Origin of the sequence: Promicromonospora iranensis (assembly GCF_028994805.1) — a bacterium.
In the GTDB taxonomy this organism is placed as follows: domain Bacteria; phylum Actinomycetota; class Actinomycetes; order Actinomycetales; family Cellulomonadaceae; genus Promicromonospora; species Promicromonospora iranensis.
The window spans coordinates 54,046-111,716 of the sequence record NZ_JAJQQP010000005.1 but is presented as its reverse complement, the minus strand read 5'-3'; the positions used below and the strand labels follow the sequence as shown (position 1 = coordinate 111,716).

The window sequence follows — 57,671 nt, the reverse complement described above, 5'->3', positions numbered from 1 at the left end:
CGACCAGCCGAAGCGCCGCGCGATGGTCGTCGAGCCGCGCGGCATAGCGCGGAGCGAAGCCGGCGGCGCTGCACGCGCTCAGCACGATGCGCCCGATCGGGCTGTCGTAGATGTCGTGGTCGACCCAGGGCTCGTCCGCGAGGTCCCCGAGACCGACCTCGTCGCCGCCCGCCAGCGGGTGCGCGGCCGGGAGCACTGCCACGAGCTCCTCGACCAGGAGCTCATGACGACGGTAGCCGTCGAGCTCCAGCTCGACCCCGCCCGCCGGCTCGGTACGGATGTCGAGGTCCGGCCGACGCCGTCCGCGACCGTCGACCGGTTCGTTGAGGCTGATCTCGACGGTCAGGTTCGGCTGGAGCCGGCGCACGGCGAGCGCGACCGCCGGCATCCACTGCTCGGCCGCCGAGGCGAAGCAGGCGATGGCGAGGTGCTGCCCCTGACCGCCTCGGAGATCCGCCACCACGCGTTCGAGACGGCCGAAGTCGGCCAGGAGCGACTGCGCCTGGTCCGCCAGGTCTCGCGCGGCGTCCGTCGCGACGATGCCCCGACCCTGCTTCTCGAACAGGACCAGCCCGGTCTCCCGCGCCAGTGCGGCCATGTGCTGGCTGATCGTCGCGGACGAGTAGCCAAGATTGCGGGCCGCCCGGTTGATCGATCCGGCGGCCAGCACCGCGCGCAGGATCTCGAGTCGCCGTGGGTTGAGCACGGCACCGACCGTATGGCGTCGACTCGACCGGCGTCGACGGTTCGGCGGTAGCGAACGGTCGACCGCATTTGTCTGCTTGTCCTGGCACTTCTGTGCGGTCGAGGATGGCGGTGCACATCCCGCTCGCGAGAGGACGACCATGGACACGACGTTCTGGAACGATGCCGACCGCCTGCTGATCCGGTACGGGCCGACGTTCACACCGCGGGTCATCGAGCGCGCCTCCGGCGCCTATGTCTTCGATCGCCAGGGCACGCCGATCCTCGACTTCACCTCGGGGCAGATGAGCTCGATCCTCGGCCACTCGCACCCGGATGTCGTCTCGACGGTCTCGTCGTCGATCGCGTCGCTGGACCACCTCTTCAGCGGCATGCTCAGCACGCCGGTGCTGGAGCTGGCCGACCGGCTCACCGCCACCCTGCCGGAGCCGCTGAGCAAGGTCATGCTGCTGAGCACCGGAGCGGAGTCGAACGAGGCCGCGATCAAGATGGCCAAGCTCTTCACGGGCCGCTACGAGATCGTCTCGTTCGACCGTTCCTGGCACGGCATGACCCAGGGGGCGGCGTCTGCCACGTTCTCCGCCGGACGACGCGGTTACGGGCCGCCGACACCGGGAAACCTCGCTCTGCCCTCACCCAACGCCTACCGGTCCCCTTTCCGGACCGCCGACGGGTCGTACGACTGGGAGGCCGAGCTGGCGTACGGCTTCGCGCTGGTCGACCAACAGTCCGCCGGCAGTCTTGCCGCCTGTGTCGTCGAGCCGATCCTGTCCTCGGGCGGGATCATCGAGCTCCCGCCGGGCTACCTGCGCCGCCTCAAGGAGATGTGCGAGGAGCGCGAGATGCTGCTCGTCCTCGACGAGGCGCAGACCGGCCTCGGCCGCACCGGCGACATGTACGCGTTCGAGCGGGACGGCGTCGTCCCGGACGTCCTGACCCTGTCGAAGACCCTGGGGGCCGGGCTGCCGGTGGCCGCCGTGGTCACGTCGCCCGGGGTCGAGCAGGTCTGCCACGACCGCGGGTTCCTCTTCTACACGACACACGTGTCCGACCCGCTGGCGGCGGCGGTCGGACTGACCGTTCTCGACGTGATCGAGCGGGATCATCTCGTCGAGCGGGCGGCGCGGCTGGGCAAGCAGCTCACCGAGCGGTTGCTGGCGCTCCGTGAGCGGTACGACATGGTCGGCGACGTGCGCGGCCGCGGCCTGCTCCAGGGTCTCGAGCTGGTACAGGACAAGCAGAGCAAGGCACCGGCTGACGCGCTGGGCAATGCCGTCACCTCGGCCTGCCTGGACCGCGGGCTGCACATGAACATCGTCCAGCTGCCGGGCATGGGCGGTATCTTCCGCATCGCACCACCCCTCACCATCAGCGAGGACGACCTCCACAGCGGGGTGGACATCCTGGAGGCGTCTCTCAGGGCGGTGCTCGACCGGTCGGCGGCCGCCTGAGGTCACGGCCCTGCCGGCTCAGCCCTTCGCGTCCGCGTAGCTCTCCGTCACGGCGACGCTGAGCGGGAAGTCCACCGGGAAGTCGCCGAACAACAACCGTCCGGCCTCGTCGGCGGCGGCCCGCACCTCTTGCTCCACGACGTCGGCGAGCGCCGCCGGTGCGTGCACCACCACCTCGTCGTGAAGAAAGAACACCAGGTGCGGGCGACTGTCGAAGGGCGAGGGCGCCAGCCCTGACGGGGCGTCGGCGGCGATCTCGCCCAGTGCCCAGAGCCGACGGCGGATGGACGCGATCCAGCACAGCGCCCACTCCGCGGCGGTGCCCTGGACGACGAAGTTCCGGGTGAACCGGCCCCAGGAGCGGGTCTGGCTGCGGGCACGTGACTGGACGTCGGCCCCGGCGTCCTCGTCGAACGCAGAGCCCTGGACCGCGGACCAGGAGTCGCCCGGCAGCGGGGAGCTGCGGCCCAGGCGCGTGGTGACCTTCTCGCCGCGCTCACCGGCCCGCGCTGCGCGCTCGACCAGGTCGATGGCCTGCGGGAACGCGCGGGCGAGTCGCGGCAGCACCTGCGCACTGACCCCCGTGGTGCCCCCGTACATCGCCCCGAGCATGCCGACCTTCGCGTGCTCTCGGGAGTCGACGGCGCCGGTCGCGACGATCCCGGCGTACATGTCCGTGTTCGCACCGTCCTTGCTGCGGCCTGCCGCCGCCATGCGCTCGTCGCGGGCCAGGGCGGCCAGCACGCGCGGCTCGAGCTGAGCGGCATCGGCGACGACGAAGGTCCAGCCCGGATCCGCGGTCACGGCCCGCCGGACGTTGTGGGGCAGCTGCAAAGCCCCGCCCCCCGTGCTGGCCCAGCGGCCGGTCACCACCCCGCCGACGACGTACTCCATGCGGAACCGGCCGTCCGGTGCCCAGGTGTCGAGCCAGTTCCAGCCGTTCGCGGTGTACAGGCGGTACAGGCCCTTGTACTCCAGGAGCGGGGCGATCACCGGGTGATCGAGTTTCTCCAGCTCCCACTTGCGCAGGCTCCGGGCGCCCACGCCCGCGTACTCCATGGCGCGCAGCAGGTCGGGGTGGGAGTCCGGGTTGAGCGTCGGCGGGGCGTCGATGGCTTCCCGGATCCGGTTCGCGAGCGCTTCGAGCTTCGCCGGCCGGGCGCCTGGCCGCGGTCGTGGGCCGAGCGCCTCGGTGAGGATCTCGTCATGGATGTCCCCGCGCCACGGCAGCCCTGCGTGATGCATCTCGGCAGCCGCGAGCGCCCCGGCGGACTCTGCGGCGAGCAGGAGCCGGAGGCGGCCGGGATCGGTGCTGTCCTTGATCGCGAGCAGCTGCGCGGCGAGCTCTGCGGCGGGGTCGAGCCCGTCGCCGAGCTTGCCGCCTGAGCGACTGCCTGGGTCGAGGCGTGCGTCGTGACTGCGGGGTCCGTCGGAGTCGTGCCGCTCGTCCGGCTCCCCTGTGCTGCTCGGTCCCGGGTGCCGGCGGCTTCCTGCCGCCCGGCCCGAGCGTGCCGGCGCGGCGATCTCCCCGAGCTCGAAGAGCGGCTCGGAGCCGGGGTGGCGGTCGGGGCGGGTCATCGCGGCCGCCGTCGGGCCGCCCGGGGGTGGGACGGGTGCGAGGCGGTCCCATGCGGTGGGGCCTGCCTCAGCGAGCGCGGTGCGTGCCGACAGCACCGAGGCGCGCAGGACCGCGTGCGCCAGGCGCAGGTCGTGCGCACGGTCCGTACGGACGCCGTCGGCAAGGAGGGCGGGGTACCAGTTGTTGGTGTCGTCCCAGGTCCAGCGGACCTGGGACGCCTCAGCGGCGGCGACCTCGCGGGCCAGGTCGGCCGCGTCGACGACGCGCGTCTCGCGGGCGGGCGCGCCCGAGTCGGAGACCGGCCGTAGGCCGATACCCGAACGTTCCCGCGAGATCACCGTGTGCATGGGCTCAGTCTGCCGTGACCCTCTGACACTCGGCGGCCGGCAGGACGGCCGGCGGGGGTCCTGTGCAGCCGGGCTGCTCGGTGATGGATCTCCGTGCGTGCCGCGGCTGGTGAAGAGTTATCCACAGATTTCAAAGTCACCTCGCAATAGGTACGTCTGTTCGATACGTTCGTCGGGTCGGTGGCACGAGGCGAGGCACGAGGGGGATGAGCGGGATGGTGCTGGCACAGCCGAGCGGAAGTGAGTCGTCGAGCACGCGCTCGTTCGAGGAGATCGTGGCGGACATCCAGACGCTGACCCGCGAGCTGATCGACACCGCCGGACCGGCAGCGCTGGACGGTACGGGTCTGGGTGGCGCGTCGGGCCTCGGTTCGCGCCTCACCGCGGTGTCGCCCATGCTGCGCACGGTGTGCTCACAGCTGGACGTGGTCCGGATGACCTGGTTGTACCGCATCGAGGCCGACGGGATGTGGGCCCTCGACGGTTCGCGCACGTTTCGGGCCTGGCTTGCTCGTCGTGAGAAGGTCACGCTGCGCACCGCGGGTAGGGAGGTCCTCACTGCCGAGCGGCTGCTCGAGCACCTGCCGGCCACGCTCGCGGCGGCCCTCGGCGGACGGCTCGGCATGGACCAGGTGCGCAGCATGGTCGACGTCGGCCCGACCTCGGACGAGCGACGCAGGGCACTCGTCACGCCCGTGGACGCGACGCCGGACGGGCCAGTCGCATCGACCGCTGACACGACGGACGGCGACGGCAGCACACCGGGCGACGGCCCTGCACCAGGCGATGGCCCCGTACCAAGCGATGGTGGCGGCTCCTGCGAGGACGCGGTCGACCGACCCACCGACGGAACGGCGCCCGGCCCCACGGGTGAGGAGCTCCTGCTGGACCTGGCCGACCAGCACGGACCCCTGGTCTTCCGCCGGTTCGTGGACCGGTTCGCACGCGTCGCCGACCCCGCGTCGGACGAACGCGGCTACAAGCGGGCCGCCGAGCGTGAGCACCTCGACGTCGCCAAGACCTTCGGTGGATATCACGTCGACGGTTTCCTGACCGACGAGCACGGAGAGGCACTGCGTGCTGCCATGGACTCGGTCATGGGGGCACCGACACCCGGTGACGACCGCTCCCCTACCCAGCGCCGCGCCCAAGCGCTTGCCGACCTCGCCCGGGCGGTGCTCGACAGCGGGAGCACCGGGTCAGGCGCCGCTGTGCGACCGCACGTGACCGTGACCGTCTCCTGGACCGAGCTCACTCGTCTGACCGACCGTTCCGGCGCTCCCCCGAACCACAGGCGTGGCGGCCGCGGGTCGAACGGCCAGGACGTCCGCGACGGCACCTGCGGCACCGGAATCCGGTGCGACAGCGGCGGCGACCGGGACGGCGACTACGAGCACGAGCACGAGCACCGGGACGGTCTGTTCGACCCGCCGACCACGCTGACCGACGTCACAGCGGCGCCTGCTCGGTTCGGCATCTCCGCATCGCTGGTGCCGACCGCGGCGCTCCGGCGTCTGCTCTGCGACTCAGCGGTGACGCGTGTGGTCTTCGGGCCGGACGGGCAGGTGCTGGATGTCGGCCGTTCGCAGCGCACGGTCACCGGGCAGATGCGCCGCGCCGTGATCGCGCGTGACAAGCATTGCGTCTACCCCGACTGCACCCAGCCGCCGACACGCTGTGAGGTGCACCATGCGGAACGTCATTGGGCCGACGGCGGGGAGACGAGCGTCCGAAACTCAGCCCTGCTCTGCTACCACCACCACGACCTGGTCGACACCACCGGCATCACCATGCGCTGGACCGGGAATCCGGAGGGCAGCCGGCACTCGGGCTGGACGATGATCGACCGGCACGGTCACGAGATCGGTCCGGTGGGCGCGCTGCCGGATCATGCCACGAGGCGCGCGGCATGATCCGGGTCAGCCCGCGACGTCCACCACCGCGCGGGCCCTCCCCACGACGAAGGCCGCCTGCAGCACGGTCGACGGGTTCAACTGACCGTCCAGCAGCCCGTCGGCCGTCCGCTCCAGCGTCACGAGCCCGAGGTCCCGGGCGAGGCCGCGTGCCTGCTCGACGTCGGACCGCTGCCGCGCCGTGAGCGCCGGTCGGCCCGTCGCGCCGACGGCCACGAGGACGTCGCCGAGCAGCAGCGTCACGCGACGCACCGGCGACGGCGGGGCGACCGGCGATCCGACAGCCTTCGCCGACGCCGCCTGCGCCTTCAGCCTGCGGATCCGTCGGCGCCAGAAGTCCCAATAGCTGCCCTCGAGAGTCCAGGCAGGCGTGACCGTGGGACTGATCAGCCGGATCGTGTGCTTGTCGCGCACGAATAGGCCCACCGGCTCGTCCCGGTCCTCGCGGCGCTCGATCGTGACCGCCACCAGCTTCGCCCTGACGGACAACAGCGTCTCGATCGCCTGCTCGCTCGTCGCGGGCAACCGCAACGCGCGCGACTCCCCGTCCGAGGTGACGACGGCCAGCGTCAGCTCCTGGCGGACCTCGTCGATCCCCACCTCGCCGACGTCGCGAACCAGCACGAGCCGCACGTTCACCGGACGGCGCCCGAACCCGACGACGTCGCGCGGCGCCACACCATCCCCCGTACGCTCGGCGATCAGCCGGAGCTCGTCGAGGTCGAACCCGCCCCCGTCAGCCCCGCCCCCGTCGAGCTCACCCGCGTCGGCCCCGCCCTCGTGCAGCCGACGGACCACCGGTGTCCCACCCGCGCCGAGGCTGCCGTCGGGCTTGATACGCACAGCGGTGAGCCGGAGGGGGCCCTCGCACAGGTTGCTCAGGGACCTGCCCCACAGCAGCGGGCTGGTCCAGCTGCGCAGGAACCTCGGGTCAGTGCCGGACGAACGACCGGTCACCACCTGCCGCACCTGCCCGGCCTTCGTTCCGGCGGCTGCGTCTGCCGCGTCTGCCGCGTCTGCCGCGTCGGTCTCGGCGTCCCAGCCCAGGTAGGCCAGTCCGCGCGATCCGCTCGGGGAGGTCCACCACCGAGCGCCGAGCGGCACCCACCGCGCGACCTCCCGCTCCTCGTCGGCGTTCCCGGCGCGGCTCACACTGCCCGCGCCGCCCGCGCGTCCGGTGCTACCCGCGCCGCCCGTGATACCGGCCTTTCCCGAGACCGGGTCTGGTAGTCGCCCAGCCCCGGGGTCGGCTGCCTCGCCCGGGTCCAGGGCGCGCCGCAGCACCTCGCACATGGCCCAGACCTCGGCGAACGCGTCGAGCAGCTCGGACTCGGTGACGGCGTCGTCCCGCCCGGCGAGGCCGGCAACCAATCCCGCCGCCACCCGCAGCAGCCCGTCGAGCCGGACGACGCCGACCTGGTCTCCGGCGACGTGCTCGAGACCCGCCAGCCGTACCCGGCCGGCCAGCGCACGCAGCGGCTCGGCGTCGGCGGGGCCGAGGTGCGACAAGCCGCCCGACATGAGGCGCCCGACGAGGTCACGCACCTCCGCGAGTGCCACTCGGCGACGCCGCAGCACCGCCGCCGACGGGCGTGCCGTCGTCGCGCGGGCGACGGTCGCAGTGGCATCCCCGGCCGCACTGGGCGGCCCGGCTACGCCCGGCGACACAGCCTCACCAGGAGACACAACCGCACCGGGAGTCACGGCCGCGCTGGGCGACCTGGGCACCGACTGCGCGACGACGGTCGCGGCGTCCTCCTGCGGCGCATCGGGCGCCACCTCCGCCGCCCACAGGCAGGCGGTCAGGACATGCTGGCACACGCCCGCCGTCGGGCAGTCGCAGGTGATGGCCGCCGGACCGCGGCCGTCCACCCGGACCGATGCCCCAGCGATCTCGAGCACCGCGCTCTTCGGATCGTGGGACACCTCCGTCACGCCGCCCTCGCGGGCATGATCCTTGCGGGCGCGCCGCAGCAGCCCGCCGTTGCCGAGCGCCTTGAGCGCGTCGTCGTCCAGGCCTGCGTACGGGATGGCCCAGGCGAAGGCTCTCCGGTCGCTCATGAGAGCACCTCTCCCAGCCACTCGGCGAACCGTTCGGGCGTGAGCGCCGCGACCTCCATGCCGCACTCGGCGAGGTGCCTGGCGGTGCCCTGGTCGTAGACCGGCTCCGCTGCCTCGTCCAGGGCTGCGAGCCCGAGCATGGTCACGCCGGAGGACGCCATCCGCCGCACCGTGGCCAGCAGGTGGGAGACCGAGCCGCCCTCGTAGAAGTCGCTGACGAGCGCCACCACGGTCCGTGACGGGTTGCGCACCTGCTGCTCCGCATGGCGCATCGCTCGCGCGATGTCCGTGCCGCCGCCGAGCTGGGCGGTCATGAGCACCGTCACCGGGTCGTCGGCGAGGTGCGACATGTCCACCACCGAGGTGTCGAACAGGTAGAGCTGCACGTTGATACCGGGCAGGCCCGACAGGATTCCCGCACACACCGCGGAGTACAGCAGCGAGGCGGCCATCGACCCCGACTGGTCGACGACCAGGATGACGTCCCAGGTCAGCGCGCGCCTCGTCCGAGCGGAGAAGCGCACGTCCTGCACGGTCATGCGTCCGTCGGCGTCGACCCGGCCCAGGTTGGCGCGCAGCGTCCGCTTCCAGTCGAAGTTCCGCGCGACCCGGTGCATCGACCGGCGCGAGCGGTCGATCCGGCCGTTGACCGCTGTCGTGAACCGGGTGCGCAGGCGTTTCACGATGTCCTCGACGACCCGCTGGATCACGCGTCGCAGGCCGGCCGCGGCACGGTCGTTCAGGGCGCCTCGCACCTGCATCATCGCGACGGCCAGCTCGCGTGAAGGTTCGAGGGCCTCGACCGCGGCGTCGTCCTGCAGCAGGTCGGTGAGGCCGTACCGGCTGACGGCGTCGACCTGCATGCGCTCGAACGTCTCGCGCGGGAACAGGCCGCCCGCCTCGTCGAGCCAGCGGAGCGCCGTCACGTCCACGCCGTGCGGCTGGGACCCGCCGAGGCCGGCCCCCTGCTCGACCCGGTGTCCGCGCGCCGTGTACTCGCGGTCGTACAGGTAGCGCAGGGACCGCTCCAGCCCGTCGTCCTGCGGCCCCACCGACAGCTGGTCGGCCGCATAGCGGCCCAGCACCAGCCGCCAGCGGCGCGCGGCCTCGTCGTCGGAGACGGAGCCGGATGCGGATGCGGATGCGGATGCGGACACAGTGCTCATGCTTCTCCTCGTGTCGTAACGGCCCCGGCACCGGCAGCCCAGTGGGCCAGCCCGTCGCGCCGGAGCACCGCCGCTAGCTCGTGGTCCAGAGCCAGGCCTTTCGCCAGGTCGTCCTCGGACAGCGCGACCCGCACGTCCACCTGCTCCACGCGAGCACCGGTCCGCTCGGCCACCCGCTTCGCCAGCCGGTGCGTCTCGGTGGGGCGCAGCCACGTGAACGCCCGGCGCAGGTCCGGCAGCACGGCCAGGAACGCGTCGCCGTCGAGCACGCGCAGGGCGTCGTCGACGGCGTCGAACATCTCCGGCGTGTGCAGGATCAGGTCCGGGGCGGCGCGCATCACACCGCCCAGGAACCGCACCGCCGTGGCCGGGTCCGCACCCGCGGCCAGCGCGCCGCGCACCCGGGTGATCAGCACGTCGTCGGACACCTCGCCGTCCGTGAAGCCGAGCGCGAGCAGAGCGCCCGCCACGGCGGGCGCGGTGCCGTCCTCGTCGCGCAGGCGCGCGAGCTCACGCACGACGGCGGCGCGGGCGGCCGTGCCGACACCGTCCTCGTCCCGTTCGGGCCCGGGAACGCCGCGAGCCTCGCCGTCTGCCCACGCTCCGCTCACCGCCGACGCGTTGCCCGCAGCCGTCGCATCGCCCGCAGCTGACGTGCCACCCGCAGCCGCCGCGTCCCGCAGCAGGGCACGCAGGCCGACGAGCGTACCGACGGCCGCGTCCTCGTCCTCGGCTCGCACCTTGCCCAGGTCGCTGACCAGGTAGGCAGCGGTGGCGAGCGCCTGGCTCACCAGGTCGAGCAGCTCGCCCGCCTGCTCCTCGGCGCCGAGCTCCACCCGGGCCTGCCACAGCCCGAGCAGCTGCCGCGCGCCCGAGACCACGGAGTCCAGGTCGCGGTCGGTGTCCAGGGTGCTGCGCAGCAGGGCGACGATCCGGGGCAGGTGAGCGCCCATACCGATCACCAGCGTCTGGGCCACGAGCCGAGCGGCGACGGCGACCGACGCGGTACTCGCAGCTGTGCCCGCCAGCCGTGCCTCCGCGGCGTGGAGCCGCGCGACGGCGACCGCGTCGAGCGTCGCGCCGAGATGCACCATCTCCACCAGGCGCGCCTCGACGAGCGGCGTCCAGCAGTACTGCCACTCCTCGGTGATCAGCCCGAGACCACGGCCCGCGACGTGGTCCGGTCCCGAGACCAGCTGCCCGAAGCCCGCACCGACGAAGTCGAGCAGCGCCAGCACCTGCCGCTTCGCCCGATGGGACGCCGTGCGCCGGGCGTCCAGGCGGGCGGTGCGCGGCACCGAGTCGTCGATGGCGAGCCGCACCGCCCGGACCCGCTCCCGGACGTCGCGCACGAGCGGTGGTGACGCGCTGCCGGGCGGCACGTCGCCGAGCGACCGCCCGCCGAACACCTCGGCGACGGCCAGTCCCAGCGGCCGCTCGGGCTCGCCCGGCCCGCCGACCCCGCCGTCGTCCTGCACGTAGCAGGACCGCACGGCGTCCAGCAGGTCGGTACGACACGGAAAGGCACGCTCGCGCAGCTCGGCGAGCCGCACCGCGGACTCCGCCGCGGAGCTGACCTGCGGCAGGCTCACCGCGTGGCCCCGCTCGGCGGCGCCGCGCGCGATGTCGACGAGCACCTCCGTCACCAGGGCGCGAGCGCCCACGGGACCGTCCTCGTCCGACGACGGCGTGGACCCCAGCTCCCGGAGATGCGCCGCGTGCAGCCGCTCGTAGTAGCCGGGCGAGGGCATGCCCGCGCCGTAGCCACGCAGCCCGTCGAGCCGCTCGTGGTCGTTGCGGACCAGCCAGGCCTCGCCCTGCGCCACCGGGCCGTAACCACCCTCGGGCTGCCGATCACGGATCGGCGCGCCCTCCGGCGCACCGATCAGCGCCTCGACCAGCGCGAGCGTGTGGAACGCGCCGGTCACCACGAGCACCGGCCGGATGTCGTCCGCGCTGCCACCCACGCCTCCGTCGACGTCCCCCTCAGCCAGGCGAGCGACCGTCTCGGTGATCCGGGCCGCCATCCGCGCCTCACGGTCCAACGACCCCTCGCCGGCGAGCACACCCTCCTCGTAGTCGAGACGCGCGAGCGCCGACCAGGCGAAGACGTCGTCGAACACCGTGCGCCAATCGGTCAGCTCGGCGCTCGCCCGTGCCTCGAACAGCTGGTCCCAGACCTCGTCGTGGTCGCGGCAGCCGAGCCGCCGCGCGAGCGCGGCAACGGCTTCCGAGTGCGCCAGGTACCGCTCGGACATGAGGGTCCGCGCGAACGGGTCGGGCGGCGCGGTGCCACTCCTGCCGACGCCGTCCGGTGCGCCGACGCCGCCAGGTGCGTCGACGCCATCCGGTGCACGGGTGCTGTCCGGAACGCCGCTCCCGCCGTCACCCGCGGACGCCGCGCGCTCCTCGACCGACCGCTCTCCGAAGGACCGGTCGATGAACACGAGCTCCGCGCCGACGTCGTGCCCCGCGCGGAGCGCTACCCACTCCGGGGAGAAGGACGCGAGCGGATAGAAGCCGGCACCCTCTCCGCCGTCGCGGTCGCCGGTGTCGTCGTGCCGGGTACGTGCCCGGGCGCCGTCCCGAGTGCTGGAGGCGGCGCCGGGGCCACCGAGGCTGAGGACCGCGACGGGTGGTCGCGTCGCCTCGTGCAGCAGGTCGGGGATGAGCCGGGTGAACTCCTCCGGTCCTTCGATGAGCACCACCGCCGGGCGCAGCTCCTCGATCGCCGTACGCACCGCGACCGCGCACGCGGGGCTGTGGTGGCGCACGGGCGCGAAGTGGATGCCGCGCTCGGCCCGCAGCCGGCGAACCGCGTCGGCGGAAGCACGCAGGCGTTCGGGTGCGCGCTCCCACACCGCGTCCACGCCCCGGGCCGCCCCGCCCCTCACCGCCACAGCGGCTCTGCTGCCGTGAAGAACGCCTTCCAGCGCGCGTCGGCGCGGGCTCGCTCGCGCACGACGTTGTCGACGTAGTGCCGCAGCCGGCGCGCGTCCTCCTCCTCGCCCTTGAGCGCCACACCCGCGATCTGTCGCGCGACCTCCGCGGCGGTCACCGTGCCGTCGCCGAGGTAGCGGGCCTCCAGGGACGCGGCGACCGCGACGTTGACCGCCTCGGCCGTGGACATGACCGTCTCGGGCCGCTTCACGGGCGCCCCCTCGCGCGTGCTGCCCGTCCGGAGGTCCTGGAACACGGTGACGAGCACCTCGAGCACGTCGAGCGGGACCTCGGGCCGGTCGCCACCCCAACCGAACGCGGGCCCCAGCTCTGCCTCCAGCTGACGCTGCACCAGCTCGATCTCGAACGCGCGGTCGCGCACCGGGGCCACGGTCTCGAAGCTGAACCGGCGCTTGAGCGCGGCTGACATCTCGTGCACGCCGCGGTCCTTCAGGTTCGCGGTCGCGATCACGGTGAAGCCGGGCCGGGCCGCCACCCGGGCGTCCGGCCCGAGCTCCGGGACCATGAGCTGCTTCTCCGACAGGATCGACACGAGCGTGTCCTGGATCTCCGGTGCGCAGCGCGTGATCTCCTCGAAGCGCACGACCTGGCCCTCGCGCATCCCCGTGCAGACCGGGGAGGGGACGAGCGACCGCTCGCTCGGGCCCTCGGACACCAGGAGCGCGTAGTTCCACGAGTACCGCACGTGGTCCTCCGTGGTCCCGGCCGTGCCCTGGACCGTCAGGGTCGACGAGCCGGAGACCGCCGCGGACAACAGCTCGGACAACATCGACTTGGCCGTTCCGGGCTCGCCCACGAGCATCAGGCCCTGCCTGCCCATCAGGGAGACGACGGCGCGGTCGACCAGCGGGTCGTCTCCGTAGAACTTGCGCGTCACGCCGAGCTCCGGGGAGCCGATGATGAACGCCCGCACGGCCCGTGGGCTCAGTCGCCAGCCCGGCGGGCGCTCGTGCCCGCGCTCCGTGTCCCAGGCGTCGAGCGTCGCCAGCTCGGCGGCGTAGCGGATCTCGGCCGGCGGGCGGATCTCGACGCCGGGTTCGGTGGTGCCAGTGGTGGTGCCTGTGATGGTCATGACGTCCTTCGGTACTCACGTTCGGGCGGTGCCGTCGCGCGGACGACGGCACTACGGATGACGGTGCTGCAGACGGCGGTGCTGCGGTGACAGCTCAGTACTGGCTCTTCTTCTCCCAGTCCGGGTCGAAGACACCGCCCTCGGCGACGGTCACGTAGTCGCGGTAGGACACCGCCAGGAGGGCCTTCGGTACGTCCTTGACCGGAAGGCAGCCCTGGTCACCCCACGTGCCGGTGCGGCGGAAGACGAGCTGCCGGACGGCGGCGGTGATGTTCTCCTCGGGCAGGAACGCGCCGGTGAACTCGATCTCGACGGTCACGCCGAGCGTCGAGTACTCCTTGCGGTAGGCGTCGAACCAGCCTGCGTCCTCCGCCTGTGACCGGGCGTAGCCGAGCTTCGTGGCGCGACCGCGGATCGTGAACGAGTCGCTGAGCCAGCCCTTGCGGGTCTCGATCGCCCGGGCGCCCTCCGGCACGTCGGGCAGCAGGTCGGCGGCCGGCGGGGCGTCGGCGCCCAGCCCTTGGTCGAACAGCGGCGTGATCTCGTAGTCGGCGAGATGCGCCCGCCAGGCCGGCGCGCCCGACTCGGTGTCCTCCCCGAGCGTCGTGGCGTGCACCAGCGAGACCCGGGCGTCGTCCGGCAGGGTGACGTCCTCGTCGTCGACGCCGATCAGCGCGCCGCCGTCCCCCGGACGGAACGTCACCGCGCTCGAGCCCCTGTCGGCCGCCCACACCAGGCGTGCGGCGAGGCGCGACATCAGTGGGTGACCCAGCACGAACTCGCGCCAGTCGGCGAAGGGCCAGGTGCGGTCCGTGACCATCGCTTCGGCGAAACGCTGGGTCTGCAGCGTCACGACGGCCTTCAGCTCGGCGCGCGACTCCTTGAGCTGGCGCTTCGCCTCGGCATAGGTCTCGGCGTCGTCCGACGCGCGCTGTGCGGGGAGCGCCTTGACGACCTTGCCCGTCGGGTTGCGCAGCTCCAGCGTGAAGGCCTCGGTGATCCGCCCGGTGACCACGCGGTCGCCGTCGGGCGCTCCGAGGTCCAGGCGCAGGATGCCGTCGTCGTCGAACCCGGCGGTCTGCACCGTACGGTCGGCCAGCTGCTCCGCGTCCCAGCCGTTGCGGTCCGCGATGTCCTGGGCGAGGGCGGTCGCGACCTCCTGGACGCTGCGCTGCTTGAAGCGGCGCGAGACCGCGAGCAGCTGCTGCACCGCGGCCCGGTCCCCGTTGGCGGCCAGTGCCCGTACCAGGTACTCGGCCTGCGCGCGCCGGCCCTTGTGCGCGGAGAAGTAGTGCTGCGCCGTCGTGGCCAGCTCCGCCCCCGGCATGCCGACCGTCAGCGCGAGCAGCCCCTTCTCCTGCGTGGCCGAGCCGAGGTAGGTGGCCTGGTGCTGCTTGTAGAGGATCTTCCAGAAGTCCTCGACGGACTGCTCCGCCTGGTCGCCGTAGTACTCGGGGTACCTCTTGATCAGCGCCTGCATGCTGTCCCACCGCGTCTGCGCGTTCTGGTCGGCGTACGTGCGGGACTCGTCGACCGAGGGGTTACGGGTGTCCTGGGCCAGCCACGCACGCAGGACGAACGAGCCGAGCACGGCCTGGGACTGCGGGTCCAGCAACCCGACGTACCGGGCGATCAGGCCCTCGCCGCTGGGCGACTTGAGCTTGGTCGCCAGGACGACCCACCACCGCACGACGTCGCTAGGCACCTCGTCGCCGGGCGTACCGTCGATGCCCGCCCAGCGCACCTGGGGCAGCTGGTCGAACGGGAACCAACCGAGACTCGCCGGCATCTTGCCCGTCAGACCCTTGACGGCCTCGGCGCGCAGGATCTCGGGGGCGAGGTCGGTGGCGATGTCGTCGCCCAGCGCCTCCAACGCAGAGAGCAGCGTGGCGCGTGCTGCCTCTCGGCGCTCCTTCTTCAGGACGGCACGCAGCGCCGGCACCGCGGCCGGGTCGCCGATGCGCGCGAGCCAGGCGGCGGCCGACGTGCGGATCTCGGCCTTGGGGTCGGTAAGCGCCTGCTCGGCCAGGAGACGCGCGCCGGAGTGCGCCTCCAGCACCTCCTGCGCCGCGCGACGGTGGGTCTTGCCGGTACCGAGGGCGAGCGCCGTGACGCTCGGCAGCAGGTGCGGCGGGATCGCGGGGAACTGCCGGAGGATCTCCAGCGCCCTCGCGGTCCGGCCGTCTCCGCCCTCGCCGCGCCGCAGCGCACGTTCCAGCAGCTGCGGCCGTTCGGCGAACCAGGGCCACGCCACCGCGGCGGTGATCTCCTGGGTCCCCCACCAGCGATCGAGCACGAGCTCGGTGAGGAGCCCGTCGACGTCCTCGGCCCCTACCCGCTCCAGGCCTTCGTGCAGCTGACGCAGGTCGGTGACATCGCCCAGGTGTCCGTGGAGGCTCCACAGCACGTTGTGCCTGTTGCCACGGCCGAGGGCCGGCACGTGCAGCCGGATACGGAGCATGAGGCCCTGCCCTGCGGAGGGACCCTGCCCGGCGAACGGGTCGCGGCGCTGGTCGGCCAGCCACAGGATCAGGGGCGAAGGCCGGTCCTTGCCCGAGTTCCTGATCGGCTTCCCCCCGGCCAGCGCGGTCGGGAGCGCCTCGAAGTCCTTGTCCGTGATCTTCTGCAGCTGGCCGAGGTCTCTCCGGGCGGCCTGCAGCGACCAGTCCTTCGAGTCGTGCGAGAAGCGCTTCTTGAGCTCCTCGAGCCGCGCACGCGCCTCGACGGTCGCCGTCTCGACGACGGCCCGCACCTCCTTGAGCAGTGCGTCGTCCAGCACCGGGTCGGGCAGCGGCTCCCATGCGGGGAGCTCGATCGTGACGTCCTTGGCGGGCGACTCCAGCGCCCGGGACCGCTCGATCGTCTGGGCGAGCAGCCGGACGCGCGCGTTCTGCCCGCTCGCGGCCTTCCCGTTCTCGTCGACCAGTGGCGCGAGCGCTGCCCCGCACGCGTCGAGGCCGCCGTCGAGCGAGGCCAGGCGTGACACTGCCTCGCCGAGGCTGCCCGACGGCGCCGTGGTCAGGGAGGGCGCGAGAAGTGCCACCTGGCGCGCGTCCGGCAGGGCCGCGAGGTGCGTCAGTGCCGCGTTCCGCACGCCCTTGGCCCCGTCGACCGCGAGCGCGGCGACGATCCGTGCGAGTCCGTCGTCCGCCACACGCTTTCCGATGCGGTCGAGCACCTCCGTCTTGCCCGCGGCGTTCAGGCGTGGCGTGAGCGTGGCGAGCACGGAGACGTGCTGGGTGACGTACTCGTCGAAGGCGGGGGTCGTGGCGATCGCCGTGCGCGGGTCCGTGTGCCAGGAGTGGCCCTTCGTGGACCGGTGCAGGATGCCCAGCAGCACGGTGTGCACGGCGTCGTCGGCCGGCACGCCACCCTCGACCGCGGCCGCTTCGAACGCCGCCGGTGTCCAGCGCGCCCCGGCGCCCTTCCCGGCCGACGAGCCGTCCGCGCCCGACCGCGCCGACCGCTTGCGGCCCGCTGCACTCAGGTGGGACGTGTCGTGCAGCAGCAGGGACAACCAGCCGGGCACACCGGGCATCTCCACGGTCTCGCAGATCTGGGCCAGCAGTCGCGCGAACCGCACCACGGTCTCCACCCCGGCATCGGCGTAGATGCGGCGGCGCGAGCGGTTGCCGACTTCCTGCGTCCAGTTCTTGTGCAGGGCGGCGACCTGCTTGACGAGATCGGGCGCGACCCAGCGGGAGTAGTAGCTCGTGCGTCCGGGCTGATCGAGGAGGCTGTCGACATGGTCCGTGCGGACGGGGGCCACGCGAGCGAGCACCTCCGGCGTCGTGCCCTCGAGCACGTAGCCGACGGCGTCGTCGTACAGGCCGTCGTACAGGGCGGCGTTCAACAGCTTCAGCGGTGCCAGCGCGTCCTGCACCGTGCGTGCGACCCCGTCGCCGCCCTTGACCCGGTCCACCAGTTCCTGAAGCATCTCGTTCCTCACCCAGCCGTCGGGCACAGGGCACAGCTCACCCCTGTGTCGCGCCGCATCAGCAGCGCGCGCCACAAGGTAGCGGCGACCACTGACACACCGGCCCCCGGACCAGCACATTCACCCGACGCGGCCCCGTCGGCAGCCCGTCAGGAAGTCGGCAGTTCGTCAGAAGATCGGCAGCTCCGACTACCGATCTCCTGACGAACTGCCGACCATCCGATCCGCGTCCCGGATCCGCCGCCCCGCGCTACGGGACGAGGCGGTGCAGGTCTCTCGGGAACGGCGTCACCTCACGGACGTTGGCCGCCCCGACGAGGCGCGCCACCCAGCGCTCCAGGCCGATCGCGAAACCGCCGTGCGGCGGCATCCCGTGCCGGAACGCCGCCAGGTATGTCGCGTACGACGCCGGGTCCTCGCCACGCGCCTCGAGCGCCGCGACGTAGTCGGCGTACCGGTGCAGCCGCTGTCCGCCCGTGACGAGCTCGAGACCGCGGAACAGCAGGTCGAAGCTGTTGCTCCACCGCGCGCCTCCGGGCCCGCCCGCCGGTCTGCCCACGGGCTCGCCCCCGGCTACGCCCCCGAGCGCGCCGTCCGGCGCCGGACCCGAGCCAGCCTCGGGGTGCGTGTAGAACGGCCGCTTCGCCAGGGGGTAGCCCTCGACGGCGACGAAGTCCGACCCGTGCTCGGCCAGGGCCCACTCCCCCAGCGCCCGCTCGTGCCCGGGGGCGAGGTCGGGCTCGTCCGACGGCGCGCCGACGAGCACCAGGGCGTCGGCGAAGTGGAGCACCGGGATCTGGGCCGGGACCTCGGGCACCTCGACGCCCAGCCGCTCGGCGGCCCCCGCGGTGCGCACGGCGTCGGCCATCCCGGCGAGCACGTCACGGAGCACCGCCAGCACGTCACGGTGGTCCCGCACGAAGCCGAGCTCGACGTCGAGCGAGCGGTACTCCGCGAGGTGCCGCACGGTGTCGTGCGGTTCGGCGCGGAAGACCGGACCCACCTCGTAGACCCGCTCGAAGACGCCGACCATCTGTTGCTTGTAGAACTGCGGCGACTGCGCCAGGTACGCGGGCCGGCCGAAGTAGTCGACGGGGAACACGTTCGCCCCGGACTCGGTGGCGGTACCCACGAGCTTGGGCGTGCAGATCTCCGTGAAGCCCGCCGCGTCCAGCGTGGCGCGGAAGCCGCGCAGGCTCGCCGCCGCGACCTCCCACCGCGCTTTCTGGGCGGGATGCCGCCAGGCGACCGCCGCATGGTCGAGCAGCGTGGGCAGCGCGGCCGTCAGGGCCGGCCGCCACAGCTCCACCGGCGGGGTCTCGGCGGCGTCGGTGAGCGCTGTGATCGCGGGGTCCGTGACCTCTACGCCGCCCGGTGCCTGGGGGTTCGCGGTCACCGTCCCGGTCACCTCGACGGTCGTCTCCTCCGGCGGCACCTGCGGCGCCGCGGAACCAGGACCGGACCAGGAACCAGGACCGGACCGCACGACCACCTGGGCGAGGCCCGTGCGGTCCCGCAGCACGAGGAACGTCACCGTCGCCAGCTCACGACGGCGGTGGACCCAGCCCTGTAGTCGGACCGTCGAGCCCGGCAGCGCGGCGGCGAGGTCGCGCGCCAGCGTGCGAGCCGGCTGGTGAGCGGACGCGGCGGGGCCCGAGGCGGCACGAACAGACGTGGCAGGGGTTTGCGAAGGTGGTCTCATCAGTCCTCCAGAGAGCGAAGGCCCTGGAGGAGCGGGCGGGGGCTAGGTCGCGGTGCCACCACTCCTTCGCCGGGAGACCCCGGCCTCTCGTCGGTACGCCGCACGCGCGGGCAGGGCGCTCGCCCGGTCACCCGGGCCGAGGGTCGTCACGCCTCACGCTCGCCACGACACACGCTATGCCCGACGGCGACGGCCTCGCCACACGTTTTCGCCGCACCAGCACGGGGGCGTTGCGGAGGACGCCGACGCCGTCATGCGCCCGCGTCGAGCCACTCCCGCACGGCCTGGCCGACGGCGTCGGCGTCCTCCAGCGGCACCAGGTGCCCGCGACCCGCGAACTCCACCACCTCGGGCTCACCCGGAAGTGCCGCGCGGAGCCGCGCGGCCTGCTCGAAGGGGATCCACGGGTCGTCCACGGCCCAGCCGATACGGACCGGGCAGCGCACCTGGCCGAGGCCGGCCACGATCGGCGCGGTGTCGGCGGGCGAGAGCTGGGCGATCTGCCGGTAGAACGCGGCCTGCCCGGCCTCGTCGAGCCAGGGCTCCGCGAGCGTCTCGACCGCGGCGGTGGGCAGGTGGTTGTTCGCCGCACCGGCGATGTACTCCTTGACCAGGGCGGCGTGCAGCGGGCCGGGCACCGCCGCGAAGACCGACTCGTTCTCGGCCACGAGCCGGAAGAACGGCGAGCCCCACGGGTCCAGCGCCACGATGTCGAGCAGGAACAGGCCCGCGACGTCGGCGTCCTCCAGGAGGTGCGCGCCGAGCGCCACCGCTCCCCCGATGTCGTGCGCCACCACCTGAGGCCGGTCCAGCGACCAGTGCCGCAGCAGGGCCGCGAACCGCCGCCGCTGGGCGACGAGATCGACCGGGTCCGCGGCGTCCTTGGACGATGCGCCGTACCCGGGCATGTCCCACAGGAACACGCGGTGGTCCTCGCTCAGCGCCAGCGCGACCGGTTCCCACACCCGCGCCGACCACGGCGTGCCGTGGCACAGCACGACGTCGCCCACCGGCGGCCGGCCAGCCGGCTCCAGCACGTAGGTCGCGACGCGGGCACCGCCGACGTCGACGAAGACGGGCGCGGGCAGGGCGGACGGCGAAGCAGACGAAGACGAAGCAGACCGTGCAACAGACATACGGCTGACCGTAGCTCGACGGTCAGCCGACCGGGTCCGCTGCCCGCTCCGCCCGGGTGGGCAGGCGTGAGGTAGACCTAAGTCCGGTTGCTATGCTCGCGACGTGATGACAGCTTGTCAGCACGTTGCTACCGCGTCGGAGGAGAATCCATGAGCCTGCCCGTCGAGGAAGAGATCCCGCTGTCCGCCCTCCTGCGCGAGGGCACGCGCGCCGACCACGGCGCCGCCAACTCCGAGGACTTCATCGAACGGCTCATGTCCGGGGCGCTGAACCGCGCGGCCTACGCGGATCTCTCGGCCCAGCTGCTCGTGGTCTACGAGGCGCTCGAAGAGGCGAGCACCGCGGTGCGCGACGACGAGCGGGGCGCCGGCCTCGTCTTCCACGAGCTCACGCGCGTCCCGGCGATCGAGCGGGACCTCGCGTTCCTGTACGGGCCGTCGTGGCGCCAGGAGATCCGGATCCTGCCGTCCACCCGGGACTACGCGGACCGGGTGCGCGAGGTCAGCGGCAGCCTGCCGCATTACGCCGCGCACTCCTATACCCGCTACCTCGGCGACCTGTCGGGCGGTCAGATCGTCAAGCGCATGATGAAGCAGCACTACGGCCTCGACGAGGGCGGCGTGGACTTCTACACGTTCCCCGACATCCCGAAGATCAAGGTGTTCAAGGACGCGTACCGCAACCAGCTCGACAGCCTCGACCTGGACGAGGACGAGGTGGCCACCACGCTCGCGGAGGCGCATCACGCCTTCCACCTGAACCGCGTCGTGTTCACCGAGCTGGCCGCGATCCACTGCTGACCCGCGCCGGTCTCGCCCGACGGTGAGCCGGCCACGGTCAGACGACCACGAGAGACGACCACGGCGGATCGGCGGCCCGAGTTCAGCGCGGTCGAGCCCGGCGAACGAGGAGCAGCGTTGACGGCCCACCCGACGACCCGCCCCAGCGAGGCCCTGACCAGCGAGGCCCTGACCGGCAAGGTCGTGATCGTCACCGGTGCCGGCTCCGGCATCGGCCGCGCCACCGCCCGCGCCTTCTCCCGCGCCGGAGCGCACGTGCTCGGCGTCGGACGGCGCGCCGCTGCCCTGGACGAGACCGCCGCCGGGCACACCGGGATGGTGACGCTGTCGGCGGACCTGCGCTCCCCCGGTGCGCCGCAGCAGGTGGTCGACGCGGCGACCGACCGGTGGGGCGCCCTCGACGTACTGGTCAACAACGCGGGCGCCACGGCGATGATGGCGCTGGCCGACACCACCGCGGACGGTATCGACGAGCTGCTCAGCCTCAACGTCGTCGCGCCCAGCCTGCTCGCGAGCGCCGCCCTGCCCCACCTGCTCCGGTCCAAGGGGTCGATCGTCAACGTCTCCAGCACCTACGGGCACCGGCCGCTGCCCGGCGCGGCCCACTACGCGGCGTCCAAGGCGGCCGTCGAACAGCTCACCCGCAGCTGGGCGCTGGAGCTCGCCGCCGACGGCGTCCGCGTCAACGCCGTGGCGCCCGGGCCCACGGAGAGCGAGGCCCTCACCGCCGCCGGCCTGCCCGACGCCGCCGTGGCGCAGATCAAGCGGGACGAGGCAGCCCGCATCCCCCTCGGCCGGCGCGGTGAGCCCGAGGAGGTCGCCACGTGGATCGTGCGGCTGGCTGACCCTGCCACCACCTGGCTCACGGGCCAGGTCCTCGCGGTCGACGGCGGTCTGCAGCTCACCTGATGACCCATCTCACATGTTGAGAATCCTCACAGCCGGAACCTGTCACGAATCGCGGCCGCCGGTGGTCGGATTGAGTATGAACACCACAGAGCGTCGGATCTCAACGGCAGTGCTGGTCATCGGGACGGGCGGGTCGGGCCTCCGGGCCGCGATCGAGCTCGCGGAGCAGGGTGTCGACGTGCTGGCCCTCGGCAAGCGGCCGCGCATGGACGCCCACACCTCGCTCGCGGCGGGCGGGATCAACGCCGCACTCGGCACGATGGACGCGGAGGACAGCTGGCAGCAGCACGCCGCGGACACCGTCAAGGAGAGCTACTTCCTGGCCAACCCCCACACGGCGGAGATCGTCGCGAAGGGCGCCGCACAGGGCATCGCCGACCTCGAGCGGTACGGCATGGCCTTCGCGCGCGAGGAGGACGGGCGCATCTCGCAGCGGTTCTTCGGCGCGCACACGTACCGCCGCACCGCCTTCGCCGGCGACTACACGGGCCTGGAGATCCAGCGCTCGCTGGTCGGCCGGGCGGCGCAGCTCGACATCCCCGTCCTCGACTCGGTCTACGTCACGCGGATCCTGACGCGCGACGGCGCGGTGTTCGGCGCCTACGGGTTCGACCTGACCGACGGCACGCCGTACCTGATCCACGCCGACGCCGTGATCCTCGCCGCCGGGGGCCACAACCGCATCTGGCGGCGCACCTCGTCCCGCCGGGACGAGAACACCGGCGACTCGTTCCGCCTCGCGGTCGAGGCCGGCGCACGCCTGCGCGACCCCGAGCTGGTCCAGTTCCACCCGTCCGGCATCCTCGAGCCCGAGAACGCCGCCGGGACGCTCATCTCGGAAGCCGCACGCGGTGAGGGCGGCATCCTGCGCAACGCCCTGGGCGAGCGGTTCATGCAGAACTACGACCCGGAACGGATGGAGCTGTCGACCCGCGACCGGGTGGCCCTGGCCGCGTACACGGAGATCAAGGAGGGCCGGGGCACCGAGAAGGGCGGCGTCTGGCTCGATGTCTCCCATCTCCCGCGGGAGACGATCATGACGCGCCTGCCGCGCGTCTACCAGACGATGCTCGAGCTGCAGATGCTCGACATCACCGCCGAACCGATCGAGATCGCCCCCACCGCGCACTACTCCATGGGCGGAGTGTGGGTGCGGCCGGAGGACCACAGCACCGAGGTCGACGGCCTCTACGCGATCGGTGAGGCGTCCAGCGGGCTGCACGGCGCGAACCGCCTGGGCGGCAACTCCCTGATCGAGCTGCTGGTGTTCGGCCGCATCGTCGGCCGGGCCGCCGCTGCCTACTCCGCCGGCCTGGAGGCGCAGCGCCGTTCGCACGACGCCGAGGCCGAGGCCCGCGCCGAGGTCGCCGACCTGCTGGCCGCCGACGGGCACGAGAACGTGCGGGCCCTGCAGCGCGCGGTGCGCAACACGATGACCGAGCACGCCGGCGTCGTCCGGGACGAGCAAGGGCTGGTCGCAGGCCTGCGCGAGCTGGACGAGATCGAGGTGCGCGCCACGGAGGTCGGCATCCACCCCGACATCGCCGGGTTCCAGGACCTGGCGCACGCCTTCGACCTCAAGGCGTCGCTCATCGCCGCCCGCGCCACGCTGGAGGCGGCCCGCGAGCGCCGCGAGACCCGCGGCTGCCACAACCGCTCCGACTACCCGGACCTCGACCCGGCACTGCAGGTGAACCTGGTCTGGTCGCCCAGCGCGGGCGTGGTCCGCGAGGAGATCCCGGCGGTCCCGGAGGAGATCGCCGCACTGATCCAGGAGCAGGAGGTCTCCACGGCGGGCAAGCTGGTCGAGTAACCGCCCCGGCCCGTTGAGTGCTGGGTATTTGTGCGATCGGCAGCTCCGGAACGACAAATACCCAGCACTCAACGAGGAGCGTGCGGCTCACCGTCCAGCGGTAACCTGCCGACATGAACCGGGTGACCCTGCAGGACGTCGCGGACCGCGCGGGGGTCTCCATGAAGACGGTGTCCAACGTCGTCCGCGGATACCGTCACGTCAGCCCGGGGATGCGCGAGCGGGTCCAGGCCGCGATCGACGCGCTCGGGTACCGGCCCAACCGCACCGGCCGCAGTCTCGCGACCGGCCGCTCGAGCATGCTCGGGCTCGCCTTCCCCGACCTCCGGCGGCCGTACTTCGCCGAGCTCGCGCACGTGTTCGCACGAGTCGCCGAGGCGCGCGGCTACCGCCTCCTGCTCGCGGAGACCGGCGCGACGGCCGACGGCGAGCGCTCGGTGCTGCACGACCGCGAGGCCGGGATCATGGACGGGATGGTCATGCAGCCGCAGGCCCTGGCCGCCCGCGACCTGGACGCCGTGCGGCACGGCATGCCCATCGTGTTCCTCGGCGAGGACCCGCAGCCCGCGGGCGCCGACCAGGTCGCGATCGACAACGTCGCAGCAGCCCGCGAGGCGGTCGGACACCTGGTGCGGCTGGGCCGACGGCGGATCGGGTTCCTCGGCCACGAGGCGGACCACCTGTCCTGGACGTCGACACTACGGATCGAGGGCTACCACGCCGCGCTCGACGACGCGGTCCTGCCCGCCGATCCGGCCCTGCTCGTCCCCCGGCGACAGGACGGCGACGCCCGCGACGCGGAGGAAGCGCTCAGCGCCGCGCTCGACGCCGGACTCGAGCTGGACGGTCTGCTGTGCCGCGACGACCTCGCCGCCATCGGCGCTCTGCGCGCCCTGCGCCGGCACGGCCTGGACGTCCCGGCCGACGTCGCGGTCATCGGCTGGGACGCGATAGAGCTCGGCGCGAGCACCGCACCGAGCCTGACGTCGGTCGCGCCGGACACCCGGGCGCTCGCCGAGCGCGCCCTCGACCTGCTGCTCGACCGCCTGGACGGGCTCGACGAGCCCGGCCGCCACGTCACCGTCGGGCACACGATCCTGTTCCGGGAGAGCGCCCCCGAGCTGCGCTGACTCAACCCTGGCCGAACTGGCCCCGACGCGGGTCGCCCTACCGGACCGAACCCGTCCGCGCCGCGAGCTGTTCGACGAGCGCCGCGCGGACCGGCTCCGGCAGCTCGACCGCCGTGAGCTCCGCCAGCCTCTCCGTGGCGCTCCGGTCACTGCTGACGACGTCCCACGCCTCGAGCTTCTCCGGGTTGCCGATCTGCGCGGACTCCAGGATCACGCGCGCCGCGTCGCGCCGGTCCGAACCGACCCGCAGGGGTCCCCCGTCGACTCGGAGGACGAGCTCGCCGCCCGCGGCACTGCCGGCGCTCACGCTCCACCGCCCGTCGGCGCCGCTCACCTCGGCGGGCGCGCCGTTCACCGTGACCGGTCCCTCGGGCAGCGCGGCGAGGAAGGTCACCGTCCACTCCCGGCTCGCGGGCAGCACGCCGGTGTTGCCCTCCGCGGCGCCGATCCGGAGCTCACCCGCCGCACGGTCCCAGGACAGCACGGTTCGTGCCGCGGGCCCGCTGCCGTCACCGACGGCGTCGTCCTCGCCGTCCTCGGCCAGGACCAGCTCGCCGGACGCGGCGGGCGCGACGAGCACCTCGAACGCCGTCGGGTTGCGCGTCGCGTCGAGGTCCGTCCCGGCGTCGAGCGGCAGGATCCCGCCGGCCCGCAGCAGGACCGGGATGGACGCGTCGGTCCGGTGCATCTCGACGGTCCGCCCGCCCTCGTAGACGGCGTCGGTGAAGATGTCGGTCCACAGGCCGTCCGGCAGCCAGACCCGCACGCGACCCCGCAGCGACGCAGCATCCCGGGGCTCCGTGATCGGCGCGACCAGCAGCTCGCTGCCGAACGCGTACTGATTGGGCACCGTGTACGCCGCCGACCGCCGCGGCTCGAGGTGGTACATCGGCCGGACGAGCGGCACCCCCTCGGCGGCGCGGTGGTTCATCGTGTGCAGGTAGGGCACCATCCGGTGCCGGAAGCGCAGCGCGTCGGTCATCGCCGCGCGGTGCTCCGGCGGGAACACCCACGGCTCCTTGCGGATGAACGGGTTGTTCGCGGAGTGCAGCCGCATGATCGGCGAGAAGACGCCGAACTGTACCCAGCGGGTGGCGAGCTCGTCGTCGCGCACGCCACGCGTGTGGCCGCCGATGTCGTGGCTCCACCACGAGTACCCGATGTTCGCCGCGGTGGCCGTGAACTCGGGCTGGAAGTGCAGCGATGCCCACGAGACCACCGTGTCGCCGGAGAAGCCGACGGCGTACCGATGACTCCCGGGCCCGGCGTACCGGGAGAACGTCATGCCCGGACCGCCGTCCCGGGCGGCGTCGAGGTGGTGGAAGTGGTTCAGGACCCACAACGGGTCGACACCGGGCAGCCCGGAGGTGCGGCCCTGCTGCCAGTCGATCCACCAGAAGTCGACGCCCTGGGCCTCCAGCGGGTGGTGCAGCTCGCTGAAATACGCCTGCAGGAAGGCCGGGTCGATCGGGTCGAAGGGAATCGGCTCCCCGCTGTCCGGGTCCACACCCAGGGCGCGGGCCACCGCCGGGTAAGCGTCCTCGAAGGCGCGGACGCCGTCGGCGGGGTGCAGGTTGAGGGTGGTGCGCAGGCCCCGGTCGTGCAGCGTGCGCAGGAACGTGGCGGGATCGGGGAAGAGCGTGGGCTCCCAGGAGTAGCCGGTCCAGCCGTTGCCGAACTCCGGCGGCACCGACGCGACCCGGTGCCAGTCCATGTCGATCACCGCGACGGAGAACGGGATGCCCTCCTCGTCGAAGCGGTCCAGGAGAGCCAGGTAGGACTCGTCGCTGTACGGGTGGTAGCGGCTCCACCAGTTGCCGAGCGCCCAGCGCGGCAGCCGCATCGGGTGGCCGGAGACCCGGTACAGGTCCTGGACGGCGTCCGCGTAGTCGCGGCCGTGGGCGAACACGTACAGGTCCTGCCGACCGGGGACCCGCGAACCGACCCACCCGTCGTCCTCGAACAGGAACGACACGGTGTCGTCGACGACGGCGATCCCGTCGGGCGCCACGACCCCCGGCTCCAGCTCGGTCCGGCCGTCGACGTCGTCGAGGGTCCGCGCCGTCCCTCCGAGGTCCCGGGTCGGCTCGCCGTACCGCCAGCGTCCCGCGTCGCGGCCGAGCACCTCGACGACGAGGCCGCTCGCGGAGAACTCCCCGCCGTCGTAGCCCAGCCGGGCACGGCGGGTGGTGAGCACCACGCCTGCGCCGACGCGCTCCACGGCGAAGTCGACGGGAGGTAGGTCCCGGCGAACCGCGAACGTGGAGGCCCGGTCTTCGAAGCCGCCGTCGGCCGAACGCTCGATCCGGAAGACGCCGTCGGTCAGGACAGTGATCCGCCAGCCGGCGCCGTGTACCTGCTGCTCGTGCCGCGCGTGCGGCGCCGCCTCCGGCAGGGGCCGGATGACGGGCAGGCTCTCGGCGATCTCTGACATGACTCTCCTCGTGCTCGGTTCAGTGCTGGTGCGGTGCTGGTGCGGTGCGCAGCTCGGCTCTGCGCACAGCCCGGCTCAGTGCTTGACGGCGCCCTGGGTCACGCCGCTGATCACCCAGCGCTGCGCGAACAGGTAGGCGATGATCGTCGGTGCCATCGCCATCAGGTACGACGCGAAGGCGACGTTGTAGTTGGTGCCGAACTGGCTCTGGAAGATGTTCTGCACCACGGGCAGGGTCTGCAACGCCGGGTCGGACATGATGAGCGACGGCATCATGAAGTCGTTCCAGGACGCCAGGAAGGCGAAGATGCCGACCGTCGCGTTCATGGGCCCCAGCAGCGGCAGGATGATCCGCCAGAAGATCTGCCCGGTGCTCGCGCCGTCGATCCGGGCGCTCTCCTCGAGCTCGATCGGGATCGAGCGCAGGTACGCGGTGTACAGCAGCACGCTGAAGGACAGCTGGAACATCGCGTGCAGGATGCCCACGCCGATCGGGTTGTCGAGGCTGGTGAGCGCCGTGAGCTGGATCTGTGGCAGGGCGACCACCGGGAACGGCAGGAACAGCGCCACCAGCAGGTAGATCATCGACCAGCGGAAGAACCGGTGCGACCAGTTGCGCGCGATGGCGTAGGCGGCGAGCGAGCTGAGCAGCAGGGTCAGCACGACGGCGAGCGCCGCGACCGCCAGCGAGACGGCGAACGACACCGGGAAGCGGGTCAGCTCCCACGCCTCGGCGAAGCTGGCCGGGTTGAACGGCTCCGGCAGGGAGAAGGCGTTGCCGTCCGCGGACTGGGTGCTGGTCTTGAAGGCCATCGACAGCGTGACGTACAGCGGCACGAGGACCGTGAGCGTCGCGAGGCCGAGGACGATCGTCAGCGGCCAGTTCGTACGGTTGACGCGGCCTGCACGGCCGGCACGGCTGGCGGGGCTGGCGGGGCTGGCAGGGTTCACGGTGGTCACAGCTTGACCGCCCTTCCACGGGTGGCGACGATCTGGGCGACGGAGATGAGCGCGGTCACGATCAGGAACACCGTGGCGTTCGCCATCTGGTAGGCGTAGTCGCCCCCGGTGAAGCCGCTGAAGATCGTCATGGCGACGCTGCTCGTGGCGGTACCGGGCCCGCCGCCCGTCAGGCCGACGATGACGTCGTACACGCCGAGGTAGCCCTTCACGCCGAGGATCGTGTTGATCAGGATGAAGCCCGCGATGAGCGGGACGGTGACGGAGCGGAACTGCCGCCACGGGGAGGCGCCGTCGAGCGCGCTCGCCTCGTACAGCTCGTTCGGGATCGACGTCAGCCCGGCCGTGTAGACCAGCAGCGCGCCCGGGATGGTCTGCCAGGCGGACACGATCACGATGGAGAGCCAGGCGAGGTCCGGGTTGCCGAGGATGCTCTCCTCCAGCGGCCCGAAGCCGACGGCGGTGGCGATGGCCGGCAGCGAGTTCGAGAACAGGAAGTTGAACACGTAGGCCACGACGATGCCCGAGACCACCATCGGGATGACGAACACGGTGCGGAGCGTCGTCGCGAAGCGGATCCGCCGGGACAGCGCCACGGCCAGCGCGAGCGCGATCACCTGCGCGACGACGACGGTGACCAGCGCGAACCCGAGCGTGAAGCCGTACGACTCGAGCATCCGCGGGTCGGTGAAGAGCGCGGCGTAGTTCCGCAACCCCAGGAACGACCAGCGGCCGAAGCCGACGTAGTCCGTGAGGCTGTAGAAGACACCGATCAGGGCCGGCACGACGACGAAGGCCGTGAACACGAGCAGCGTCGGCACGAGGAAGAGGTAGTACACCGGCTCGACCCGTCGTCCGCCTGCCGGACGGCGGCTCGGCGGACCGGCCTCCTCCGCCGTCGGCAGGGACAGGGTGGCGTGTGCTGTCATCGTCGCTCCTCGGTGAGCCGGGACGTCTCGAACTGGTGCCTCTCGAGCCGGTACAACGTTGTGCCGCTCATACGGTCGCTCCTCGTCCGGCGAGACGACGCCAGTCGGCGTCGAGCTGGCGGAGCATGCCGTCGAAGTTGCCGCTGCGGATCGCGGCCTGCAGGTAGTTGCCCAGCGGGATCGACGTCGGCACGAACGTGCCGGCGCCCTGGTAGAACGCCGCACGGTCGACGTAGTCCTGGAGCCCCGCGAGGCGCTCGTCCTGCTGCGGCGGCGCGTCGATGAGTGTCGAGTAGGCGAGGTTGTCGGCGTTGTAGGCGTTGAGGATGTCCGGCCGCATGAGGAACTCGACGAGCTCGCGCGCCTCGTCCTGGTGTTGGGACGCCGTCGGGATCCACAGGCCGAGGTCGATGTTGACGCGCGCCTGCCGCTCGTCGGGGTTCTCCGAGACGGGCAGCGGGAACGTGCCGACCTCCAGGTCCGGGTCGACGAGCTCGATCTGGCTCAGCGCCCACGGCCCCTGCAGGTACATGGCGGCCTGGCCCTTGCCGAAGGCGAGGTTGCCGTCCGCGTACGCACGCACCGCGTGGTCCTTGTTGAAGTACGACGAGATGACCTTCGCGCGCTCCATCGGCACCGCGAAGTCCTTCTCGAACGAGACCTCGGAGTCCGGCCCCACGTCCGTGCCGAGCTCCTTCATGCGGCGGAAGAACTCGCCCGGTGCCACGAGGCTGCCGACGGAGTAGTCGAACAGTCCCTGCCAGAGCGTCCACGTGTCCCGGTCGGTCGCGTAGATCGGGGTGACGCCGGCCTGGGTGAGCTCGTCGCACACGTCGACGAACTGGGTCCACGTCTCGGGCACGGGTAGCTGGTGGTCCGCGAAGATCTTCTTGTTGTAGATGACGCCGGCGGCCGCGAGCGAGTACGGCAGGACGCTCGTGCGGCCGGGGTAGGTGGCGTACTGGTCGGTCAGCTCGTCGATGTCGGTCCGGACAGTCTGCGCGGACGGCAGGTCGGACAGGTCGCCGAGCACCCCGCGCTTGATGTACCGGGCGAGCTCGAGGTTGTCGTTGAAGCAGCCGACGCCGGCCGGTTCGTTGCGCACGAACTGCGGCGCGATGGCCACCGTCGAGTCGTGCACGACGGTGATGCCGGGACGCTCGTCCTCGAAGCGCCGGAGCAGTTCGCCGAAGTACGCGATGACCTCCTGCTTCTGCAGGTAGAAGCGCAGCCCGGTTCCTCCGCCGGCGGCTCGCGAGGCGGGCGCGCACCCGGCGGCGCCGAGCGCGACGAGGGCCGCCGAGCCGGCGAGGAACGAGCGACGACTCAGCGGAACGGGACGGCTGAAACCAGGACTCACGCTGCATCTCCCTTGATTACTGCGACCGGGGGAATTTACAGCGCTGTAAATAGGGAGTCAAACGTGTGCCAGCAGTCGGGCAGCGAGCCCGCAGCCCTGTACAGCTCCCCGACCCGAGCCTCACACAGTGCCAGCGCCGTCCCACCAGTCGAGCACGCGCGTGCCGTAGAACGTGAGCCACCTGGACGGCTCCCCCGGCGGCACGTCCACCTCGAACCAGACCCGGCCCGGATGGCGCCCCTCCTGCAGCCAGGTGCCGTCCGGTCGGCGGGCGCCGCGGACCACGCCGACGGCGTCGGCGAGCCGAGGATCAGGCCCGACGCCGTCGTGCAGTGCCGCCGCGCGAAAGTAGTCCAGGGCGTTGAGGGCGCTGTAGCCCCAGCGAAAGGGATACCCGAAGCGGGTGGCCCACGGACCGATGAGCTCGCCCGTCGACAGCCTGTGGAGCAGCCGCCGCTCCAGGAGGTACTCCTCGCCCTCGCGGCGCGCGGCGCGCAGGTCGTCACTGCCACCGGTCGCAGGTTCGGTTGCGGTCTCGTAGTACAGGAGGCCCTTGAGGGAGTTGAGCGTGGAGTGGAACGAGGAGCGTGTCGAGCCCTCCACCCACTCGCAGTTCCAGCCGCCGTCGGGCAGGCGGTGGTCGACGAACCACTGGGCGATGCCCGAGACGTCCACGCCGAGCCACGCGCCGTTGGCAAGCGTCCAGCTGTTGATGCAGCAGTCGACCTCACCGTCCCAGTAGGGCAGGTCCTCGTACTCCCACCGGCTGTTCGCGGCAAGCTTCTCGGCGGTCCCGGCCAGCACGGCGGCGTCGAGACCCCAGTCGCGGAGGCTGCTGAGCGACCAGGTCGTCGCGGTCCAGGGCTGGCCCTCCTCGTCGCCCTGGTACCCGGCGGGGAAGAAGGCGCCGCCGGCCCACTGCCCGTCGGGATCCTGCAGCGCGAGGAGTCGGGCCCCGAACCCCTCGGTCGCGACGCGCGCCCGGGTGGCGCGCCAGACGTCCTCGGGCGCCCCGGCGAGGTCGCGTTCGACCTGCCAGCGCAGGGCCGGGTCGGAGTCGAGCAACCAGGTGAGCAGCTCCGGTGCCATGGTGAGAAGGCTACTTTCCGGCGGGCACGGCCGTCAGCAGAGAGTGGTAGCGAGTGGTCAGGAATCGAGAAGCACACGACGGCCCGCCGAACCTAACGTCATGGGCATGGCACACATCGACTCCGTCACCCTCGAGGTGACCGACCTCAGCTCCGCACGTTCCTTCTACGACGCCGCCTTCGACCTGGGCGACCGGCTCCGCCTGCGCGAGACCGACGCACCTACCGACGGGTTCCGCGGCTTCCACATCTCCCTGGTGTCGTCGCAGCCGGGAGACGTCAACGCCCTGTTCGACGCCGCCGTCGAGGCAGGGGCCACCGTGCTCAAGCCCGTCACGAAGTCCATGTGGGGCCACGGTGGCGTGGTCCAGGCACCCGACGGCACCATCTGGAAGTTCGCGACCTCCGCGAAGAAGGACTCCAGACCCGCCGCGCGGACGTTCGACGAGATAGTGCTCCTCATCGGGGCGGACGACGTGTCGGCGAGCAAGAAGTTCTACGTCGCGCACGGGCTGACCGTCGGCAAGAGCTTCGGCTCGTACGTCGACTTCAAGATGGGATCCAGCCCCATCGGGTTCGGCCTGTACAAGCGCGCTGCGCTCGCCAAGGACGCCGGCGTGCCGCCGGAGGGAACGGGCTCGCACCGGCTGGCGGTGGACAGTGAACTCGGGGCGTTCACCGACCCAGACGGGTTCGCATGGGAGCCGGTTCGGTGAGCCGGTAGAGCGAGGGCTGTGTGCGACGACCGAACCGACCCCAGGGGCGGCCGCTCGGCTCGCGGCGAATGGACTCGGCATCAGCACACATGCAGGTCCATCTACATCAACTCACATCTCGGCCACGCCGTAGGATTAAAACCAACCGTCAGAACATTTCAGAAGCAGGCTATTAGAGCGACCTCCCGTAATACTGCTGCTGCTCACTCACAAGTTCCAGCAGAAGTGGCCCTGCTGCCGGACGCAACTTCTGCCAGAGTTCTCTGTAGCCGAGAAGATGATCGATTACGCGCGCCCTCAATAGGTCATCGATTGACGGGCGGTGGAGCACAAGCAAATCCTCAAGAAACGAGGAGATTCGTTGCACCAGGTCATCACCTCTATCTTCCGTCAACGCTGGCCTGAGAATCTCTGGAATAAAGAGTTCCGACACCCACGCCCACGCATCGACCGTCGTTCGCCAATCGGTATTGAGCCCGTCGGCATAATCTTTATGGTCACGGACAAAGGCCTCTACGGCGACGCGGAAATCCGGAAAGTAGCCTTGCAAGAGGTCCCCTACTGCGTCTGTGTCGCTTTTTGACTCGGACCCCACGCGGTCCACCTCCTCTGCATTGATGTCGCCAATCAAACCCAGGACCTTCGACCTCATGCCGGTGGGACCGGAGATTGGCAGGACGAGACGATATTGGCAAGCAACGGGTCTGCGCAGCCGCCACTCGGGTCCCCATTCCAGGCATCGCCCGCCATCATGCCATAGTCGATGACAAACAGGAGCTCTCCGACCACGCCAAGCCCACCCATAAGCCTAGGCAGTTTTGCCTGCCCACTGAGCCGGGGCCCTTTGTGAGGGTCCTCAGTGAAAGCGGTGCCGGTCGTTGCGCGCATCGAGGGCGCCTCTGCCACCTTTGTCATGGCGTTTCGGAGCGACTCCATCTTTCCCGGATTGTCTTTCAGGTCTTGCAAAACAGGGTTCTTTGAATCGACCTTTCGATCGAGAGCGTCCCACAATTCTTGTGCTTCGGTCTGTGCGATCTTGAGATCGCGGTCTGTCAGTAGTGCGTTACCCTTCACACGAGCCTTCCGGTCCTCTTCGGTGAGCATACTGATTCGTCGTAGCAACTCACCCGCATCCACACTATGGAAACGGCCCTTCGTGGGCTTACCGGTCTCGAGCTCGTGGATCAGTGCTTCCGCCGCCTTCCCAGACCCGACTGCTGGAGTCGAGCCAGGCTTTGCATAGATGTCGCCGAGAATATTCTGCAATTTAGAATTCGTGACTGACGGCGCGGGCGCGACCCATCCAGCGGTGTTCGGCCCTGCCGCACCCTGATGAATCGGCCGGGGCTCATGCCCGTCAGTCTCAATGAAGTTAATCGGATTACCGGCGGTGAAGGCGTACCGGTTGCTGGTGTACGGGTCGGATCCGAGTCCCAAGTTGGCCAGTGACCCGTTGTACATGTCCCGAGTGGTGAACCTGTTCAGACCAGGTGCGTAGTCGCGGAAGCCCATGTCGTAGGTGCCGGAGCCTGCGTCCCAACGCTTGGAGTTGTACCGGTAGGCGTTGTACGGCTCAGCATCCTCCGGGCTACCGGCCGCGGGTTTGTCGATCCCCGTGTACTCAGACTCGTCCGCGTTGCCGTACGCGGTGTACCCGTAGGTCGCGATCGAGTTGCCCGCATCGTCGGTCAGCGTTTCTACGTCGGTGTGCGCGTTGTACCCGTAGTACGCACTCTCCCCCGCCTCGACCCCGGCCTCCGCGTCCGCCTGGTGCGTGATCTGCGACAGCCGCTGACCCCAGGGCGAGTACTGGTACGACTTCGTCAGCTGCCCGGCGACCTCCTCGCCCAGCACCTCTGACGACATTCCGAGATAGGTGTAGTCGGTCGTCTTGCCATCAGCTGTCTTGGACGCCGTCCGGTCCAGCGGGTCGTACTCGTACGTCGTCGACTCGAGCGCGCCAGACTCATTGATCTTCTCGGACTCGGCTATGTGGTCGAACCCGTCATACGTCGTCCGAGAGATCGTCAACCCCGCCGAGACCACCGACGTCTGCCGGCCGAACGGGTCATACCGGTACGACGCCGTTGCCCCATCAGCTGTCGCAGTCAGCAGCCGGTTGCGGTCGTAGGAGTACGTCGTCGCCGTCGAACCCACCGACTGCTCGATGACGTTCGCGTTGTCGTCATGCACATACGTCTCGGTCTTGGCCCCGTTACCCGTCTTGACGGACTCCGACAGCCGCTCGGCCGGGTCGTACGAGTACGTCGTCGTCGACTCGAGATACGCCCCGGCAACGTCCGCGTTCGCCTTCGACGCGACATCGGTGTGCTTGTTGCCGTTGTTGTCGTACGTGTAGGCGTGCGACGCGACCAGAGCCCCGCCCGACTTCTCCTCACGCAGCGACTTCAGCGCACCATCCAGGAAGTAGCCGTTGGTGACGACATTCCCGTTGGCCTTCGTCTCCGTAGCCCGCATGCCCCGGTTGTCGTAGCTGTACCGAGTCACCTTCGCGGCGGCCGTGTCGTTCAGGTCGTCGACCGCAACAGACGTCAGCAGGTGCCGCGGATCCTCGTACTTGTACGCCGACGACTGGTCCGGGTGAGCCACCGTCAGCGGCTGCCCCAGCACGTCGTACGAGTACGACGTCGTCGCTGTCTCCTGACCCGCCAACGCCTCCTTGACGCTCGCCACCTGGTTCAACCCGGTGTACGCGACCTGGTAGTCGTCCGCCCGGGCACCCGAGGACGTGTCGTTGATCCCCGTCAGGTTCCCGTTGACGTCGTAGGAGTACGCGAACGCGTGCGCCTCCGTGTCGGTGTCCGCGGAGTTGTCCCGCACCAACCGCACAGCATCGGCCACGACGACCCCCGTGGAAGACGGCTTCAACGTCACCATGACCGGGTCGCCCTTGCGCAGCGCAACCCGTCCGACGTCGGACCACCCGCCCGCACCTGTCGTCTGGTTCACCGTGTACGCCGGCTCGGTCACCTCGCCGCCTTGACCGTCACCGTCCTTGCCATGCGTCAGCTCGAACTTCGCGTCCGAGGCGGCACCCGAAACCTGCGGGTACGTCACCGCCACCGAGTACGTGCCGTCCGCCGGGACATCCAGGGTCCAGGTGAACGTGTCGGTCGAGGCCCCCGACACCGCAGCATGCGTGCGGTGGTTGGTGCCCTGCTCCCCCGCAGCGGACGCAGTCGCCCACGTACCGGTCGGCTCAACCAGGCCCTCGGTGTCGTTGTCCGTCACCACCGAGTGCGATCCCACCGGCACACCGTCGTCGGCCTTGGTCCGCAGCTTCCCGTCCGGGAAGTACGACCACGTCATCGTCCGGTTCGCGGATCCGTCCGCCGAGGTCAGCGTCCGAGCCGTCTGCGCACCCAGGTCGTCGTACTCGTACGCGGTCGAGATGTCCCAGCCATCGCTGGACTTCTTGATCCACCCGTTGTCGAAGTACTCGGTCGTCGAGTCGTTGCGCACCGTCTGGTCCTCCGACGGCGGCATCGACGTCTTCACCACTCGCCCGGCGGCGTCGTACGTCGTCTCTGTGTAGACGTTCGCGTCGTTGTGCCGGGTGTCCGCCGGGTCGTACGGCTGGAACTGCTTGACCGGCCGGTTCAGCTCGTCGTACTCCGTCCGCGAGGCGAAGTCGTCCGGCTCAGCCGTGGCCACACCGCGTGGTGTGATCACCCGGGTGGTGTTGCCGACCTCGTCGTACTCGACCTTCGTGGTCCGGTACTGCACCACACCACCGACGCTCTCGTGCGGCGTCTTCGTCTCGACTTGGGCACCGCGCACGTCATAGGTCACGTAGGACGTGTTGCCGTCCGGGTCGGTCGAGGACACCGCCAGGCCGTCAGCGTCGTAGTCCGTCGTGCTCGTGTTGCCCGCGGCGTCCGTCGCCGAGACGGGCCGGTGGTTCAGGTCGTACTTCGTCGTGGACGTGAAGTCGTCCGGGTCCGCCGACGCGTTCTTCTTCGGGTCCACGGTCTTCACGAGGTTGCCGACCTCGTCGTACGAGTAGCTGATGACGTCGCCGTCAGCGTTCGTCACGGACGTCTGCTGGTAGATCGAGTCATACCCGTACCGCGTCACGAAGTCGGAGGCGTCCCCGGTGGTGGCCACGCCCTTGGGCTCGGTCACGGTCTCGAGGTTGCCGACCGTGTCGTAGGTGAACACGCTCGCGCGCTCCGGCCCCGTGGACGTGTCCTTCGGCATCGTCGACTTCGTGACCTGGTCGGTCTTGTCGTACGTCGCCGTCGACACGGCGCCGTTGGGCGCCGTCGAGACGGTCACGTTGTCGTTCGCGTCGTAGACCGGTGCCGGCGTCGTGATGGTCTCGTCCGCCGACTTGCGCTGCGTACCCGTCAGCGGCCGGCCGAAGGCGTCGTACGCCTGCGTCACCAGGCCGTCGAGCGGGTCCTCGACCTGGGTCACCAGGCCACGCCCGTCGTTCGAGTACGTGGTCCGCGAGACGTTGCCGAGTGCGTCCTCGGACACCTCCGGGTATCCCACCGCGGTGTACCCGCGGTACTTCGTGACGTTGCCGTTCGCGTCCTTGGCCGTCAGCAGCTGCCCGAAGTCGTCGTACGTGTACGACGTCGTGTAGTCGCCCGCCGTCGCCGTCTCGATCCCCTTGCCGTCCGTGACGATCAGCAGGTTGCCCTTGTCGTCGTACGTGAACTGGTTCTTCCGGCCCTCGGGCGACGTGGTCCGCGCGATCTGCGCGACGTACCCGTTCTCCCAGGGCTGGTACTCCATGACCTGCGCACCGGGCGGCGCCTGCTCGGCCGTCTCCCCGGGCACGCACTCCGAGGCCGCGGGTGCCCCGCCCCGGGCGTCGTTCTGCTCGGCGTCGCGCTGCCACAGCGGGTACCCGGTCTTCGGGTCGTAGCAGTACGCGGTGACCGCGCCGTTGGCCTCCGTCAGCGACCGGACGTTGTTGTCCCCGTCCCAGGTGAGCGCGACCGTCTCCGACTTCGCGTTGGTGACCGACCGCGGTCGGCCGAAGTCGTCCGAGACGTACTTCGTCGCGTGCCCCTCGGCGTCGGTGACCGTCGAGTTCCACCAGTCGTCGTTCGTCGCGTGCGGCACGTAGTCGAACGAGGTGTCGCCACCGAGCCGGTCGGTGATGGTCTGCACCGACCAGTGGTCCTTCGGGTCGTCCCCCTCGGACTGGTAGTAGTACCCGATGCGCGTGGTGTTGCCCCGCGGGTCGGTCACCTCGGTGAGCTTGGCGTTCTTGTTGCCCTGGTCGGCGTCGTAGGTGAACTTGAAGTGCTTGGCGATCGACTCGCCGGCGTCGTCCGTGGCGCCCGCGCCGTCGATCATCCGGCCCATCAGGCCCTTGTCGGTGTAGTAGAACTCGAGCTTGCGCCCCGAGACGTCCGTCATGGACCGCACGTGGTCGTAGATCTTCGAGTTGGTCAGCTTGCCCGACCCGTCGACCAGGTTTCCGGTGGTCTCGTCGACGTACCGCCAGCCGGTCTGGCCCTTGGTCCAGTAGTCCACGGTCAGGGTCTGCCGGCCCGTGGGGTCGGTGACGTACTGCAGGAACTTGCGGGGCTGGTTGTTCGACTGCCGCTCGGCGTAGGTGAACTGCTGCGTGTTGCCGTTCTTGTCGATCACCTCGTTCAGGTAACCGTCGCAACCGAACACGAACGTCGTGCCGTCCGGGCGCAGCAGCTGCCAGGCGTCCGCCACGTAGTCCTGGTTGCCGGGGCAGGTCACGTCAGCGGCGCTCTGCGTCAGCCGGTAGTTCACGCCCGCAGGGGCGTCCCACTGGCCGGTGGTGGAGTTCAGCCGGAACACGTGGGTCGTGCCGTCGCCGTCCGGCAGCATGATCTCGCGCGGGCCGTTGTTCGGGTGGAACTCCAGCGGCGCGCCCAGCCGGATCGGCCCGGCCACCTGCGCGGACCAGCCGAACCCGGACACCGTGTCGGAGGTGTCCTGCGAGTTGTACGAGAACCGCGCGAACGTCGACAGGCCGCGGCCCGGGTTGCTGAACGCGTCGTACGACCAGACGGCGTTGCCCGCCGCCACGTTGGTCATGAGGGTGCCGCCGGCACCCGTGTTCTTGCCGGCGTAGGTGTAGAAGCTCTCCAGGCCCAGCTGGTCCGACGTCGGGTCCTCGACCGCGACGTTCTGCTTCAGCTTCCCGGCCGGCAGCGCCGCGATGCCGGCCTCGGCCAGGGTGCTCGCCTCGGTCTGCTCGGCCAGGTCCCCCGTCGCCGTGGTGTCCAGCCCCTGGGCGGACGCCGCGGCCTGCGCAGAGTCCTCCCCCGCGGCCTCCGCGTCCTGTCGGGTGGTCTTCTCCTGCGCGGCCGACGTGCTGTTGGCGATCTCCCACGACAGCGAGTAGTCCGAACGCAGGTTGCCGTCGCTGACGGGAGGCGCGACGACGGTCGCCGTCATGTCCGCCACCTCGCCGGAGGACAGGTCCTGCGGCAGTGCCGTCGTGGTCGACTCCGACCCCGGCGCCACCGAGCCGTCCGGCAGCGTCCAGGACGCGACCAGCTCCTGGGCCCCGGCGACCCAGGTCGTCTGGGTCGTGTTGGACACGGTCACCGGCACCTTGTACGTGGCGCCGGGGTTCATGCGCTCCGGGGTGTCCGGCGCGTAGAAGGTGTCCTCCGGCGCGGTGCTGAGGTAGGTGACCGACAGGCGCGGACCGGAACGCTCCAGGCCGCCGTTGTTCTCCGCCTCCTTCGAGGCGAACAGGGACCGGTCCTGGGACGCCGCCTCGTCCGCCATCCGCACGATCAGCGACTTGTGCCAGGACGGGTTGTTCACGAACGCCTGGGTCACGGCGGTGGCGTCCCACGCCAGGCGGGACGGACCCTCACCGACGCTCGAGACGGTCGACTGCACGGCGGAGGTGTGCGTACCGCCCGGGTTCCATGTGCCCGGGCCGGCTCCGTCCGGGTCGTTCCACGTGGCGGTGGTCTCGTCGAAGTCGACGGTGGCACGACGCAGCTGATACTGGCCGAGGGTCGGGTAGACCATGCTGCCGTCCGTGTTGGTGCGCGTGGTCTCCGTCGTCTCCTGCCACATCCGCAGGGACGCATCGGTCACCACCGCGCCGTCGGGGACGTCCCACGCGGTGTCGTCCCACTCCATGACGGTGCGGGTGTCGCCGTAGACCGCCGACGCGTTGCCGACCAGGTCCCAGTGCTGGGTCGTGATGTCCTGGACCGTGTTCCAGTTCTGGGTCGGCTTGCCGCTGGCCAGCGAGGTGTCCCCCGAGGCGACCAGCACCTTGGTCGTGTGGCCGGCCTTGGGCAGCCGCACGATCTGTGTCGACGACGGGACGATGCTGCCGTCTCGCCGTTTGACCGCGACCTGGTAGTAGTACAGCTTGCCGTCGCCTGTGGCATCGGCCGGTGTCGGGACCGCTGTCGTGTCCACGAACTCCGTCGTACCCGGGGCCACCGGCGCCACCAGTGTCGAGGACGACGGCGCGAAGGTCTGCGAGACCGACCGGTGCACCTGGTACTCGACCAGGTTGTCGCCGGCGTTCGACGAGGGGTCCTTGTACGTCGACCAGGACAGCTCCGCACCGGTGGCGTGGATCGTGTCGGGGATGTCCATGACGACGCCGGGCTGCCCGTAGGTCACCGTCAGGCGCGGCATGTTGCGGGTCTCACCGCCGTAGACGTTCTCCCCCGCCTCGTAACGGGGCCCGCCCAGAGGGCCGTTGACGCTCTCGTCGGTGGCGCGGACCATGAACCCGTTGTTCGCCAGCGAACCGGTGGCCCACTTCTTCACCGTCTGGGTGACGTCGTAGTTGTGCCACTTGCCGATCTGCCCCGGGGTGCGGATGGCCGTGCCGCCCTTGATCAGGCGAATCGCGTCGGCGATGACCACTTTCCCGGTCTGCACGCCCTGGTCGGTCACCGCGACCCGCGCCCCCGGGTTCAGGGTGTGCGACTGCACCACCGACCACACCCCACCCGACGTCGCGGTACCGCGCGTCATGTCCACGTTGTAGGTGCGCGTGCTCCCGCCTGGGAACGTCACCTGCAGCTTCGCCGCACTCGCCCGGTCCTCCGCAGGCACGTGCGCCACCCGGATCTGCCACACCCCGCCCTCCGGCAGGCTCGGCGTCACCGAGAACTCGTCCGTCGTGCCGTCACCGTTGCCGTACGAGAACTGGTACGTGCGCCCGTACGCATACTGCGTCAGCGCGGTGTTGCCCGACGCCGGCCAGTCCCCGGAGAACTCCGCCTGAGCGTGCGTGTTGTCGAAGGTGCGCTGGTAGCCGGCGATCCCGCCCTCCAGACCGTTGGCGTTCGACCAGTTCGCCGTGGGCGACTCCCACGCCCCGGTGACCTCACGCACCTCCAGCGGCACGCGGGTGGCCCAGTCGGTGTGTGCCTGGTCGAAGTAGAGCCCCAGGTCCGCGTCGGTCACCGTGGAGCCGTTCGGCACCACGTCCTCGAGCTGCGGGAAGGCGAGCATGGCGCGAGCGACGCCGCCCCCGGTGCGGCCCACCGACAGGCGGCTGCTCGCGTAGTACTCCGTGGTGGGCGCCTCCGACAGGAGCATCGTGTCCTTCGAGAAGTTCCCCGTCGGCGAGATGATGATCGTCGGGTCCACCGTCACCGGCCAGACCCGGTCCTCGTCGGTGAGCCAGTCCATGTCCGGCGCGACGGTCAGCGTCCACTCACCCTCGCCCGACGGCTCCAGCTCGTAGGTCACGTCCTCGGACACCGACGCGCCCTGGTCGTCCGGCGCGGACAGCTTGCCGCCCTCGGAGGTCTCCGCCTCGCGGGAGTCCCACATCACGCCCGCCGGGATCATCACGGCAGGCTCCGGGTCGAGCTCACCGTAGAACCCGATCGACCCGTCCTCCTCGAGGCGCGGGGTCAGCTCCCCGAGGTCGGACAGCGTGAACGTGTACTCCACCGGGGCCGCGTCGTCCGGCGCCTCGGAGAGCGTGATCGACTCCTTGACCCGGCCAGGCAGGACCTCGTACGACAGGTCGGCGCCGCCCAGCGCCGCGACGTCCTCGTGCGTCACCGTGTCGCCGTCGACCCGAGGCGAGGACAGCTCACCGTCGTCGGCGTCGGGCAGCCCGACGGTCACGCCACGGCCGTCGGCGTCCTCCGCCCGGACGACCCGGTCGGCACTCCGGCCGAACCAGGACCGCGCGGTGTTCGCCACGTTCGCGTGCGACCAGCCCCGTGACGAAGCGGCCTTGCCCGCCTTCGCGGAGAGACCCTTCGCACCCGCGGCGGCCACCGCCTTGCCCGTCGCAGCGACGGTCGTGTCGATCTCCACCAGGCCGTCCTGAGCGGTCTCGTAGAACAACGGCTCACCGGCGGCCTCGACCTGCCGCTGACCGTCGTTCAGCAGGAACGTCCTCGAGTTGACGGTCCGCTTGCCGGTCAGCTCGCGCACCCGCTCGCCCGGCTCGGCCGGCGTGACGACCGTCGGATCCACCGCATGCTGCTCGGGCGCCAGCTCGGCATCCGCCGGGATGGGATCCGCCTCGGTCGAGTCGCCGCCGTCGAACAGGTCCGTGAACCAGTTGCCGCCCTCGTCGTCGCTCTCGCCCGAGCCGAGATCGCTCTTGCCCGAGGTGGGCGGTGCGGCAGCTGCCGCAGCCGCGGCGCGGTCCGCCTCCGACTGCTCGTCGACGCTCGATGCGGCCGCCGGCAGGGCAGGCACCAGGTAGACACCGACCAGGGCGGCGGCCGTGACCGCGACCGTCGCCGTCCGAGCCCACCACCGTGCGCCGGGCACGGGCAACGTTGTCGACACCGCGACCGGTCCGGTCGTCGTCCTGCGAGCCATCAGATCCCCCTGAGCAATGCCCCCGCCCGTCTCAGGCGGAAGTCAACGAACCACCGGTACCCAACCAGCCATTGCCCAGCGGCCAACAGGGGAAGAAAACCTACGGGTGAAATGGCATCTTCGGATTTGTCGGACTTTGACGACTACGTGTCAGCATGCCTACGGTGTAGCCGTATGCCACACCAGTGCCGCCAGGGGGAAGGAACTGCCACGATGGTGCGCGCCAAGAAGGCCACGAGCGAGAACCTGCTTGCCGTACTGGCGCTGCACGAGTGCGGCTCGTACGGCGCTGCCGCCACCGCGATCGAGCGAGACTCCGCGACGGTCAAGTACCACCTGACGGCAACCCGTCTGGCCTACGGGGACGAGGTGCTCACCTACACCGGCCAGAGCTGGCAGCCGACGGCGAAGGGGCTGCAGATCCTGGAGCTCGCCCACAAGGCCCGACTGCTCAAGGACGCGCTCGGCGGAATCGAGCCGTCAGAACGTGGAACGACCCCGCGGTCCGAGGACGCTGCCTGACGGCACCCGGCTGACGTGAGGCCGCTGTCCCCTCACGTACCCGCGAGCGCCTCCGCCACCAGCGAGCGCAGCGCGGGCACGACCTCCTCCTCGAACCACGGGTTCTTGGTCTGCCAGCGGAAGTTCAGCGGCGACGGGTGGACGAGCGGGATCGTGAACGGCAGGTACTCGGCGTAGGCACGCACGGTCTCGGTCAGGGTCGGCTTCGCCCGCCCCGCCAGGTAGTACTTCTGGGCGTAGCCGCCGACCAGGACGGTGAGACGGAGGTCCGGCAGCTCCGCGAGGATCCGCTGGTGCCACCGTCCCGCGAAGTCCTTGCGGGGCGGGAGGTCGCCCGAGGCACCCTTGCCCGGGTAATAGAAGTCCATGGGAATGATCGCGAACAGGTTCGGGTCGTAGAACTGCACGTCGTCGACGCCGAGCCAGCTCCGTAGCCGCACACCGCTGGCGTCGTTCCACGGGATGCCGCTCTCCTGTGCCTTGCGGCCGGGCGCCTGCCCGATGAGCGCGATGCGGGCGCCGGGCGCCGCCGCGTAGAGCGGCTCGTAGCCGAGGTCGCGCGCCCAGGCGTTGGACTCGTGGGCGACGATCTCCGCCCTGATCCGGTCGAGAGTGCTGCGCATAGCTGCCCAGTCTGTCCCCCGTGCGAGCTACGTGCGAGTGTCCACCGTGCGGTGACTACCTGAGGCGGCCGGATCCATAGCGTTCGGGGTAGTCCGCGGCACTCCGGCTGCGGCTTCTCGAAGGAGTCATCGTGCGTCTGGTGTGGCAGCTCTTGGCCGTTGTAGCGGTCTCTTTCCTCGGCAGCCAGGGTTCGCTGCTGGTCGGCGACAGCCCCTGGCTGGCGCTCGTCGTCGGGCTGGTGACCGCCGTGGTCGCGGTCCTCGTCTACGCCTGGGTGGTACGGCGCACCGAGCACCGCGCCGTCGTAGAGGTGTCCCGGCAGGGGGCCGCGTCCGGTCTCGCCTGGGGCACGCTGCTCGGTGTGGCACTGTTCAGCCTGGTCATCGTGAGCCTCGCCTTCCTCGGCAGCTACACGGTCCACGGCCTGGGCACGACGGCGGGCGCGGTGGGACTGCTCGGCGTCATGGCGTCCGTCGCCGTGGTGGAGGAGCTGATCTTCCGCGGCGTCCTGTTCCGGATCATCAAGGGGTGGACCGGCACCTGGATCGCTCTGGTCCTGACCAGCGTGCTGTTCGGCCTGGTCCACCTGGTCAACCCGAACGCCACCCTGTGGGGCGCCCTCGCGATCGCCATCGCGGGCGGCATGCTCACCGCTGCGTACGTTGCCACCCACAAGCTCTGGGTGCCGATCGGTCTGCACTTCGGCTGGAACATCGCGGGGAGCGCCATCTTCAGCACGGAGGTCTCGGGCAACAACACCCCGCAGGGCCTGCTGGACGCGACGACGTCGGGCCCCGTGCTGATCACGGGCGGGGAGTTCGGCCCCGAGGGCAGCCTGTTCTCGATCGTGTTCTGCCTGCTGGTCGCCGCGGTGTTCATGCGGCTGGCCTACCGGCGTGGTCACGTGATCCCGCGTCGGCGCGGCACCCGGGCCGACGCGGCCGTTACGCTCCCCCGGTGATCGATCTCCGGCAGGTCCCGAATCGGTGGCGCGACCGGTGGCACCGGCTCGACGTCACGGTCCGGGACCTGCCGCTCGCCCTCGCGCTCGCCGGTGCGGCGTTCGTGCCCGTGCTCCGCGAGTACGGGACGCAGGTCGGCGAGGTGCCCGTCCGTCCGTTCGACGGTGTCGCGGTGCTGGTCATCGCGCTCCAGTGCCTCCCGCTCGCCGTGCGCCGGCGGTGGCCGGCCCTGTGCGTCGCGCTGGTCTCGCTCGGCTTCGTGGTCAGCCAGGTCCAGGGGTACCACTCGTTCGGGTCCAACGCGCTCGGCATCGCGCTGGTGAGCGCGGGTGCGCACCTGGCGCACCGCCGTCGGCTCGCCGCCGTCGCGCTCTCCGTGGCGTACGTGGGGCTGGCGGTCATGCTCGACCGGCTGACCGGCGCGGAGCGCGTGGACGAGTACCTGACGTTCTACCTGGTCATGGCCTTGGCGTGGGGCATCGGCACCTGGCTGCGGTCCAGCCGGGCGGCCGAGGCAGAACGCCGCCTCCGGGTCGCCGAGGACACCCGCGCCGCCGAGCGCACCCGCATCGCCCGCGAGCTGCACGACGTCGTGACCCATCACGTGACGGCGATGGTCGTGCAGACGGAGGCGGCGCGGTACCTGACTGCGAAGCCGGACCGGCTCGACGCGACCCTGACCGCCGTCGGCGACACCGGCCGGCGGGCCATCGGCGACCTGCGGAACCTGCTCGACCTGCTCGACCCCGGGCACGAGGGTGCCGCCAGGACACAGACCGACGGCGACCACCGGACCCTCGTCGAGCAGACCCGCCAGGCCGGGCAGCCGGTGGAGCTCACCGAGGAGGGCACGCCCGCCCAGGAGGCGGGCAGCGCCGAACGCACGGCGCACCGCGTGGTCCAGGAGTCGCTGACGAACGCCCTCAAGCACGCTTACGGCCGCCCGACGGCGGTCACCGTGCACTACGACGACAGGGAGATCACCGTGGAGGTCAGCACGGCAGGGCCGGGCACGGAAGCCGGCGCACAGCGCGGCCCTCGGGCAGGCTCGCGCGGTGCTCCGGCCGGAAGCGGGCGCGGCCTGATCGGGCTCCGGGAACGGGTCGCGGCCCTGGGCGGCGAGCTCAGCACCCACCCGACGGACGACGGCGGCTTCGTCGTGCTGGCCCGCATCCCCACCGGGAGCCGCTCGTGAGCGCGCCGACCCGGGTCCTGGTCTGCGACGACCAGGTGCTGATCCGGACCGGGTTCGCGACCATCATCGATGCCCAGCCCGACCTGGAGGTGGTGGGCGAGTGCGGGGACGGTCGGGCCGCCGTCGACCTCGCGCGCCGGCTGCGCCCCGACATCGTGGTGATGGACGTCCGCATGCCGGTGCTCGACGGCATCGAGGCGACCCGTCTCCTCGCCGGTGCCGGGGTGGAGGAGCCCGTCAAGGTGCTCGTCGTGACGACGTTCAACCTCGACGAGTACGTCTACGAGGCGCTGCGCGCCGGGGCGAGCGGGTTCCTGCTCAAGGACGCCCCCGCGGCGCAGCTGCTGACCGGCATCCGCACCGTCGCGGCCGGGGCCGCGCTGCTGGCACCCGAGGTGACCCGGCAGCTCGTCGGCAGGTACGCGGCGCGGATCCGGCCCACCGAGAGCGCCTCCGGTGACACCGAGCTGACCCGGCGCGAGCTGGAGGTGCTGCGCCTCATCGCCGACGGCCAGTCGAACGGCGAGATCGCGGCCACACTGGTGATCAGCCAGGAGACGGTCAAGACGTACGTGTCGCGGCTCCTGGCGAAGCTCGGCCTGCGCGACCGCGTGCAGGCCGTGGTGTACGCCTACCGCAACGGGTTGGTGACCTGAGGGCGACGCGCAGCCGGCAGACGACGGAGCCACGGCTCAGTACCCCTGCTCCATGCCGTGCTCCTGCGCCGCGCGGGCGATGTTGCGCTGCATGCCCCCGAACACAATCCCGTGGAACGGGCTGATCGCCCACCAGTACAGCTGCCCGGGGAGCCCGCGCGGCAGGAAGACGGCGCGCTGCCGGAACGTCGGGCGGCCACCGGGCTCGCCCTCGACGGACAGCTCCAGCCAGGCGAGCCCCGGCAGGCGCATCTCGGCCCGCAGCCGCAGCATCTCCCCCGGTTCCACCTTCTCCACCCGCCACCAGTCGAGCGCGTCGCCGGGCGCGAGGCGGTGCGGGTGCCGTCGTCCGCGACGTAGGCCCGGGCCACCGAAGAGGCGGTCCAGGGCGCCCCGGGCCACCCAGCCCAGGCGCCAGGAGTACCAGCCGTGCGCCCCGCCGATACCCTCGATGACCGTCCAGAGCGACTCGCGGGTCGTGTCCACCACGACCGACCGGTCGTCCACCAGCAGGCTCCCGCCCGCCCAGTCGGGGTCGTCGGGCAGCGGGTCGGACGGCGCCCCCGGGGTGGAGGCCGACACCCAGCTCGTGCGCACGTCCAGGTCCTGGATGCGCGCCAGGGCGAGATCGACCGCCTGGTCGAAGCCGATCAGCCCTTCAGGTGGGTCGGGCACGTACTCCTTGATGTCGTCTTCCCGCGCCACGACCTCGTGCACCAGGGATCCGACCAGCGGGCGGGCGATCGCCGGCGGTACCGGCGTCACCAGACCGACCCACAGGCTGGCCAGGCCCGGCGTCAGCACCGGGACCGCGCGGATGACCCGGGGGCGCAGGCCCGCGACGGCGGCGTAGCGCTGCATCATCTCGCGATAGGTGAGGACGTCGGGACCGCCGATGTCGAAGCCCCGGCTCACCTCGGACGGAATGCTCGCCGCGCCCACGAGGTAGCGCAGCACGTCGCGCACGGCGATCGGCTGGATCCGGTTGTTGATCCAGCGGGGCGCCACCATCGCCGGGAGCCGTTCGGTGAGGTAACGCATCATCTCGAAGGACGCGCTGCCCGAGCCCAGGATCACCGCGGCCCGCAGCACGACCGTCGGCACCCCGCTGTCCAGCAGGATCTCCCCGACCTCGCGACGGGACTCCAGGTGGGGCGAGAGCCGTTCCGCGTCCGGGTGCAGCCCGCCGAGGTAGACGAGACGTGAGACGCCGACCTCCCTCGCCACGACCGCGAAGCCGCGGGCGGTGTCACGGTCGCGTTCGGCGAACCCTGGCCCCGACCCGAGGGCGTGGATGAGGTAGTACGCGACGTCGACGCCGTCGAGCGCTCGCCGCAGGTCCGGACGTGACGTGGCGTCACCGGCCACGACCTCCACGTCGTCGGACCACTCACGGGAGGAGATCCGTTCGGGGTGCCGGGCCAGCACACGCACCCGGTAGCCGGCAGCGATCAGCTCGGGTACCAGCCGTCCGCCGATATAGCCGGTGGCCCCGGTGACAAGGACCGTCGCGGCGTCCGTCATGGCAGGACCGCCTTTCGCTCGACATCGTGAATCCTGGAAGATTACTAGATAGGCTAGCGATATTCGCCGCTCACGGCTCAGGCACCGGGCGCGAGCGGGCCACCGACCCGAGGAGTGAGGACCCATGACGGGACAGCATTCGACCGACCGGACCCAGCAGATCGTCGTCACCGTCAGCTACCTGGCCTGCCTGGTGGGCTCCATGATCGGCGTCGGCGTGTTCGGCGGGACCCGTATCGCGTCGGCGGCCGGCGGCGCGCTCGCCCCTGACGCCACGCTGCTCGCACCCGCTTCCGCCGCCTTCTCGGTGTGGACCGTCGTCTATGCCGGGCTGGCGGGGTACACGGTGCTGCAGTGGTTCCCCGCCCCGGCGTCCGCGGACCGACAGCGTCGCCTCCGGCTGCCGGTCGCCGGGACCATGCTGCTCAACGCGGCGTGGATCCTGGTGGTCCAGGCGGGCTGGCTCTGGGCGAGCGTGGCCGTGATCGGGGTGCTGCTCGCGCTGCTCAGCCGGGTGTTCGTGATCCTCGTGCGGACGCGCCCCGCCGGGATGCTGGAGCGCGTCCTCGTCGACGGCTCGCTCGGCCTCTACTTCGGCTGGGTCTGCGTGGCCACCGCCGCCAACGTGGCGGCGGCCCTCACTGCCTCCGGGTTCGACGGGGCCGGCATCGACCCGGACTGGTGGGCGGTCGCGGTCCTCGCGGTGGTCGGCGCTGTCGGCGTCGTCCTGGCGGCGCGGAGCGGGGGCCGCATCGCCGTGGCCGTCGCGATCGCGTGGGGACTGGCCTGGATCGCGGTGGCCCGATGGGACGGCGCACCCCAGTCGGGCCCGACCGCGGTGGCAGCGGCCGCCACGGCCGTCGTCGTCCTCGGGGTGGCGGGGGCCCTGAGGCTGCGCGCCGCCACCCGCACGGTCTCCGCTATTCCTTGACCGCCCCTCGGCCACCCGCGGTGTCATCCGGGTCGTAGGCGTCGAGGAGGTCGTCCCCGTGCTCGTCGCTCCAGGCGTAGACCGTGTCGAGCAGGTCGAGCAGGCTGCGCCCGAGGTCGGTGAGCTCGTAGGTCACGGTGCGTCCCGCCGACGTCCGGCACACGAAGCCGTCATGCTGCAGGTTGCGGAGCGACCGGGTGAGCTCCTTGGCGCTGGTGCGGTGCAGCGGGACGCGCAGCTCGGAGAACCGGCGTGGCCCCTCCTCCAGACAGCGCAGGACCATCGGCGCCCACTTGTCCTTCATCCGGAGGGGCTGCATCGGCGATGGGCAGATCTCGTCGAACATGTCGACAGCCAGCTCGGACATAGCACGAGTCTAGGTTCCCGGTCGGTTACCCGGTCGCTTCCTAGGGTCACGACTCATGAGCTACGACAACCTGCCCGGCCTCCGGATCACATCATCGGACGGCGTCGCGACCGTGACACTCGACCACCCTCCCCTCAACCTGATGGACGGCGTCCTGCTGCCGTCGCTGCGCGGGTTCATCAACCGGGCCAGGAGGGACGAGAGCATCCGCGTGATCGTGTTCGAGAGCGCCGACCCGGAGTTCTTCAGCGCGCACGGGGACATGGGCTACCTCACCGACCCGGACGCCTTGTCGAAGGCGACCCGAGCGGCGATCGCCGCCGCCGAGGAGGCACCGGTGCCGGACGGCATGAACATCCTGCAGGCCATGAGCGAGGAGGTGCACCACCTGCCACAGGTCACCATCGGCAAGCTGTCCGGCTTCGCGCGCGGCGCCGGCAACGAGTTCCTCATGTACCTCGACATGAGGTTCGCGGCGATCGGCAGATCGGGTCAGTCGCAGACGGAGGCCCTGATGGGCATCCTTCCGGGCGGTGGCGGAACCGTGAACATGACCCGCCTGGCGGGCCGGGCCCGCGCCCTCGAGCTCATCCTGGGCGGCGAGCTCGTGGACGCGGAGCTGGCCGAGCGGTACGGGCTGGTGAACCGGGCCCTTCCCGCCGCGGAGCTGGACGGTTTCGTGAGCGAGCTCGCTGGCCGGATCGCGCGGCTCGGGCCGGAGGTCGTGTCCGCGATCAAGGCGGCGGTGAACGCGGTGGCGCCGGCGGTCCCGCGCGCGGCGTACGCGGTGGAGAACGACGGGCTGATGGCGACGATGGGGCCCGACGTCACGCGACGTGCGCACGAGCTGCTGGCCGCGGGGATCCAGACCCGCGAGGGGGAGCTGGAGCATGAGCGGATCGTGAACTCGATCTGACCGGGCCGCTCGGGTCACGACCGCGGGCGCCCTTCTGGGCACCACGGTCGTGACCCGTCCGCGGTCAGCGCTTCAGCACGTACCCGCCGTGGTGGAGCGTGCCGTCCACGAAGTCGCCGTAGGCCCAGAACCCGAGGTCGTCGAGGTACTCGATACGGTCGCCGGTGATCCAGAACCGCCCCTGGAAAGCATGCTCCCGCCCGCCACGGGTCTCGTCGTAGCGGCCGTCAGCCGTCAAGGACTGGTGCAGGAATCCGGTCTCGTCGACCCAGGTGCCCAGATAGGGGCTGTCCGCCGCACCGCCGTCCGCGAGCCCGTGATCCGCGGTCTCGATCAGACGGGTGCCGCCCCACCGGGCCACGTCACCGTCGACCACCAGGGCGAGGACTGCCTCGGGACGCCTCAGCAGCGTGTCCCACGCCGCCCGGAGGTCAGGGGCGTCCTCGCGCCGCAACACGGCGAAGGTCGCCGCGGCCCCCGCGGCGAGGGTGCCGCGGTCCTGCGTCCTGAGCTTGCGAGCCCTCACCTGTCCGGGCACGTCGATCACTGCCGGCACGATCACGAGGCCCTCGCAGCGGACCACGACCATCCCGTCGTCCTCGGCAGCCGTCTCCAGTCCTGTCCCGACGCCGACGACGGTCCCGCCTGCGACGCCGAGACCGAGCAGGAGATCGCCGCGCTCGACCGTTCCGACGAGCGGGTCGGCGGTGTGGATGGTCGCACCCGCGAAGAGCGGTGGGCTGCCCTCGGCCATCGCCGAGGTGAGCCGCTCGAGCTCGGCCACGTCATGGAAGGCGTGGCCCGGGTGCATCACCATTCCGGTGTCGTCCAGCACCCCGTCGTCCAGCACCCTGTCGTCCTTGTTCGTCGTCATGCCCACGTCTCCGTTCCTGCCCTGCGGCACTCGTGCGGTGTCCGGCGTTGTCGCCGGACGAGCACCAGGCTGCCCGGGCCGCTCGCACGCAACCAGGCCGGGGCGTGACCGGGTGCGCGGCACCCTGGTTGAGGTGCCGGTCAGGGACCGGTGAGGTGGACGAGCCCGGCGAGTGTCGGGCGGAAGCCGCACGACTCCAGGTAGAACGTCTCGAGGTGCGGCTCGAAGTCGACGGACAGCCACTCGCAGCCCGCCGCCCTGGCCCCCTCGACCGCACGACGCACCACCGCGGTGCCGATGCCCTGCCGCTGGTGCGTGGGCCGGGTCTTGGTGTCGATCAGGAACGCATGACCCCCGCCGTCCCACGCCACGTTCACGAACCCGACCAGCAGGCCGCCCTCGCTCCGGGCGGTGACCCACCCCAGCGAGTGACCCCGGACCGTGTCCCACCACCCGGGCTCCGGGGTGCCGCCGTGGGACTCGGTGAGATCGACGATCTCCGCATCGGACACCGGCCCGCGCCAGTCCAGGACCACGTCGTCAGTAGGCATCGCGCACAGCGTGACGACGACAGGGCGGGGGCGGCAAGCGGAAATCGGAGCGCCGGCGGTCGCGACCGCGTGAAAGCTCTCATCCAACTCTCACACACTTCTCATACCGACGTGACAGTGTGGTCCGCCCGACCGACGGAAGGAACGGACCGCATGTCCAAGCTCTCCAGCATGATCGGCCTCGCCAAGAAGATGCTCGACGCCCAGACCGGGCAGCAGACGCAACAGGGGGCACCGCAGGGGACGCAGCAGAGCGGTTCAGCCGGTCAGCAGTCCCGGCGGTCCCCGAGCGCGCCGGCGTCCTCCGACGCCGACCGGCAGGCCATCGCCCGCTACGACTACCTCATGCAGACCGCCGAGCCGCACCAGATCGAGCAGATCCACGCCGAGTCGTTCGCCCGGCTGACGCCGGCGCAGCGCCAGGCGGTGCTGCAGCGCATGCAGGCGGAGCTTCCGGCACACGAGCAGCCCCGCTCCGCCGACGTCGCCGACCTCTCCCGGGCCGCCGCACGCACGGAGGCACGCCAGCCGGGCACCATGCGCTCGATGCTCGCCAAGGTCGGCACCGGCGGGGCCGTCGCAGGAGTCGCCGTCGGAGCGGTCGGCGTCCTGGGCGTGGTCGCAGCCGGTGCGGCGGTGAGCAGCGTCGCCGGCCCGCTGCTGGAGAACGCGTCGAACCTCGGGGTCGACTTCGAGGCGCTCGCGTCGGGCGTCGACGTCGAAGGGCTCACCTCGTCGGTCGGCGAGCTCGGCACCGGCGCCCTGGACGAGGCGACCGCAGGCGTCGGGGACCTCGCCGGCTCGGCCGACGGTGCGCTGTCCGGTCTCGGGGACCAGGTCTCCGGGGCGGGCCAGTCGCTCTCCGACCTCGCCCAGGGGTTCGACCCGCGCGACCTCCTCTGAACCGAGCCGCTTGACGCGGACTCGTCCGGCACGCACCGGTCGGTCCGCCTCAGAAAGTGATGACGCGAGACATCGGTCAACGATGTCCCGCGTCATCGCAAGGTGGGCCCGGAGGGATTCGAACCCCCGACATCCACGGTGTAAACGTGGCGCTCTAACCAACTGAGCTACGAGCCCCGGCAGCGGACAACAATACCTGGCCCGCGGCCCTGAACCAGCCTACTTTTCCGACCTGGCCCGGATCAGATCTCCGCGACCGCCCGGCGGTAGTCCTCCAGGTCGCGTGCCTGGCCGCGCGGGTTCACCACGCACCAGCGGACGATCCCGTCGGCGTCGATCAGGAACGTCCCGCGCAGCGCGATCCCCGAACCCTCGTCGAACACCCCGTAGGCGCTTGCCACCTCGCCGTGCGGCCAGAAGTCGGACAGCAGGTCGAACTGGTAGCCCTCGGCCGCCTGCCACGCCTTGAGCGTGAAGACGGCGTCGGTCGACACGACGAGCAGCCGCACGCCGGCGGTCTCGAAGTCCTCGATGTTGTCACGGAGCTCGCACAGCTCGTTGGTGCATGTGCCGGAGAACGCGAACGGGACGAAGACGACGAGCACCGGCGCCCCACGCAGGTCCGACAGCGTGGTCGGGGTGCCGTGCGTGTCCGGGAGCGTGAAGTCGGGTGCGGGGTCACCCGGCTTCAACGGCACCACGGGAGCGCTCGACGCGGCGGCGGCAGGCTCGGTCATGGCTGCTGTCCTGTCAGGCCTTCACTTACCGCGGCCCCGGTAGGCGAGCCGAGTCGCCGACCAGTCCTCCGCGATGGCGAACGTGCTGGTGGTCTGCAGGCCTGCGGTGGTCGCGGCTTCCTGGATGTCGCTGTGGCCCACTTCGCCGTCGCGCCCAGGCTTGGGCGTGAAGATCCAGATGAGGCCACCGTCGTCGAGGACGGTCTGCACATCGACCAGTGCGTCGGTGAGGTCTCCGTCGTCCTCCCGCCACCAGAGGATGACGCCGTCGGTCACATCGCCGAAGTCCTCGTCCTCCAGCTCGCTACCGATGATCTTCTCGATGTCGGCCCGGATCGCTTCGTCGACGTCGTCGCCCCAGCCGAACTCCTGCACCACCTGGCCGGCCTCGAAACCGAGGCGCCCCGCGCCCTGGGTGTCCGTGCTCACTTGGTTGATCGTCCCTCTCTCTGTCCGGCACTCGCAGCCGGGTCGTATGCCTGTTCTGTCGGCCCTGCGTCGGGCCCTCCGTCGCCAAAGGTAGTGCACGCACCCCGGCCATGCCTCGCAACCAGGACGCGTGGTGTCTTTTTGATGAATCGATGAGACCTCGGCAACGTATCAGTCATGCACTCAGTCTCATCATTGCGATACCCCGTATCAATACTGGTGCGAACCGGCACAGACGTAACGCAGATCACGCACTCTTGACCGCCCTATGGTGTGTGGACACGCTGTGAGGGGACAGAATGGCTAGGACCACCTGTGCGTGGGCGTGCACAGTCGCAACCCCAGCTGTGGCGACGCTACGCCGACGCGACGGGTTCTGACGAGGCGGCGAGGAGCGCGAACCGCGACCGCGCCGCGCGACACCGAGAGAGGTTGCTGGTGGCTTCGTTTGACGAGACCGGACCGCTGATCAACGGTCTGCTCAGCGCCGTACCTGACATCGACCCGGCCGAGACCGAGGAATGGGTCGAGTCCTTCGACGGGCTGATCGACGACAAGGGCGGACCCCGCGCCCGGTACGTCATGCTCAACCTGCTGCGCCGGGCGCGAGAGCGGAATGTGAGCATTCCCGCGTCGATGGCGACGCCCTACGTGAACACCATCGGTGTGCACGAGGAGCCGTACTTCCCGGGCGACGAGGCCATGGAGCGCCGTTACCGCTCATGGATCCGCTGGAACGCGGCGGTCATGGTGACCCGCGCCCAGCGCGAGGGTCTCAGCGTCGGCGGGCACATCTCCTCGTACGCGTCCGTGGCGACGCTCTACGAGGTGGGGCTGAACCACTTCTTCCGGGGCAAGGACCACCCCGGTGGCGGCGACCAGATCTACTTCCAGGGCCACGCCTCCCCCGGCGTCTACGCCCGGGCCTATCTCGAGGGTCGCCTGTCCGCGGACCAGCTCGACGGGTTCCGCCAGGAGAAGTCGCACGCAGGCGGTGGTCTGCCGTCCTACCCGCACCCGCGCCTCATGCAGGACTTCTGGGAGTTCCCGACCGTCAGCATGGGCCTCGGCCCGGCGTCGGCCATCTACCAGGCCTGGACCAACAAGTACCTGCACAACCGCGGGATCAAGGACACCAGCCAGCAGGACGTCTGGGCCTTCCTCGGCGACGGCGAGATGGACGAGCCCGAGAGCCGCGGCATGATCCAGCACGCTGCCCAGCAGCAGCTGGACAACCTGACGTTCGTCGTGAACTGCAACCTGCAGCGCCTCGACGGGCCGGTCCGCGGCAACGGCAAGATCGTCCAGGAGCTGGAGGCCCAGTTCAAGGGCGCCGGCTGGAACGTCATCAAGGTCGTCTGGGGCCGCGAGTGGGACGCCCTGCTCAACGCCGACAAGGACCGCGCGCTGGTCAACCTGATGAACGTCACGCCCGACGGTGACTACCAGACCTACCGTGCGGAGTCCGGCGCGTTCATCCGCGAGCACTTCTTCGGGCGCGACCCGCGCACCAAGGCCCTCGTCGAGAACATGACCGACGAGGACATCTGGAACATGAAGCGCGGCGGGCACGACTACCGCAAGCTCTACGCCGCGTACTCCGCGGCGCGGGCGCACACGGGTCAGCCGACGATCATCCTCGCGCACACCGTCAAGGGCTACGGCCTGGGCTCCGGCTTCGCCGGCCGCAACTCGACGCACCAGATGAAGAAGCTCAAGGGCGACGACCTCAAGACGCTGCGCGACTCGCTCCGCATCCCGATCTCGGACGCCGAGCTCGAGGCCGACCCGTACCTGCCGCCGTACTACCACCCGGGCGCCGACTCGCCGGAGATCCAGTACATGCTGGAGCGCCGCCGTCAGCTCGGCGGGTTCGTGCCGGAGCGACGCACCACGGCGAAGACGGCCCTGAAGCTGCCCGAGGACAAGACGTACGAGCTGCTGAAGAAGGGTTCCGGCACGCAGCAGATCGCCACCACCATGGCGTTCGTACGGCTGCTCAAGGACCTCTTCAAGGCCAAGGACTTCGGCAACCGCATCGTGCCGATCATCCCGGACGAGGCCCGCACCTTCGGCCTCGACTCGATCTTCCCAAGCGCCAAGATCTTCAACACGCTCGGCCAGAACTACCTCGCCGTGGACCGCGAGCTCATGCTGAGCTACAAGGAGTCCGAGTCCGGCCAGATCATGCACACCGGCATCAACGAGGCCGGTTCCGCCGCCGCGTTCCAGTCGGTGGGCACGTCGTACGCCACGCACGGCGAGCCGATGATCCCGGTCTACATCTTCTACTCGATGTTCGGCTTCCAGCGCACGGGCGACCAGTTCTGGGCGGCCGGCGACCAGATGACGCGCGGCTTCATCATCGGCGCGACCGCCGGCCGCACCACCCTCACGGGTGAGGGCCTGCAGCACGCCGACGGGCACAGCCCGCTCCTCGCCGGTACGAACACCGCGATCGTGCAGTACGACCCGGCCTACGGGTACGAGATCCGGCACATCATGCGCGACGGCATCGAGCGCATGTACGGCGACGGCTCCGACGGCCGGGACCAGGACGTCATGTACTACCTCACGGTGTACAACGAGCCCATGGTCCAGCCGGTCGAGCCGGAGGATGTCGACGTCGAGGGCATCAAGCACGGCATCCACCGCATCTCGGTGTCGGACGCCGAGGGCCCCAAGGCCCAGCTCCTCTCCTCCGGCGTGGGTGTGCCGTGGGCGCTCGAGGCGCAGCAGCTCCTCAAGGAGGACTGGGGCGTCTCGGCCGACGTGTGGTCGGTGACCAGCTGGAACGAGCTGCGTCGCGACGCGCTCGCCGCGGAGCACGACGCCCTGGTCGACCCGGCGACGCCGATGCGCACGCCGTACGTCACGGAGAAGCTGTCCGGCGCCCAGGGTCCGTTCGTCGCCACCAGCGACTACGACCACCTGGTGCCCGACCAGATCCGCGCGTGGATCCCCGGCGACTACGCGGTGCTCGGCGCCGACGGTTTCGGTTTCTCCGACACCCGGGCCGCTGCACGACGGTTCTTCCTCATCGACGGCCCGTCGATGGTGGTCAAGACGCTGCAGGTCCTCGCCCGTCGCGGCGAGGTGCCGACCGACGTCGTGGCCAAGGCCATCGAGAAGTACCGCCTGCTCGACGTCAACGCCGGCACGTCCGGCGTCGCGGGCGGCGACAGCTGAGCCACGGCAGTCCGGCATGAGAAAGACCTGAGGTACCGATCCGAGCCGGATCGGTACCTCAGGTCTTTCTCGGAGCGTGGATCTCGTCGGACGAGCCGGTCAGACGCCCGGCTTCTCCCGCTCGCTCGCGGCGATGGCCTTCTCCAGCTCGTCCCGCAGCGGCTTGACCGCCTTCGTGTCCGGGTGCATCTCCAGCGACCGCAGGTGCTGCTTGGCCTCGAACACCCGGTCGGCCTCGAGCGCGGCCAGGACCAGGTGCTTGCCGACCACCGGCGAGTGCTCCCGCACGCGCCAGTGCCCCACGCCCAGCCCCAGGGCCTCCACGGGCATCCCCGCGTCACGCAGGATCGCCATGGCCTCCTCCAGCGCGCGGCCGTCGGGGTCCCGCTCGGCTGCGGTGACGAGCCGCCGGACGGCGCCGTCCGGGTCGTCGGCGAGCGACAGCCTGCCCAGCTCGATCAGCGGGTACCAGCCCCGCGGGTGCCCGGCCAGCTCCTCGGCGAGCGCCCAGACCGCGAGGTCGGCCTCGCGCTGCTTGGACTCCGGGATCTCGTCGGAGTCCCGCAGGGGGTCCTCCAGCGTCGGGTCCTCGGCGGCCCGACGGCGAACGATCTCTGCCAGGGCGCCGAAAGCCTCTTCGTTGTTGGGATCGTCGGTCAGCTGGGCGCGCAACGCGTCCTCGTGTCCCGCGTCCCCTCGTCGGGGCGCCGACGGCGACGGTCGACGAGCACCGACCGTGGACGCAGACAGGGGCCGACGGATGAGGCGGCGGAGCCGATGCATCAGGGCCATACCTCGACCCTACAGTTTTCCTCCGCGCCGCACTGGGATCCTGCTGTCTTGAAAGTCCGTTTGTGGACTCCCCACAACTCGGACTCGTATGCTGCCGGGGTGCCAGCACCACGACGGGCCGCGCGGACCAGCGCCCAGCAGACCGACCCGGAGTCCGGGCCGGCAGCCGACCGCGGCGACAGCCATGACACCGGTCAGGCGGCTGAGGCGACGCCCGAGCCCGTCCCCGCGGAGGCTGCCACGGCGGCGACGGACCCAGCGGGCTTCCCCATGAACCTGCAGCGGGTCCGCGAGGCCAGCGGCCTCCTGACGGCTGCCGCGATGCGCCGGCTCGACGAGGACCTGACCTGGTACCGCGACCTGCCGGCGGAGGACCGCTCGTACGTGGGTCTTGTCGCCCAGGCCGGCATCAACGCCTTCACCTCGTGGTTCACCGACCCCGACCGGCCGCCGCACGGCGTCAGCGAGATCTTCGCCGCGGCGCCCACCGAGCTGACCCGCTCCATCTCGTTGCAGCACACCCTGCAG

General features: G+C 71.0%; 40 protein-coding genes and 1 tRNA gene (2 of these 41 only partly in view). 16 read left to right on the top strand and 25 right to left on the bottom strand.

All coding sequences use genetic code 11. The features are described 5' to 3' along the window. Nucleotides 1-706, bottom strand: the 5' portion of a protein-coding gene (locus LUM46_RS09720) for a LysR family transcriptional regulator (RefSeq protein WP_274993636.1). The gene continues 266 nt to the left of window position 1, outside the view; the window shows 706 of its 972 coding nt (coding positions 1-706); its start codon is at nucleotides 704-706; its stop codon lies off the left edge, out of view. A 139-nt stretch (nucleotides 707-845) separates the two neighbouring features. Between LUM46_RS09720 and LUM46_RS09715 the strand changes: the two genes are divergently transcribed. Beyond that, nucleotides 846-2,156 carry an aspartate aminotransferase family protein gene (locus LUM46_RS09715; protein WP_274993635.1) on the top strand — a complete coding sequence of 437 codons (1,311 nt, stop codon included), beginning with the start codon at nucleotides 846-848 and terminating at the stop codon, nucleotides 2,154-2,156. Nucleotides 2,157-2,174: 18 nt separating this feature from the next. Here LUM46_RS09715 and LUM46_RS09710 read toward each other — a convergent pair whose 3' ends face one another. Beyond that, on the bottom strand, nucleotides 2,175-4,082 hold the full coding sequence (locus tag LUM46_RS09710; RefSeq protein ID WP_274993634.1) for a bifunctional 3'-5' exonuclease/DNA polymerase: 1,908 nt from the start codon (nucleotides 4,080-4,082) through the stop codon (nucleotides 2,175-2,177). 215 nt (nucleotides 4,083-4,297) lie between these two features. Between LUM46_RS09710 and LUM46_RS09705 the strand changes: the two genes are divergently transcribed. Next, nucleotides 4,298-5,995 carry an HNH endonuclease signature motif containing protein gene (locus LUM46_RS09705; protein WP_274993633.1) on the top strand — a complete coding sequence of 566 codons (1,698 nt, stop codon included), beginning with the start codon at nucleotides 4,298-4,300 and terminating at the stop codon, nucleotides 5,993-5,995. Nucleotides 5,996-6,001: 6 nt separating this feature from the next. Here LUM46_RS09705 and LUM46_RS09700 read toward each other — a convergent pair whose 3' ends face one another. From LUM46_RS09700 to LUM46_RS09670, 7 genes are all read right to left on the bottom strand, one after another. Further along, entirely contained in the window at nucleotides 6,002-8,056 is a 2,055-nt protein-coding gene (locus LUM46_RS09700) for a hypothetical protein (protein WP_274993632.1), read from the bottom strand. Further along, nucleotides 8,053-9,222 carry a VWA domain-containing protein gene (locus LUM46_RS09695; protein ID WP_274993631.1) on the bottom strand — a complete coding sequence of 390 codons (1,170 nt, stop codon included), beginning with the start codon at nucleotides 9,220-9,222 and terminating at the stop codon, nucleotides 8,053-8,055. Before LUM46_RS09695 ends, LUM46_RS09700 begins: the two co-directional genes overlap by 4 nt. Then, nucleotides 9,219-12,116, bottom strand: a complete 2,898-nt coding sequence (locus LUM46_RS09690) for a DUF5682 family protein (RefSeq protein ID WP_274993630.1) — start codon at nucleotides 12,114-12,116, stop codon at nucleotides 9,219-9,221. The genes LUM46_RS09695 and LUM46_RS09690 overlap by 4 nt, the downstream gene beginning before the upstream one ends. Further along, entirely contained in the window at nucleotides 12,113-13,255 is a 1,143-nt protein-coding gene (locus LUM46_RS09685; protein WP_274993629.1) for an ATP-binding protein, read from the bottom strand. Before LUM46_RS09685 ends, LUM46_RS09690 begins: the two co-directional genes overlap by 4 nt. Nucleotides 13,256-13,349: 94 nt before the next feature. Beyond that, complete coding sequence (locus LUM46_RS09680; protein WP_274993628.1) at nucleotides 13,350-17,192, bottom strand: DUF4132 domain-containing protein; 3,843 nt, start codon at nucleotides 17,190-17,192, stop codon at nucleotides 13,350-13,352. Between the two features lie 250 nt (nucleotides 17,193-17,442). Next, nucleotides 17,443-18,894, bottom strand: a complete 1,452-nt coding sequence (aspS, locus tag LUM46_RS09675; protein WP_274993627.1) for an aspartate--tRNA(Asn) ligase — start codon at nucleotides 18,892-18,894, stop codon at nucleotides 17,443-17,445. Between the two features lie 251 nt (nucleotides 18,895-19,145). After that, the gene (locus tag LUM46_RS09670) at nucleotides 19,146-20,030 is read right to left on the bottom strand and encodes an alpha/beta fold hydrolase (RefSeq protein ID WP_274993626.1); all 885 of its coding nucleotides are present in this window, start codon (nucleotides 20,028-20,030) and stop codon (nucleotides 19,146-19,148) included. A gap of 150 nt (nucleotides 20,031-20,180) precedes the next feature. Between LUM46_RS09670 and LUM46_RS09665 the strand changes: the two genes are divergently transcribed. The 4 genes from LUM46_RS09665 to LUM46_RS09650 all read left to right on the top strand — a co-directional run bounded on the left by LUM46_RS09665 (nucleotide 20,181) and on the right by LUM46_RS09650 (nucleotide 24,683). Next, nucleotides 20,181-20,831 carry a biliverdin-producing heme oxygenase gene (locus LUM46_RS09665; protein WP_274993625.1) on the top strand — a complete coding sequence of 217 codons (651 nt, stop codon included), beginning with the start codon at nucleotides 20,181-20,183 and terminating at the stop codon, nucleotides 20,829-20,831. 117 nt (nucleotides 20,832-20,948) lie between these two features. Then, nucleotides 20,949-21,740, top strand: coding sequence for an SDR family NAD(P)-dependent oxidoreductase (locus LUM46_RS09660; RefSeq protein ID WP_274993624.1), 792 nt, complete (start codon nucleotides 20,949-20,951; stop codon nucleotides 21,738-21,740). 76 nt (nucleotides 21,741-21,816) lie between these two features. After that, nucleotides 21,817-23,553: an FAD-binding protein gene (locus LUM46_RS09655; protein WP_274993622.1), complete on the top strand. Its 1,737-nt coding sequence runs from the start codon at nucleotides 21,817-21,819 to the stop codon at nucleotides 23,551-23,553. Nucleotides 23,554-23,666: 113 nt separating this feature from the next. After that, nucleotides 23,667-24,683 carry a LacI family DNA-binding transcriptional regulator gene (locus LUM46_RS09650; RefSeq protein ID WP_274993621.1) on the top strand — a complete coding sequence of 339 codons (1,017 nt, stop codon included), beginning with the start codon at nucleotides 23,667-23,669 and terminating at the stop codon, nucleotides 24,681-24,683. A gap of 37 nt (nucleotides 24,684-24,720) precedes the next feature. Here the strand turns inward: LUM46_RS09650 and LUM46_RS09645 are convergent, their stop codons facing one another. From LUM46_RS09645 to LUM46_RS09625, 5 genes are all read right to left on the bottom strand, one after another. After that, entirely contained in the window at nucleotides 24,721-27,117 is a 2,397-nt protein-coding gene (locus tag LUM46_RS09645; protein WP_274993620.1) for a glycoside hydrolase family 31 protein, read from the bottom strand. A gap of 75 nt (nucleotides 27,118-27,192) precedes the next feature. After that, a complete protein-coding gene (locus tag LUM46_RS09640; RefSeq protein ID WP_274993619.1) occupies nucleotides 27,193-28,068 on the bottom strand; it encodes a carbohydrate ABC transporter permease in 876 nt (291 codons plus the stop codon). Nucleotides 28,069-28,073: 5 nt separating this feature from the next. Next, nucleotides 28,074-29,006 carry a carbohydrate ABC transporter permease gene (locus tag LUM46_RS09635; RefSeq protein ID WP_274993618.1) on the bottom strand — a complete coding sequence of 311 codons (933 nt, stop codon included), beginning with the start codon at nucleotides 29,004-29,006 and terminating at the stop codon, nucleotides 28,074-28,076. 67 nt (nucleotides 29,007-29,073) lie between these two features. Continuing rightward, nucleotides 29,074-30,366 (bottom strand): ABC transporter substrate-binding protein, encoded by a 1,293-nt coding sequence (locus LUM46_RS09630; RefSeq protein WP_274993617.1) that lies wholly within the window; start codon nucleotides 30,364-30,366, stop codon nucleotides 29,074-29,076. 120 nt (nucleotides 30,367-30,486) lie between these two features. Then, nucleotides 30,487-31,455, bottom strand: coding sequence for a squalene cyclase (locus tag LUM46_RS09625; protein WP_274993615.1), 969 nt, complete (start codon nucleotides 31,453-31,455; stop codon nucleotides 30,487-30,489). Nucleotides 31,456-31,561: 106 nt separating this feature from the next. Here LUM46_RS09625 and LUM46_RS09620 point away from each other — a divergent pair, with 106 nt between their 5' ends. After that, entirely contained in the window at nucleotides 31,562-32,170 is a 609-nt protein-coding gene (locus tag LUM46_RS09620; RefSeq protein ID WP_274993614.1) for a VOC family protein, read from the top strand. Nucleotides 32,171-32,342: 172 nt separating this feature from the next. On the opposite strand, the gene LUM46_RS09615 is transcribed toward LUM46_RS09620, so the two are convergent. Together LUM46_RS09615 and LUM46_RS09610 are read right to left on the bottom strand one after the other, a co-directional pair. Further along, complete coding sequence (locus LUM46_RS09615) at nucleotides 32,343-32,801, bottom strand: hypothetical protein (protein WP_274993613.1); 459 nt, start codon at nucleotides 32,799-32,801, stop codon at nucleotides 32,343-32,345. A 17-nt stretch (nucleotides 32,802-32,818) separates the two neighbouring features. Continuing rightward, nucleotides 32,819-41,971 (bottom strand): golvesin C-terminal-like domain-containing protein, encoded by a 9,153-nt coding sequence (locus LUM46_RS09610; RefSeq protein ID WP_274993612.1) that lies wholly within the window; start codon nucleotides 41,969-41,971, stop codon nucleotides 32,819-32,821. A 213-nt stretch (nucleotides 41,972-42,184) separates the two neighbouring features. Between LUM46_RS09610 and LUM46_RS09605 the strand changes: the two genes are divergently transcribed. Continuing rightward, nucleotides 42,185-42,493: a hypothetical protein gene (locus tag LUM46_RS09605; protein WP_274993611.1), complete on the top strand. Its 309-nt coding sequence runs from the start codon at nucleotides 42,185-42,187 to the stop codon at nucleotides 42,491-42,493. Between the two features lie 32 nt (nucleotides 42,494-42,525). Here the strand turns inward: LUM46_RS09605 and LUM46_RS09600 are convergent, their stop codons facing one another. Continuing rightward, nucleotides 42,526-43,116 (bottom strand): uracil-DNA glycosylase family protein, encoded by a 591-nt coding sequence (locus LUM46_RS09600; protein ID WP_274993610.1) that lies wholly within the window; start codon nucleotides 43,114-43,116, stop codon nucleotides 42,526-42,528. Between the two features lie 131 nt (nucleotides 43,117-43,247). On the opposite strand from LUM46_RS09600, the gene LUM46_RS09595 reads away from it, so the two are divergent. The 3 genes from LUM46_RS09595 to LUM46_RS09585 are packed head-to-tail and all read left to right on the top strand — an operon-like array spanning nucleotide 43,248 to nucleotide 45,930. Next, nucleotides 43,248-44,078 carry a CPBP family intramembrane glutamic endopeptidase gene (locus LUM46_RS09595; protein ID WP_274993609.1) on the top strand — a complete coding sequence of 277 codons (831 nt, stop codon included), beginning with the start codon at nucleotides 43,248-43,250 and terminating at the stop codon, nucleotides 44,076-44,078. Then, entirely contained in the window at nucleotides 44,075-45,274 is a 1,200-nt protein-coding gene (locus tag LUM46_RS09590; protein WP_274993607.1) for a sensor histidine kinase, read from the top strand. The genes LUM46_RS09595 and LUM46_RS09590 overlap by 4 nt, the downstream gene beginning before the upstream one ends. Continuing rightward, on the top strand, nucleotides 45,271-45,930 hold the full coding sequence (locus tag LUM46_RS09585) for a response regulator (protein ID WP_274993606.1): 660 nt from the start codon (nucleotides 45,271-45,273) through the stop codon (nucleotides 45,928-45,930). Before LUM46_RS09590 ends, LUM46_RS09585 begins: the two co-directional genes overlap by 4 nt. A gap of 36 nt (nucleotides 45,931-45,966) precedes the next feature. On the opposite strand, the gene LUM46_RS09580 is transcribed toward LUM46_RS09585, so the two are convergent. Further along, complete coding sequence (locus LUM46_RS09580) at nucleotides 45,967-47,454, bottom strand: SDR family oxidoreductase (RefSeq protein WP_274993605.1); 1,488 nt, start codon at nucleotides 47,452-47,454, stop codon at nucleotides 45,967-45,969. Nucleotides 47,455-47,578: 124 nt separating this feature from the next. On the opposite strand from LUM46_RS09580, the gene LUM46_RS09575 reads away from it, so the two are divergent. Next, nucleotides 47,579-48,385, top strand: coding sequence for a tryptophan-rich sensory protein (locus tag LUM46_RS09575; protein WP_274993604.1), 807 nt, complete (start codon nucleotides 47,579-47,581; stop codon nucleotides 48,383-48,385). Here LUM46_RS09575 and LUM46_RS09570 read toward each other — a convergent pair. After that, nucleotides 48,375-48,752 (bottom strand): winged helix-turn-helix transcriptional regulator, encoded by a 378-nt coding sequence (locus LUM46_RS09570; RefSeq protein WP_274993603.1) that lies wholly within the window; start codon nucleotides 48,750-48,752, stop codon nucleotides 48,375-48,377. The genes LUM46_RS09575 and LUM46_RS09570 overlap by 11 nt on opposite strands. 55 nt (nucleotides 48,753-48,807) lie before the next feature. On the opposite strand from LUM46_RS09570, the gene LUM46_RS09565 reads away from it, so the two are divergent. Beyond that, nucleotides 48,808-49,668, top strand: coding sequence for an enoyl-CoA hydratase/isomerase family protein (locus tag LUM46_RS09565; RefSeq protein ID WP_274993601.1), 861 nt, complete (start codon nucleotides 48,808-48,810; stop codon nucleotides 49,666-49,668). Nucleotides 49,669-49,732: 64 nt separating this feature from the next. Here LUM46_RS09565 and LUM46_RS09560 read toward each other — a convergent pair whose 3' ends face one another. Then, nucleotides 49,733-50,542 carry an Atu4866 domain-containing protein gene (locus LUM46_RS09560; protein WP_274993599.1) on the bottom strand — a complete coding sequence of 270 codons (810 nt, stop codon included), beginning with the start codon at nucleotides 50,540-50,542 and terminating at the stop codon, nucleotides 49,733-49,735. 140 nt (nucleotides 50,543-50,682) lie between these two features. Beyond that, nucleotides 50,683-51,093 carry a GNAT family N-acetyltransferase gene (locus LUM46_RS09555; protein WP_274993598.1) on the bottom strand — a complete coding sequence of 137 codons (411 nt, stop codon included), beginning with the start codon at nucleotides 51,091-51,093 and terminating at the stop codon, nucleotides 50,683-50,685. Between the two features lie 153 nt (nucleotides 51,094-51,246). Here LUM46_RS09555 and LUM46_RS09550 point away from each other — a divergent pair, with 153 nt between their 5' ends. Beyond that, nucleotides 51,247-51,996: a cation-transporting ATPase gene (locus LUM46_RS09550; protein ID WP_274993597.1), complete on the top strand. Its 750-nt coding sequence runs from the start codon at nucleotides 51,247-51,249 to the stop codon at nucleotides 51,994-51,996. Nucleotides 51,997-52,099: 103 nt separating this feature from the next. On the opposite strand, the gene LUM46_RS09545 is transcribed toward LUM46_RS09550, so the two are convergent. From LUM46_RS09545 to LUM46_RS09535, 3 genes are all read right to left on the bottom strand, one after another. Beyond that, a tRNA-Val gene (locus LUM46_RS09545) sits at nucleotides 52,100-52,173 on the bottom strand. 65 nt (nucleotides 52,174-52,238) lie between these two features. Then, nucleotides 52,239-52,733, bottom strand: coding sequence for a peroxiredoxin (locus tag LUM46_RS09540; protein WP_274993596.1), 495 nt, complete (start codon nucleotides 52,731-52,733; stop codon nucleotides 52,239-52,241). 21 nt (nucleotides 52,734-52,754) lie between these two features. Beyond that, nucleotides 52,755-53,162: a DUF3052 domain-containing protein gene (locus LUM46_RS09535; RefSeq protein ID WP_274993595.1), complete on the bottom strand. Its 408-nt coding sequence runs from the start codon at nucleotides 53,160-53,162 to the stop codon at nucleotides 52,755-52,757. Between the two features lie 438 nt (nucleotides 53,163-53,600). On the opposite strand from LUM46_RS09535, the gene aceE reads away from it, so the two are divergent. Next, entirely contained in the window at nucleotides 53,601-56,351 is a 2,751-nt protein-coding gene (gene aceE / locus LUM46_RS09530) for a pyruvate dehydrogenase (acetyl-transferring), homodimeric type (protein WP_274993593.1), read from the top strand. Between the two features lie 99 nt (nucleotides 56,352-56,450). Here the strand turns inward: aceE and LUM46_RS09525 are convergent, their stop codons facing one another. Further along, nucleotides 56,451-57,143 (bottom strand): hypothetical protein, encoded by a 693-nt coding sequence (locus LUM46_RS09525; protein WP_274993591.1) that lies wholly within the window; start codon nucleotides 57,141-57,143, stop codon nucleotides 56,451-56,453. Between the two features lie 99 nt (nucleotides 57,144-57,242). Here LUM46_RS09525 and LUM46_RS09520 point away from each other — a divergent pair, with 99 nt between their 5' ends. Next, a protein-coding gene (locus LUM46_RS09520) for a PucR family transcriptional regulator (protein ID WP_374726974.1) crosses the window boundary here: on the top strand, nucleotides 57,243-57,671 show its beginning. 876 nt of this gene lie beyond the right edge of the window; the window shows 429 of its 1,305 coding nt (coding positions 1-429); the start codon lies at nucleotides 57,243-57,245; the stop codon falls past the right edge of the window.

Bases quoted from the DNA above. Each gene is read 5' to 3' on its own strand.
- LUM46_RS09715 (WP_274993635.1), top strand. From the start codon at position 846: ATGGACACGACGTTCTGGAACGATGCCGACCGCCTGCTGATCCGGTAC.
- LUM46_RS09710 (WP_274993634.1), bottom strand. From the start codon at position 4,082: ATGCACACGGTGATCTCGCGGGAACGTTCGGGTATCGGCCTACGGCCG.
- LUM46_RS09705 (WP_274993633.1), top strand. From the start codon at position 4,298: ATGGTGCTGGCACAGCCGAGCGGAAGTGAGTCGTCGAGCACGCGCTCG.
- LUM46_RS09700 (WP_274993632.1), bottom strand. From the start codon at position 8,056: ATGAGCGACCGGAGAGCCTTCGCCTGGGCCATCCCGTACGCAGGCCTG.
- LUM46_RS09695 (WP_274993631.1), bottom strand. From the start codon at position 9,222: ATGAGCACTGTGTCCGCATCCGCATCCGCATCCGCATCCGGCTCCGTC.
- LUM46_RS09685 (WP_274993629.1), bottom strand. From the start codon at position 13,255: ATGACCATCACAGGCACCACCACTGGCACCACCGAACCCGGCGTCGAG.
- LUM46_RS09680 (WP_274993628.1), bottom strand. From the start codon at position 17,192: ATGCTTCAGGAACTGGTGGACCGGGTCAAGGGCGGCGACGGGGTCGCA.
- aspS (WP_274993627.1), bottom strand. From the start codon at position 18,894: ATGAGACCACCTTCGCAAACCCCTGCCACGTCTGTTCGTGCCGCCTCG.
- LUM46_RS09670 (WP_274993626.1), bottom strand. From the start codon at position 20,030: ATGTCTGTTGCACGGTCTGCTTCGTCTTCGTCTGCTTCGCCGTCCGCC.
- LUM46_RS09665 (WP_274993625.1), top strand. From the start codon at position 20,181: ATGAGCCTGCCCGTCGAGGAAGAGATCCCGCTGTCCGCCCTCCTGCGC.
- LUM46_RS09655 (WP_274993622.1), top strand. From the start codon at position 21,817: ATGAACACCACAGAGCGTCGGATCTCAACGGCAGTGCTGGTCATCGGG.
- LUM46_RS09650 (WP_274993621.1), top strand. From the start codon at position 23,667: ATGAACCGGGTGACCCTGCAGGACGTCGCGGACCGCGCGGGGGTCTCC.
- LUM46_RS09645 (WP_274993620.1), bottom strand. From the start codon at position 27,117: ATGTCAGAGATCGCCGAGAGCCTGCCCGTCATCCGGCCCCTGCCGGAG.
- LUM46_RS09635 (WP_274993618.1), bottom strand. From the start codon at position 29,006: ATGACAGCACACGCCACCCTGTCCCTGCCGACGGCGGAGGAGGCCGGT.
- LUM46_RS09625 (WP_274993615.1), bottom strand. From the start codon at position 31,455: ATGGCACCGGAGCTGCTCACCTGGTTGCTCGACTCCGACCCGGCCCTG.
- LUM46_RS09620 (WP_274993614.1), top strand. From the start codon at position 31,562: ATGGCACACATCGACTCCGTCACCCTCGAGGTGACCGACCTCAGCTCC.
- LUM46_RS09610 (WP_274993612.1), bottom strand. From the start codon at position 41,971: ATGGCTCGCAGGACGACGACCGGACCGGTCGCGGTGTCGACAACGTTG.
- LUM46_RS09605 (WP_274993611.1), top strand. From the start codon at position 42,185: ATGGTGCGCGCCAAGAAGGCCACGAGCGAGAACCTGCTTGCCGTACTG.
- LUM46_RS09600 (WP_274993610.1), bottom strand. From the start codon at position 43,116: ATGCGCAGCACTCTCGACCGGATCAGGGCGGAGATCGTCGCCCACGAG.
- LUM46_RS09580 (WP_274993605.1), bottom strand. From the start codon at position 47,454: ATGACGGACGCCGCGACGGTCCTTGTCACCGGGGCCACCGGCTATATC.
- LUM46_RS09575 (WP_274993604.1), top strand. From the start codon at position 47,579: ATGACGGGACAGCATTCGACCGACCGGACCCAGCAGATCGTCGTCACC.
- LUM46_RS09570 (WP_274993603.1), bottom strand. From the start codon at position 48,752: ATGTCCGAGCTGGCTGTCGACATGTTCGACGAGATCTGCCCATCGCCG.
- LUM46_RS09565 (WP_274993601.1), top strand. From the start codon at position 48,808: ATGAGCTACGACAACCTGCCCGGCCTCCGGATCACATCATCGGACGGC.
- LUM46_RS09560 (WP_274993599.1), bottom strand. From the start codon at position 50,542: ATGACGACGAACAAGGACGACAGGGTGCTGGACGACGGGGTGCTGGAC.
- LUM46_RS09555 (WP_274993598.1), bottom strand. From the start codon at position 51,093: ATGCCTACTGACGACGTGGTCCTGGACTGGCGCGGGCCGGTGTCCGAT.
- LUM46_RS09550 (WP_274993597.1), top strand. From the start codon at position 51,247: ATGTCCAAGCTCTCCAGCATGATCGGCCTCGCCAAGAAGATGCTCGAC.
- LUM46_RS09540 (WP_274993596.1), bottom strand. From the start codon at position 52,733: ATGACCGAGCCTGCCGCCGCCGCGTCGAGCGCTCCCGTGGTGCCGTTG.
- LUM46_RS09525 (WP_274993591.1), bottom strand. From the start codon at position 57,143: ATGGCCCTGATGCATCGGCTCCGCCGCCTCATCCGTCGGCCCCTGTCT.